Here is a 55,749-nt window from a genome sequence, read left to right as displayed (position 1 = left end):
GGTGAGGAGACCGAAGTGCTCACCTTCGTCGTGCGCGGACAGTTGGCACTGCACGGCCCTGTCGATGTATGTGACGGCCGACTTCTCCCGCGCTTCCCGTGCCAGGTCGAGGGGCACCCGACGCCAGTGCGCGCACCGCATCACGACACCATCCGGAAGGATGAGACGGCATTCTGAGTCTGCTGCGAGCACCGGGGGCAGAGGCAGAGTGGGTAGCGACCCGGGTTCTCCGGGATCACCGGGTTCTCGCCCGCGCGTACATCTGCGAGAGGTCCCCACGTCTGGCCGGAGTCGCGGGAGACCCGCAACGTCATCCGTACGTTCTCCTGTCCGTTCGCCATGGTTAGGAGCATCGCGATCCGTGGGGCAGGCCAGAAAGGCCCGGCGGATTACCCAACGTGGGTAACATCACTCTCGGTTGACCAAGTGCAGCGATCCGTAGTCCTCATACCGGAGCGTGCCCGATGTCCGTGCCATCCCGCTCGAAGGAACTCCCGGTCAGCCTGCTCACGGACCCGGCGATGATCGAGGCATGCCAGGCCAGAGACTTCGGCCGCATCTTTCACCTGGTCAAGGCACGAGCAGGCATCTACCCATCGATAATCGCGCGCCGCTGCGACCTGACCCCGAGCCGCGTGGGCGAAGTAATGGCCGGAAAAAGGCAGTTACTGCACATGGATGTGATCGAACGGATCGCGGACGGACTGCGCATCCCCGGACACATGCTCGGCCTCGCCCGACGCTCCTGGGAGACACCGCCCAGCCTCACGGTCACGCCCCGCGAACCGGCCGAGGTGCCGACCTCGGCCGTCGAACCGCTGGCCGCCGGGCTGCCGGGGGCGGACGTCGACAGCATCCTCGCCCTGGCGGCCGAGCGGGCCCTTAGCCCGTCTACGCTGGACGCGCTGCATTCGTCGATCGCGGACTACTGGCGCCGGGACGATGAACACGGCGGCGAGACCTTACGGCCGGCCGTCGTCGGCCAGCTCCGCTACGTCGTCGATCTCCTCAAGGAGCAGCGCCCTGCTCCACTGCGGGACGGCCTGCACAGCATTGCGGCCGAGCTTGCCCGGCTCACCGGATGGACCTACTTCGACGCCCGCCAGTACAACCAGGCACGCGCCTACTTCACCGAATCCCTCGGTCTGGCCAAGACCATCGACGACCGCCAGTTCATGGCCAACGTCCTTGCCTGCATGAGTCTCCAGGCCACCTACCAGGACAAGCCCGGAGACGCCCTCGCACTCGTCATGGCCGCCCAGGACCAGGCCCGAGCAGCCGCCGGAACGACACCACGCGTACTGGCCATGCTTGCGATGCGCGAAGCCTTCGCCCACGCCACCCTCGGAAACCACAGCGCGACCCACACCGCGATCTCGGAAGCCCACACCCACTTCGGCCGGATCAGCACCGGTGATCCGGACCCGGCCTGGGTCGCCTACTTCGGCGAACCGAAGCTGATCGTGGACACCGGTATCGCGCACGGTCGCCTGGGCGAAGCCGCCCTCGCCGAACCCCTTATCGCAGACGCGTTACGCCGTGAGCACGCATCGAACCACCGAGGCCGCGCCTTCCACGCCTTCTGGCTCGCGCGCACCCAGCTTCAGCGCGGCAAACTCGATGAGGCGTGCCACACGGCCATGGACGCCCTGGCCCCGGCGGCGGCCGTCAGCTCGCGACGAGTTACTGGCCACCTACGGGAGTTTTACGACCAGTTGGAGCCCTTCCGCCGCGAACCGGCCGCGGTGGCGTTCGAGTCCCGGCTCCGGGAAGTGCTGCCCCGTCAGGTCAACGAATCGCCTCGTCCATGAGGACATAGAGCAGTCCGACCAGGGAACCGCTGCTGACGATCTCGCGACGGTCGATCATGCCTCGCACGTCGGCCAGTGGGATCCACTCGATCCGGTCCGATTCGTTCTTCTCGGTCGGCGGCCCCTCGTACGTTGCCCCGTCGGCTCGGAAGATGTGGTGCTGGGAGTCGGTGATGCCGTTGGCCGGCTCGGCGTAGATCAGCGGCGTGATCGGGCCGGGCCGCCAGCCGGTCTCCTCCAGCACCTCACGGGCTGCCGCTTCCGCGGGCGTCTCGCCCTCCTCGACCAAGCCCATGGGCAGCTCCCACGCCCAGGCATTGGTGATGAAGCGGTGTCGCCACATCATCAGAATCTGGTGGCGCTCGTTGACGACGGCGGCCACGGCCAGGTGGCGGAGCTTGACGACGTGGTGTTCCCAGCGGTTCCCGTCCGGGGTCTCGACGTCGGTGAGCCACAGGTTCACCCAGTTGTTCTCGTAGATCGGACGTTCCCCGTGGATCTTCCACTGCATTGCTGCCGCCCCTCTCGATCGGGCTTCAGCATCGCAGAGTTGCGGGCGTATTGACTGTGCATCGGAGAAGTTCGCGTCACATTGACGCATACAGGGTATGGGTGCGACGTGGCACGTCAGGGATGTCCCACGAGAAGCACAACGCTCATGCCGTCCGATGGATGAGCCGTGCTTCGTCTGTTCTTGGACGGGCCGAAGCGGATGTGCGCTGGGCCGGTTGTTACAGGTTTCTCTACCTCATCAAGGCACCCGGCTGCGCTCCGCTCCGCCGGGCGCGCTTCCCGACTCTGGCTGCGCCCGCGCTCCTGCCTTCGGCCCGCTCGGCGCTGCCGCCGCCGACGCGCGCCCGCTGTGTAGGCCCGTGGGGCATGAGACGAGAGCCAAGCCCGCGGCTTCAAGAGGATGCCTCCGGCGGGGGCGCTCAGACTCCGGGATGGGAGGGGCACCGCTCGCGAGTGCCGGCCGGAGTAGGGCGAGCGCCGTGGGGCTCCCATCCCGACCACCTTCGACCCAGGCAGAGCCGAGCACTCGCAGCCCAGGGCGTCAAGGTCGTTCGTACAGTGGCGCGCTCCACCTTGACGCCCTGAACCACGCCCGCTCCACGGTGTGTGGGTCGAAGGCGGACGGGATGGGAGCTGGGGTGAGTGGTGGGTGGGGTGTAGGAAGGGAAGAGGCGGCAGACGTCGAAGCCGCCTCTCTGAGACGTGGCTACTAGAGGCTTGTTCCCAGAACTTCCCGAGCAGTCCCGATGAACGAGTCCCGCACGTCGATTCTGCGACTCCAAGAGGAGGCTGCCATCTCTGCAGCGTGATGAGCCGGAGGCTGAGTACTGGCTGCGTTCTCCGCGACTACTGCCAGTAAATCGGACATACTCCGCGATTCAAAAGCCATGATCCTTGCAGCTCGGGCCGCGATGTCGAGCGAACCCTCCAGTTCAGCCAGATGCAGTCTCTCCTGCAGGGCGTTCAGCTCTCGGTTGAGTTCGTCATAGCGCCCAGAGGAGTTCAACTCAGCGCACGCGGTATCCTCCCAGGCGGCCCGCATCGCTCTCTCAACGACCGAGTGCTGGTTCAGGACAGCAACATACGCGCTACGCCTCAGCTCACGAACGGAGGCTTCGTTCCCCGCAGATATCTGTGCGGTCTGGAGAAGCGCCTGCGACTTAAGTTGATGCCTTCCTGCTACGTATCCCACTACGCCGGTGATGCTGCTGGATAGAAGCGTGGCGGTGGCTGTGATCAGGGCGACGAGAGTTGTGTCAGTCACGACGTTATCTTCGCGGTTGTGCTTCAGGCATGGGGCCAAGTTGTCAAGATGGCCTCGAACGTCTGACACCAGCGTCTGACATCAACAATGCCGGACGGCGATGAATGCCCCTGGACCTCAACGAACCGCCAGCCGGGGCCAGACACAACTTGGGCGACATTTAGTCGGCCTCACGATCGACCTGATAGAGATGAGGCCGCAGCTTCAAGGGCCAGACCATATGGGCGGTGCATCTCCTGGAGGTGCACCGCCTGTGGCGTTGAGGCGCGCTCGGCCGCCCGAGCAATGCAAACGTGACTGTCAGTCCTGAGTGTTAGAACGCTGACATGGCATACAGATTCACAGCTCGATTTGCGTGCGGGCTCGACGATCCGGACGAGGATGACTGCTTGATGGCCGGGGTGGCCGAGTCAGACGATGAGGAGGCTTTCTCCCTCTTGTTCATGTGCGACTTCGAGGAACCTGACGCACAGGAGGTGGGCCTCGGCATGGATACGCACTGTCTCGTTACGCCCGACCAGGGCACAGCCTACGGCTGCGTACGTGAAGTGGAGCTGCACGGCGATGTGCTGCGGGTGACCTTGGATCCCGCGTTCTTGGACGCCCTTGGCTTGGCCGATCCCATCGTCGAGGCCTTGCTTCGGGCGCCGGCGGATGACGTGAGGCGCATGCGCAAGGTGCTGCCGCGCATCCTGGCGTACGGGCGTCAGGAAGCCCGCCCACGACTGATCAAGCTGTAACCGGTACAGCAGCGGAGTACAGCAACCACAGCAACCGGCCCTGTCTGACAGTGACCTCTTGGGGCCGTCACCCGACCGGTATGGCCGTAGCTGACCGATCCGGCTAGAGCTACGGATCAGAAGGTTGCAGGTTCGAATCCTGCCGAGTGCACAGCAGGCCAGAGGCCCCCAGGAGAAATCCCGGGGGCCTTTCGCGTTGCCCACTTGGGGAAGTGCCGGTCAGGCCGCAGATGTTGAGGTCCGAGCGGTACGCGGTGATCGGCGTGACCGTCGCGGCGCGGTGTTGAACTGTGATGGGCATCAGCCGGCCGAGCGGCTGCGAGCCCGCGTGGGAGGCCCGGGCCCCTCCGGGTTTGGCCAGCGGGCCGGAGGCCCTCAGGGGGAATCCTGGGGGCCTCTCCTGGCTGTCGGTCCTGGGTCGGCCGGGACCTCAAGCCGCTTCGGCGGCAGTGGCTGTGGCGGTCGCCCGCGTCGGCTCCGCCGTGACCCGGCGGCGGCGGGTCGGCAGGCCCAAGGTCGGGTTGGCGACGCCCCAGGCCGCGCCCTTGCAGACCAGTTCCTTGTAGAGGGCGGCCACGCGGCCGGTCAGGGCCGCGCTGACGGAGCGGTCGTCGGCGGTGACGTACTGGATCAGGCCCTCCTTGCGGCCGAGGGAGACGCACTGGTTGAAGTAGCGGGGTGCGGTGGTCGGGAGCTTGGTGCCGGTGAGGCGGGCCGCGATGGCGTCGGCGGCCTGCCAGGCGGTGGGGATGCCCGAGGCGCACGACATGCGCAGCGGCTTGCCGCCGGGGCCCGCGACCAGGGCCGCGTCGCCGATGGCGTACACGTCCGCGTGCGAGGTCGAGCGCATCGTGCCGTCGACCACGATCTGGCCGTTGTCGGCGGTCTCCAGGGTCGTGGCCCGGGCGATGGGGTGGACCGCGAAGCCCGTCGTCCAGACCGTGACCGCGGCCGGGATGTCGCCCTCGGTGGTGGTGACACGGTCGGCGTGCACGGCGGTGACGTCGGCGTGTTCGTGGGCGGTGATCCGCAGGTCGGTGAAGACCTTCCGCAGGTGCCTGGCGCCCTTGGGGGAGAGCCAGTCGCCCAGTGCTCCTCGGGCGGCCAGCGAGACGTCCAGGTCCGGGCGGGTCTCGGCCAGCTCCGTCGCGGCCTCCACGCCGGTGAGGCCGCCGCCGACGACGACCACGGGTGTGCCGGGGGCGAGGGAGGCCAGGCGGTCGCGCAGGCGCAGGGCTCCGGGGCGGCCGGCGATGTCGTGGGCGTGTTCGGCGGCACCGGGGACGGCGTGGGTGTTCCAGGCGCTGCCCAGGGCGTACACGAGGGTGTCGTACGGCAGGGTCTCCGGCTCGCCGGTTCCGTCCGGGTCGGTGACGGACACCGTTCGGCGGTCGACGTCGATGCCCGTGACCTTGCCGAGGCGCAGCCGGACGGCCGTGCCGGCGAACATCTCGTGGAAGGGGCGGGGGCGGAGGTCCTGGCCCACCGCGAGCTGGTGCATCCGGACGCGCTCGACGAAGTCGGGTTCGGCGTTGACGAGGGTGATGGAGACGTCCTCGCGGCGCAGTCGCCTGGCGAGGCGTCCGGCGGCACTCGCTCCGGTGTAGCCGGCTCCGATGACGATGACGCGGTGCTGCTGGATGTTCTGCTGCATGTCCTTCGCTCCTGTCTCGCGCGGTTTCGCCCCTTGAACCGGGCAGCCCGGCGATTCCTGACAGGTGAGGTGTGTGACGTACGTCACGGGGGGCTAGTTGATGCGGAGGGCCGGTTCTCCGTGGTCCGTCGCCGCCCACTGACGCGTCGCGCGGTCGAGCTTGTCGGGATTGGCCTGGTTGCGGAACGCGGCGATGCCGTCCGCCGTGATCTCCAGGCACATGACGCCGATGACCCGGCCGTCGACGGTGACCACGAGCGCGGGCAGCCCGTTGGCGTACGAGACGTGGACCTCCGCCGTGCCGCCGAGGAGGTTGCGAGCCGCCTGGTTGGGGGTGAACAGGCTCCGCATGAACTTCGCGACGGCCGACGCGCCCTCGAACGGCTTCGCGCGGGCCGGGACCTTTCCGCCGCCGTCGCCGATCGCGACGGCGTCCGCGGTGAGCAGCCGGACGAGCGGTTCTGTCCGGCCGCTGGTCGCGGCCGTGAGGAACTCCTCGACGATCCGCCGGGCGGCGGCCTCGTCGATCTCGGTCCGGGTCCTGCCCTCCGCGATGTGCTTCTTGGCGCGGTGGAAGATCTGCTGGCCGGCGGCCTCGGTGATGTCGAGGATCTCCGCGATCCTCCGGTGCGGGTAGCCGAAGGCCTCCCGCAGCACGTACACCACCCGCTCGTTGGGGGAGAGGCGCTCCATGAGGGCGAGGACCGCGTACGAGACGGATTCGCGCTGTTCGACGGTGTCGGCGGGGCCGAGCATCGGGTCCCCGGCGAGCAGCGGTTCGGGCAGCCACTGGCCCACATAGGTCTCGCGGCGGGCGCGCGCCGAGGTGAGCTGGTTGAGGCAGAGGTTGGTGAGGACCTTCGTCAGCCAGGCCTCGGGGACCTCGATGCGGTCGATGTCGGCGGACTGCCAGCGCAGGAACGTGTCCTGGACGGCGTCCTCGGCATCGCTCGCGGAGCCGAGAAGGCGGTAGGCGATGGCCTTCAGCCGGGGCATGGAAGCCTCGAACAGATCCACCTGGTTCCCCGTCAGCGCCATGGGCCGGATCATAACGGCCCTCCGCGGCGGTCGTTCGGAGGGCCGGGGGCGGGGTAGCCGACGTTGTACGGGGGCGTGACGGACACGTTCCTCTCGGAGGTCGGCGATGAGGTCGAAGGAGCACGTGCGGGAAGAGCGTTGGCAGGACCGGTGGTGGGCGATGGGGCTGCTGGTGCTGGTGGTGTGGGTCGGTATCCAGCTGGCCTTCTACGGATGGTCGGGGTGGCCGGGCATTCTGGTCGGCGGGTTCGTCTACGCGGGTCTGATGACGTGGCTCCTGATGCGGCGCCGGCGGCGGGACGCGCGTGCGGTGGGCACCGATGTCTCCCGGGTGCCGGAGCTGGAGCGGCGCATCGCGAAGAACGGCGAACTGCCCGAGGACCCGGCCGAACAGGCGGCCATGGTGCGGTTGATCCGGCGGCGGGAGGAGAAGCTGCGGCGCAACCGGTGGTGGGCCCTTCCCTCCCTCGGACTGCTCTTCCTCGCCATGCCGCTCTTCTGGTTCGCCGCGGGGAACGTGCCGATCGGGCTGTGGGGCCTCGGCTTCGGCGTGGGGTTCATGGGCTGGATCATCTGGTTCAACCGGCGGTTCGAACGGCGTATGGCCGCGATGCGGCGGCGGATCGAGGGTGTCGGAGGCTACGCGTAGCATCGCCGGACCGGTTCGACCGGTGATCTGGTGCCGGTGGCGGAGAGAGCGGGGTCCGGGTGTCCGGTGGGTGGTGGTGCGCCGGGGTGCGGTGGCCCGGGCAGGTGCCCGAGCTGGGGTGGAGCAGGGGCGGTGACCGGCGGGTGAGCGTGCTCGCGTACGGGGCCGGCCTCGGGTTCCGGGCCCTCGGGGAGCGGCACTGTGTGGGAGCCCGGGGGAATGTGTGCCCGCTGGGTGCGGTGGTGCCGGGGCGTTCCACCGGCGGGCGGTGCGCCGAGTGCGCGCGGCTGGACCGGGCGCACTCGGTGGCCGCCGACACGATGGCGGACGACCCCCGGACGTACCGCGTGTACCTCGCCTGGTTCGGGCCCGGCATGGTCAAGGTCGGGATCACCGGGGAGGAGCGGGGGGCCGCCCGGCTGCGGGAGCAGGGGGCCGTGGTCTTCAGCTGGCTGGGGCGCGGGCCCCTCATGGCGGCCCGGCGGACCGAGGAGGTGCTGCGGGCGGCCCTCGGTGTGCCCGACCGGATCCCGTACGCCAGGAAGCGGGCCGTGCGCGGGCGGCTTCCCGGGCGCGAGGAGCGGGCCGCCGAGGTGGCGGAGCTGTACCGGCGGGCCGCGCGGCTCGAAGGGGGCGGCTGGCCCGAGTCGTTGGAGCGGCTGCCCCTCGAAGTCGTCGATCAGGCGGCGGTCTTCGGGATCGACCGGGCGCCCGCTCCGGTGCGGTCGGTGCGGGAGCTGGTCGACGGGGGCGTCGTCGCGGGGCGGCTCGTCGCTGCGGCCGGGCCCGATCTGCATCTGGCGGTGGACGGCGTGGGCGTGGTCGTCCTGGACACGCGGCTGATCACCGGGTGGGACCTTGCCGCAGTGCCCCCGGAGGCCGTATCCGAGGAGGCCGTATCCGAGGAGGCCGCGTCCACGGGGGTCGTATCCGCGGGAACCGTGTCCGCCGTGGCGGAGAGCGATGTACGTGTCCCCCTCATCGACATCGGCGGCGGCGGTGTGCAGGGTGGGTTGTTCTGACCGGGGTTGGTCTGACCGTCGACCGAGGGAGAGCGTCCGTGGGGCCGGAGAGCGATGACGTGGTGCGGTTCTGGAAGCGGCTCGGGCTGCCCGGGATCATCGACGTCCACACCCACTTCATGCCGGAACAGGTCCTGCGCAAGGTATGGGCCTACTTCGACGCCGTCGGACCGCTCACCGGCCTGGAGTGGCCGATCACCTACCGGTACGAGGAGGAGCGGCGGCTGGAGCTGCTGCGGTCCTTCGGGGTGCGGCGCTTCACCTCCATGGTCTACCCGCACAAGCCCGGCATGGCCCGCTGGCTGAACGGCTGGGCCGCCGACTTCGCGGCCCGGACCCCCGACTGTCTGCACACCGCGACCCTCTTCCCGGAGGACGGTGTGGAGGTGTACGTGAAGGAGGCCGTCGAGGCGGGGGCGCGGGTCTTCAAGTCGCACCTCCAGGTCGGCGCGTACGACCCCAACGACCCGCTCCTGGACGCCGCGTGGGGGCTGCTCGCGGAGGCCGGGATCCCGGTGGTCACGCACTGCGGGTCGGGGCCCGCGCCGGGCGCGCACACCGGGCCCAGGCCGATCGGGCGGCTGCTGGCGCGCCATCCCCGGCTTCGGCTGGTCGTCGCGCACCTGGGGATGCCGGAGTACGCGGAGTTCCTGGCGCTGGCACAGGCGTATCCGGAGGTCCGGCTCGACACGACGATGGCGTTCACCGACTTCAGCGAGGGGTTCAGCCCCTTCCCGGCGGCGGAGCGGGGGCGGCTCGCCGACCTCGGGGACCGCGTGCTGCTCGGGACCGACTTCCCGAACATCCCCTACCCGTACGTCCATCAGCTGGAGGCGCTGGAGCGGCTCGGGTTGGGGGACGCGTGGTTGCGGGCGGTCTGTCATGGGAACGCCGCCGCGTTGTTCCCCGCTCAGGGCTCCTAGGGCGTGTATCGAAAGTCGATCTTCGCCTGTGAATGATCTCCCTGTATGGGGCGGGGAGATCTCACAGACGAGCAGTGGGTGGCGCTGGAGCCGTTGTTGCCGAAGGGGGCAAAGGCTGGACGGCCGCCGTGCTGGCCTCGTCGACAGCTGATCGACGGCATACGGTTCCGTGTCCGGACGGGTGTGCCGTGGCGGGACGTTCCCACCACATACGGACCGTGGGGCCGGATCTACGACCTTTCCGTCGATGGCAGCGGGACGGCACGTGGCAGCGGATCCTCACACAGCTCCAGTCCCTGGCCGAGTCGAAGAGGGCGCTCACGTGGGACCTGAGCGTCGACTCCACGGTGTGCCGCGCCCATCAGCATGCAGCAGGGGCCCGGAGGCAGAGTGACCTGCAGAAGGAACCACCAGGCGGTGTCTTTATCGAGCCCGGAGACCACGGGCTGGGACGCTCACGCGGCGGGTTCACCACCAAGCTGCACCTGGCCGTCGAGCAAGGTCAGAAACCCATGTCGCTCGTGATCACGGCCGGGCAGCGCGGCGACTCACCGCAGTTCGAAGCCGTGCTGGAGAAGGTCCGGGTGCCCCGCATCGGACCGGGCCGACCACGCGTCCGTCCCGATCGAGTACGGGCCGACAAGGCGTACGCCTCCCGCAGAAACCGCGCTTACCTGCGCCGCCGCGGGATCCGATGCACCATCCCGACCAAGGCCGGCCAGGCCCGCAACCGCCAAAAACTCGGCCCCCGCGGCGGCCGACCACCGCGTTTCGACCCGCTCGACTACCGTGAGCGCCACGCGGTCGAGTGCGGCATTAATCGCCTCAAAAGGCACCGCGCCGTGGCAACTCGCTACGACAAACTCGCAGTGCGCTACGAGGCGACCGTTCTCATAGCCGCCATTAATGAGTGGCTGTGAGGGGGCTGCTCCTAGTCAGCGCGGCCGGTAACCGCCACCGCTGTGCCCAGTCCGATCATGGCCAGCCCGCCGGCGCCACCAACCAGCGACATCCGCCTGGGGGAGCGGCCGAACCAGGTCCGTGCGGCAGAGGCCGTCAGTCCCCACAATCCATCAGAGATCAGGGCCAAAACAGCACCTGCCAAGCCGAGACTCAGCATCTGGAGGGTGACGTGACCAGCCTCTCGGTCGACGAACTGAGGCAGCATCGCAGTGAGGAACACGACGCTCTTCGGATTCGTCACCCCGACCATGAAACCTGCCAGCACCGATCCCCGACCACTGGACGGCGCCGAGGCGATACTTGCCGCTTCTGCCCGGCTCTTCCAGCTTGCTCGCAGAGCCTTCACGCCGAGATGGACGAGGTAAACGGCTCCGGCCAGCTTGATCGCGTTGAAGACGATGACCGAGGTCTCGACCAAAGCGCCGATCCCTAGAGCGACTGCGATGACCAGCGCGTATCCACCGAGTGCGTTGCCCAACACCGAGGCCAGCGCCGTCCGGCGGCCATGAGCCAAGGCCCGGCCGATGACGAACAGCACGCTCGGACCGGGGATAGCGGATAAGAGAACGGACATGGTGCAGAAGGCCAGGAGCCGGTGCGGGTCGATCATGCGCCAGATCTTCTCCCGCGCACCCCGTCGGCGCCAGAGGGACTTTCGACCTAGTTCGCGGCAGTGCCCTCCGAACTGTCGAGATCCACTTCCGATACACGCCCTAGTAGGGCTTGGTCATGTGCGGTCTGTGATGGAGTGTCCTCTTGATCGGTCGTGTCGTTGATCGGGTGTGCTGGGTGAGGAGTTGGTTGCGGTCCGGTGTGATCTGGAGGACTTCGCGGCGGAGATATTCGAGCCGTTCGCGCGGGCGGATCAGCGGCGGTGGGGTGGGGTCTATCTACGGGGCCTGCTGCTGGACGGCGGGCGCAAGTCGGTGGAGCCGATGGCCGCCCGCCTGGGCGAGGACGGGAACCGGCAGGCCTTGGCCCACTTCGTCACTTCCAGCCCGTGGGACGCGGCCCATGTTCGGGCCCGCCTGGCCTGGCGCATGCAGCCGGTCGTCAAGCCCACCTCGTTGATCATCGATGACACCGGGTTCCTCAAGGACGGGGACGCGTCCGCGTGTGTGACCCGGTAGTACACCGGCACCGCGGGCAAGGTCACCAACTGCCAGGCCGGGGTCTCCTTGCACCTGGTTCCAACGGCGCCTCCGCGGCGGTCAACTGGCGTCTGTTCCTGCCCGGGAGCTGGGATCCCGCCTCGCCGAAGGCCGATCCGGTCAAAGTAGCCCGCCGTGACAAGTGCGCCATTCCTGCCCAGGTGGGCCACGTCGAGAAGTGGCAGCTGGCCCTCGACATGATCGACGAGACGCGGTCCTGGGGCATCGAGGTGCCCCAGGTCATCGCCGACGGCGGCTATGGAGACACCGCCGCTTTCCGGATCGGTCTGGAGACAAGCGGCCTCGACTACGTGGTGGGCATCTCGACCACGACCACCGCGTAACCCGAGGACGCACAGCAATGCACCCCGGCCTACTCCGGCCGCGGCCCACGACCGGTCCCTGCCTACCCCGAGCCGGCTCAGCGGGTGAAGGGCCTGGTCATCGCGGTCGGCGGATCCTCCGCACGGCCGGTGCAATGGCGAGAAGGCTCCCGGCCGGGCAGTGGCCGCAGCGGAGTGAAACGCATGTACTCCCGCTTCGTGGCCCTGCGGATCCGGCCCGCCGGACGCGAGATCCGCAAGGCCACGGCGGGCACTGAACTTCCAACACGCTGGCTGCTGGCCGAATGGCCCGCCACCGAACCCGAACCCGTCCAGTTCTGGCTCTCCAACTTGCCCGAGACCACCCCGTTGCCCGTCCTCGTGCGCACCGCGAAGCTCCGCTGGCGCATCGAGAACGACTACCGCGAGATGAAACAGGCCCTCGGCCTGGCCCACTTCGAAGGCCGGACCTGGCAGGGCTGGCACCACAACGTCACCCTCGTCTCGGCCGCCCACGCCTTCTGCACCCTGCAGCGACTGAGCCGATCCCCAAAAGAGACGGCGTCGGCCTGAGCCTCTACCGAGTCGTTCACGAGCTGCAGATACTCCTCGCGACCTGGACCGGCGCCTGCCCCACCTGTCACCGCGACATGCCAGATCTCGCACCAATATGACCAAGCCGCATTGTGTGTTCAGCACAGATGTCACGTGCTGTCAGCGAGCCGCCAGCCTGGTCGCGCTGCTCCGGCGGTAGCAAGCGTCGAGGTGCACGGACGCGATGCCCGTCAGCGCGAAGACCTTCGACAGCGTATCGGTGATGCTCTCGGCGAGCTGCATAGCCCGCTCGGGGGCGTTCGTGGCGACTACCGGAGCGACGTCCGCCAGCGCCCCCTGCTCCACGAAACAGTCGCCTATGACGGCGATGATCGCCAGGGCCTGATCGGGGTCAGTGGCAGCGACGGCTTGGGCAGTGGCCACCAGTGCTTCCGCTCGCCACGTGCGATCGGAGATGCCACGGGCGATATGCAGGGCCCGCTGCGGGTCGTTCACCGCGACCGCTCGAACGACGCCGACCTGGGCTGCCGGATAAGGCTTCTGACCGGCAAGCGGGGCGATCAAGAGCAGGGCCTCGTCGGGGTCGATGAATGCGAGGGCCTCCGCGACGATGGGCACCGTCCAGGGAGAGTATCGGTCGGGAAGCAGACGGAAGGCCCTGCCGGGGTCTGTGGCCGCAACCGTGCGGGCGATCCCGGCCAGGGCTTCCGTGCGGGAACACTCGTCGGTAATGCTGGCGGCGATCTCTTCGGCCCGGTCAGGCGCAAACGCCGCGACCGCCCCGGCGATCTCACTCAAAGCGGCTGCGCTCCGTCGAGGGCCGTCGAGGACATAGGTGTCGAGGACGTACTCCCCGTCTCTCGGGTCGCGCAGCCCGTGATTCCTCACGATGTGGGCCAGCGCCGTGGTCCGGTAAGGCTCCGTGCCGTTGATCAACATGTCGATGGCGCGGAAGATGTCAGCAGCAGCGACGACCACGGCGATATCCGCCAGGACGGACTGCCGACGGTCCTCGTCCGGCATGGTCGCGGCGATGGCCAGGGCCTGTTCCTCAGCCACGGCGGCGACGACCGGCGCGATCTGCGACAAGCAGATGCGTCGGACCTGCTTGCTTCTTGCTCCCGACGCGCAGCGCAGCGCCTTCTCGATGAGGAAGGCGGCCCGGTCCTCGGCGCTGACGCTCTCGCTCGGCAGCCCAGGCGAGGGCATCCCGACGAGCCCTGACCGGCCGGCGACGGCCGCGTCCACCAGCACTGGAAGGGTTTCGTGCAGGAAAGACTGATGAGCCGTGGCTCCCTGCCGGTTGCGCACCAGGCCCAGCAGCTCGGCGGTGTCGGTGCCCCGCTGCAGGGGTACCGGCAGGCCCTCTGCCGTCAGCCGGCCAAGCAGGTGCCGGTAGATGTCGTTCATCGTCAGCATCTGGCCGGCCCCGGCGCTGCCGTCTTGGAACAGTCGGAGCAGTCGCTCGGTGAACGCCGTGTGCCGTTCACCATCCAGTGCCAACGCCACCCGGTTCTCGGTGGCGGCGGTCAGCGTGTAAGTGCCGGATACCTCCAGTGCGGTGAGCAGTGACTGCTCCTCACTGGCCAGCGGCCGACCAATGGCGCGCCCGCTGAAACAACTGTCCAAAATGAGGACCCGGTTCTCCGCGCGGCTGTCGAGGAAGGTCTCGCGGACCGCGTCGTATGGGAGTGCGGAGTATGCCAACCGGTCGGGGTGCGTCGCCGCAAGACTCAGGTACAGGTTCCCGCGGCGGTCGATCAGTCCATGTCCGCTGTAGTAGACCAGGAGTAGATCGCTCGCCTGCTTGGCAGCGGTCGTGAGGATCTCACCGACCTGCGCGAGGTCGACGTCCCCGGGCACGGCACGGCAGTGCGCCTCAGCAAACCCGCCCACTCCCGGGTCCGTGAACGCGGCTGCGAGGTCGGCCACGTTGTGGGCGACGACGGGTACGTCCGGCAGGTGCTCGTCGCGATAGCGCGGGGTGCCGATCAGAACAATCTGCGACCGTGCGGGATCGACGGCGCGAAACGCCGCCCGGCTCACGCGTCACCGGCTGGTTCCTGCTCGTCGGAGACGACGAGCAGCTGGCGCAGTAGTAACTCGACGTCCTCGACCCGCTGGGCTTCCAGTTCGACGCTGCGCCCGTCCGGCGTAGAGACCGAGATGCGCACGTCGGTACCGCGAGGCCGGGTCAGGAACGCGTGCAACGATCCCGCCAGCACGCTGATCACGCCGCCGCTACCGATCGCGGTAATCAGCACGTCGAATGACGCCCCCAGTTCGTTCGGGCCCGGCTGCACTGCCCGGGGCGTGACACGGCCACGCAGCTCCGGTTCGCCGTTCAGCCACTCGTCGAGATCCTGCAGGTCACGGACCGGGTTCTCGCCCCGTACCGAAAGCCACGCTTCCACTATCCCTCCTTGGCTGGATGCCTGAGAGTGTAGGCACAGAGGGCGGTCTGAGCGGGGTCCTCTGATCAACTTGCCCTGGTTCTGGGAGCGGCGTCGGGTTGGCTATCAACGAAGTGTTGTCCGAGCCTTTGAGTTCGTGGATCGGCGTGAACAACGCGACCTCGCGCTCCACCTCCTTGCGCCCGCCGTCCAGCAGCAGGCCCCGCCCCCACCGTCGCTGATCCGCCCGCGCGAACGGCTCGAACATCTCCGCCGCGAAGTCCTCCAGATCACACCGGACCGCAGCCAACTCCTCACCCAGCACATCCGAACAAGAAGACACGCCATCACAGACCGCACATGACCAAGCCCTACTAGGACCTGTCGTCGAACCGCCGCCTCCCGGGCGGCGTCCGGCACGCACGCTCGCGCCGCTTTCTCAGGGAATTCACAGGAACGGGTCAGGCTTCTCTCACGGGTGCCTCACAGAGTGGTCCCCATGACGACGACGACCTCGCCCCAGGGGCGTACCGAACTGCTCAGGCCGGACCGTACCCCCGTGCGGGTCCTGGTCGTGGACGACGAGGCTCCGCTCGCCGAGCTGCTCTCGATGGCCCTGCGGTACGAGGGGTGGGAGGTGCGCAGCGCCGGGGACGGGGCCGGGGCCGTCCGGACCGCGCGGGACTTCCGCCCGGACGCGGTGGTCCTGGACGTGATGCTCCCGGACATGGACGGGCTGTCCGTGCTGGGCCGGCTGCGGCGCGAGTACGACGATGTGCCGGTCCTCTTCCTGACCGCCCGGGACGCCGTGGAGGACCGGATCGCCGGGCTGACCGCGGGCGGCGACGACTACGTGACCAAGCCGTTCAGCCTGGAGGAGGTCGTGGCCCGGCTGCGCGGGCTCATCCGCCGCTCGGGCTCGGCCGTCGCCGCCGGCCGCGCCGAGTCCACGCTCGTCGTCGGGGACCTGGTGCTCGACGAGGACAGCCACGAGGTGAGCCGGGGCGGGGACGCGATCCACGTCACGGCCACCGAGTTCGAGCTGCTGCGCTTCCTGATGCGCAATCCGCGCCGGGTGCTCAGCAAGGCGCAGATCCTCGACCGGGTCTGGAACTACGACTTCGGCGGCCAGGCCAACGTCGTGGAGCTGTACATCTCCTACCTCCGCAAGAAGATCGACGCCGGGCGCACGCCGATGATCCACACCCGGCGCGGCGCGGGGTATCTGATCAAGCCCGGTGAGTAGGGGCCGGGGCGGGGGAGTGCCGCGGCGGCCCTGGACGCTGCGTACCCGGCTCGTGGTGTCGGCGGTCTCGCTGATCGCCGTCGTCGCCGCCGTCATCGGGTCCGTCACCGCGATCGCCTTCCACAGCTACATGTACGGCAAGCTCGACGACCAGCTGCACTCCGTCGCCGAGCGCGCCCAGCGCCCGCCGGGCCCGGGGCCCCAGGCGTTGCGCGAGGCGGGTCCGCTCGGCTTCGTCGGTGGGGGCGGGCAGCCGCTCGGCACGTTCGGGGCCCTTCTCGCCGAGGACGACGTCACCGCGTCGAAGGTCGTCGAGGACAGCGGGCTGCGCGCCCAGGAGAGCGCGAAGCCGCTGACCGGGGAGCAGCGGAGCGCCCTGGAGGCGGCCGCTCCGACCACCGGTGAGGGAGGCCGGAGCATCGATCTTCCGGGCCTCGGCGGCTACCGGGTGGAGGCCGCGAACACCGCCGATGGGCACACCGTCCTCGTGGGCATCCCCAGCGCCGAGGTGAGCGGTGCGCTGACCACCCTGATCGTCGTCGAGGTCTGCGTGACCGCCGCCGGGCTGCTGGCCGCGTCGATCGCGGGCACCGTGCTCGTCGGGATCGCCCTGCGGCCGTTGCGCCGGGTCGCCGCCACGGCCACCCGGGTATCCGAACTCCCCCTGCACAGCGGCGAGGTGGCCCTCCTGGAGCGGGTCCCGGACGCCGAGGCCGATCCGCGCACGGAGGTCGGGCAGGTGGGTGCGGCGCTCAACCGGATGCTCGGGCACGTCGGTTCGGCACTCGCCGCCCGCCAGGAGAGCGAGACGCGGGTCCGGCAGTTCGTCGCGGACGCCAGCCATGAGCTGCGCACCCCGCTGGCCTCGATCCGGGGCTACGCCGAGCTGACCCGGCGCGCCACCGGGGGACGGGAAGCGCCGGAGCCCGGCCCGGTGACCCGGCACGCGCTGGGGCGGATCGAGTCGGAGGCGGACCGGATGACGGGCCTGGTGGAGGATCTGCTGCTGCTGGCACGCCTCGACTCCGGGCGTCCGCTCTCGTACGGGAGCACCGATCTGCTGCCGCTGGTCGTGGACGCGATCAGCGACGCCCGCGCGGCGGACCAGGGGGCGCCGGGCTGGGATGCCGGGGCGGCGGATCGGGGGGCGTCGCCGGGCTGGGATGCCGGGGCGGCGGACCGGGGGGCGTCGCCGGGCCGGGATGCCGGGGCGGCGGACCGGGGGGCGCGGGGCCGGGACGCCCAGGCAGCGGACCAGAGCGCGCCGGGCCGGGACGCCCTGCACCGCTGGCGGCTTGAGCTGCCCGCCGAGCCCGTGACCGTACGCGCCGATCCCGACCGGTTCCAGCAGGTGCTGGTCAACCTGCTGGCCAACGCCCGCACCCACACCCCACCGGGGACCACCGTCACCGTGGCCGTACGGCCGTCCGCGCGCGCCGGGGGGCCGGTCACGCTGGAGGTGGGCGACGACGGGCCCGGCATCCCGGCGGAGCTGCTGCCGCACGTCTTCGAACGGTTCGCCCGCGGTGACGCCTCCCGCTCGCGCGGGGCCGGTACGGGCGGGGCGACCGGGTCCACCGGGCTCGGCCTGGCCATCGTGCAGGCCGTCGTCTCCGCGCACGGCGGGCGCGTACGGGTGGAGTCGGAGCCGGGCCGCACGGTGTTCGTGATCGAGCTGCCGGCGGCAGCGGATGAAGCGCTCCGAGCGGACTCACAGGGCAGGGACAGGCTCAGCACACCGGTGTGACAGCGCGGTTGGCGAACGTCGGAGCATGACAACCGACAGCCTCCGGAGCGGCCCCGGCGCGACCGGCCGCAGCAGCGGGGACGGCGGGCACCGCGCCCGTCTGCCGGTCAGGAAGCACCTCCCGGCCCGTGGCCCGGCCACCGCCGCCGACGTCCCCGTGCTCGACGTCGTCGTCCCCGTGTACAACGAGGAGAAGGATCTCCGCCCCTGCGTCGTGCGCCTGAACGGCCATCTCGCGCGGACCTTCCCGTACCCCTTCCGCATCACCGTCGCCGACAACGCCAGCACCGACTCCACGCCCGCCGTCGCCGCGTCGCTCGCCGCGGAGCTGCCGGGGGTGCGGTACGTGCGGCTGGCGGAGAAGGGGCGGGGGCGGGCGCTGCGTACGGTCTGGGCGGAGTCCGACGCCCCGGTCCTCGCCTATATGGACGTCGACCTCTCCACCGACCTCAACGCGCTCCTCCCGCTGGTCGCCCCGCTGATCTCCGGCCACTCCGACCTGGCCATCGGCTCCCGGCTGGCGAGGAGTTCGCGGGTGGTGCGGGGGCCGAAGCGGGAGTTCATCTCGCGCGCCTACAACCTGATCCTGCGCTCCTCGCTGGCCGCCGGGTTCAGCGACGCCCAGTGCGGGTTCAAGGCGATCCGGCGCGAGGTCGCCGAGCGGCTGCTGCCGATGGTGGAGGACAGCGGCTGGTTCTTCGACACCGAGCTGCTGGTCCTCGCCGAGCGGGCCGGGCTGCGCATCCACGAGGTGCCCGTCGACTGGATCGACGACCCCGAATCGACGGTCCGCATCGTGCGGACGGCCACCGAGGACCTGAAAGGGGTGTGGCGGGTGGGGCGGGCGCTGGCCGTCGGCGCGCTGCCGCTGGACCGGCTGGCCCGGCCCTTCGGGGACGACCCGCGCGACCGGGCGCTGACCGGGGTGGAGCGCGGACTGGCCCGCCAGCTCGTCGGGTTCTGCTTCGTGGGCGCGCTGTCGACGTTGTTCTACCTCGCGCTGTACTCCCTCTTCCGGCTCGGCGTCGGCCCGCAGTTCGCCAACGGCGGCGCGCTGCTCGTCTCCGCCGTCGCCAACACGGCCGCCAACCGCCGCCTCACCTTCGGTGTACGCGGCCGGGGCGGGGCCGTCCGCCACCAGGCGCAGGGGCTCGTGGTCTTCGCCATCGGCCTCGCGCTGACCAGCGGCTCGCTCGCCGCGCTGGGGGCGGCGACCGGATCGCCCTCGCACGGCACGGAGCTGGCCGTGCTGATCACCGCCAACCTCGCGGCCACCGTGCTGCGTTTCCTGCTCCTGCGCGCCTGGGTCTTCCCTGAGCGCCGCTCCGCCGAACGGGACGACGTGGGGGCGCTGTTGCCCGCGGCAGCCGTCCTCCCGGCCCGCGACGAACCCGAGGATGTCCGATGACCACGACCGCCACTCCCGCGATGCCTGTCGCCGCGCCGCCGGCCGGGAGGGAAGGCCCCCGCTGGGCGCGCCCCGCGCTGTACGGGCTGCTGCTGGCCGTCGCCCTCGCGTACTTTGCCAACCTCAGCGCCTCCGGATACGCCAACTCCTTCTACTCCGCGGCCGTCCAGGCGGGCAGCCAGAGCTGGAAGGCCCTCTTCTTCGGCTCGCTGGACTCCGGAGGCGCCATCACCGTCGACAAGCCGCCCGCCGCGCTCTGGCCGATGGCCCTGTCGGTGCGGCTGTTCGGGCTGAACTCGTGGGCGATTCTGGCCCCGCAGGTCCTGATGGCGCTCGCCACGGCGGCCGTGCTGAACACCGCCGTACGCCGTCGTTTCGGGCCGGTCGCCGGGCTGATCGCGGTGGGCGTGTTCGCGTTGACGCCCGTCGCGGCGCTGATGTTCCGCTTCAACAACCCGGACGCGCTGCTCGCCCTGTTGATGACCGTCAGTGTCTGGTGCGTGCTGCGGGCCCTGGAGCAGGGGCGGACGAAGTGGCTGCTCTGGGCGGGCGCGGCGGTCGGGTTCGCGTTCCTGACGAAGACCCTCCAGGCGTTCCTGATCCTGCCGCCGCTGGCCGTGCTGTACGCGGTGTGCGCCCCCGTTCCCGTACGGAAGCGGATCGGGCAACTCGCCCTGTCCGCGCTGACGACGGTCGTCGCCGGCGGCTGGTGGGTCGCGATCGTGGAGCTGATGCCGGCTTCCTCGCGCCCGTACGTCGGCGGCTCGCAGAACAACTCCTTCCTGGAGCTCACTTTCGGCTACAACGGGCTCGGCCGGATCAACGGAGAGGAGACCGGGAGCGTCGGTGGGGGAGGCGGCGGCCGTGGCGGCGGCTGGGGTGAGACCGGCATCGGCCGGATGTTCAACTCCGAGGTCGGCGGCCAGATCGCGTGGCTCCTCCCCGCCGCGCTGATCCTGCTGGCGGCCGGGCTCTGGCTGACCCGGAAGGCGGCGCGGACCGACTCCGCGCGGGCCGCGTTCGTCGCCTGGGGCGGTGCGCTGGTCATGACCGCGGCCGTGTTCAGCTTCATGGCCGGGATCTTCCACCAGTACTACACGGTGGCCCTCGCCCCGTACGTCGCGGCGCTCGTCGCCATGGGCGTCACGGTGCTGTGGGAGGAGCGGGGCGCGTGGTGGCCGCGTGCGGTGCTCGCGGGCACGGTCGTGGTGACGGTGGTCTGGGCGTACGTCCTGCTGGGCCGTACGCCGGACTACCTGCCGTGGCTGAGGTGGGCGGTACTGGCGGCCGGGATCGTCGGCGCGCTCGGGCTGCTGGTCGTGGGCCGGTTCGGCGGCCGGGGCCTGGCGGCCGCCGTGGTGGGGCTGAGCTGCGCGGCGTCGCTGGCGGGGCCGGCGGCGTACACCGTCAGCACCCTGAACAGCGGCCACCAGGGGTCGATCGTGACCGCCGGTCCTTCGGCCGGCTTCGGCATGGGCGGACCCGGGGGCGGTGGCGGTGGTGGCCGGGGCGGAACCGGCGGGCCCGGCGGCGGTGACGGCGGGCAGCGCGGCGGCATGCAGCAGCCTCCCGGCCAGGCGCAGGGGCAGGGGCAGGGCGGCATGCCTACGTTGCCCGGAGGCGCCGCACAGGGAGGGACGGCACCGGGAGGAACCGCGCCCGGCGGTACGGGTACGGGGACGGGGACAGGGGCGGGCACGAACCCCCGCTTCGGCGAAGGCGTGAGGGGTGGCGGCGGAGGCGGCGGCATGGGCGGGCTGCTCAACGGCGCGTCCGTCGACACCGAGGCGAAGGCGCTGCTGGAGAAGGGCGCGGACGACTACACCTGGGTCGCCGCCGCCGTCGGCGCGCAGAACGCGGCCAGCTATCAACTCGCCACTGAGGAACCGGTGATGGCGATCGGCGGCTTCAACGGGAGCGACCCGTCAACGACGTTGGCCCAGTTCAAGAAGTACGTCGCGGAAGGGAAGGTCCACTACTTCGTCTCGGGCGGAGGAATGGGCGGAGGAATGGGCGCAGGAATGGGAGGCGGCCCGGGCGGCGGGGCGGAAGGCGGCGGCGGTAGGGGCGGCAACTCCGGTACCTCGTCTACCTCGTCGCAGATCTCCTCCTGGGTGACGGAGAACTTCACCGAGGTCACCATCGGCAGCGCCACGTTCTACGACCTGACCCGGCCCGCCGGTTGAGGACCGGGCGTACGCGGTCGGGCTCAGAACCCGGCCGCGTACGTCCAGAAGTCCCGCATCACCTGCGGTGCGGCGGGCCCGGACATCTCCAGCTGGGTGAGCAGGACGGCAACGGTGCCCGTGGACGGGACGATGTGCGCGGTGGTGCCGGTGCCGCCGACCCAGCCGTAGCGGCCGAGGACGTTCCAGGGGGCCGCGATCTCGATGTCCACCGCACCGCCGAATCCCCAGCCCTGCCCCTCCGTGAACAGCCCGCTCGCGGCGCGCTGGTCCGGGGTGAGGTGATCGGTGATCATCTGGCGGACCGACTCGGCGGCCAGCACCCGGTGCCCGTCGTCGTTCAGGCCCCCGGCGAGCAGCATCCGGCCGAAGGCAGCCCAGTCGTCGACGGTCGAGACCAGGCCGCCCGCGCCGGACGGGAAGGCGGGCGGGCTGCTCCACTGCCCGTCCGGGGCGTCGACCAGCACCGGATCGCCTCCGCTGTCCGCCCCGGCCCGGTAGTAGCTGGTGAACCGGTCCAGCGCGGCGGGCTCCACGGCGAACCCGGTGTCCGTCATGCCGAGGGGCTCGAACAGCCGCTCCGCCAGATACACGGGCAGCGGGCGGTCGGCGACCCGGGCGACGAGGACGCCGAGGATGTCGGAGCACGTGTTGTAGAGCCAGCCGTCGCCCGGCTGGTGCAGCAACGGGACCCGGGACAGCGCGGCCATCCAGGCGTCCGGCGCGAGGACGGCCTGGGGCTGCGGCGGGCCCTGTTTCAGCTCGGCGAACAGCGGGGCGACGGCCGGGAGCGAGAAGTCGGAAGGGAAGCCGTAGCCGGCCCGGAAGGTCAGCAGGTCCAGCAGGGTGATCGGGCGGACCGCGGACACCACGTCGTCGACCGGGCTCTGCGGGGTCCGTACGACCAGGGGCGCGGCCAGCTCGGGAAGCCATGCCGCGACCGGGTCGGCGGGGGCGATCAGGCCGTCCTCGACGAGCGTCATGGCGGCCGCCGCCACGATCGGCTTGGTGATCGAGGCGATACGGAAGATCGAGTTCCGCCGCATCGGCGTGGACCCGGCGAGGCCGGCCGTACCGGCCGCCGCCACCTCGGTCCTTCCGCCCCGGGCGACCAGGGCCACCGCGCCCGGCATCGACCCCTTGGCGATGTGGGCGTCCAGCAGTTCGTGCAGGGGGGTGGTGGTCATGGGTCGTCCTTCGTCCGGTACCGCGTGTGCTGTCGGAGGCCTGCCCCCGGGGTGCCCCGCGGTGCGCGACCGCGGGTGGTGGACCGGGCGCGGCCCTCGGACAGGAGGACGCGCGCCGACCGTAAAAGGAAGCATGCGGGCCGAAAATGATGACTCCCGGCCCGCCCGTGAGTCATCGGCCCGGCTTGGGGTGTTGTGGGCCGAGCCCTTGAGTCATCGGCCCGGCTCCGGGTGTTGTGGGCCGAGCCCGGGACTCATCGGCCCGGCACCGGGTGTTGTCGGCCGAGCCCGTGAGCCATCGGCTCCGTTCCGGCCCCGTGGACCCCCGTCCGGGCTCGTCCGCCCGACCCCCGTCGGTGGGCTCATCGGCCCCTTCCTCCCCGTACCAGCAGGTCCGCCACCACCGGCCGGTGGTCGGAGGCGACGCTCTCCGGCACCCACGCCTTCCGCACCGTGATCCCGTCGGCCGGCCCGCCCTTCGACACCGCCACGAAGTCGATCCGCTTCACCGGGTCCCGCGCCGGGAAGGTGGGCGCACCCGGGTCGGCGTCCGCCAGCTCCCGCCACAGCGGGGCCAGTTCGGGGGCGGCGGGCTCCGCGTTGAAGTCGCCGAGCAGGATCCGCGGGCCCCGGTCCTCGGCCATGATCCGCCGGGTGTCGGCGACCTGGGCGACGCGGACGGCGGGGTCCGGGCGGTAGTCGAGGTGGGTCACGTACACGTGCACGGGCAGCCCCCGCACCCGTACGACGACCTCGCCGAACCCCGGGGCGGGAGCGGGGGCCGGGTTCGGGTCCTGGGTGGAGAGGCGGGTGATCTCGTGGTTCTCGGCGCTCACGATCCGGTGCCGCGACAGCACCGCCACCCCGTACTCCGCCCGGGGGTCGCCCGGCCGGGCCGGGTCCAGGCTGTAGATCGGGGCGAAGGAGACGTGCATGCGCAGCCGCCGCGCCAGCTCTCCCGCGAGATCCCGCCACTCGCTGCGGTCGCCCCAGTGCCGGTCGACCTCCTGAAGCCCGATCACATCCGCGTGCAGTGACCGGAGTTCGGCTGTCTGGCGGTCCAGGTCGAAGACACCGTCCACGCCCGCCCCGGCGTGGATGTTGTACGTGGCGACCCGCAGCGGCACGTCCCCGCCGGGCGGGGGGCGGGTCGTGGTGACGGCGGCGGCGGGCGGCGCGATGAACGCGGCCAAGAGGGATGCGGCGAACAGGAGTTGAGGGATACGAGAGGTACGGCGACGCAGCGACATGGCTCTCCAACCGGCCGAAAATCGCGCACTTTGTCAGGTCAGCGTCGAGAACCGTACCGCCCGGCCGCCGCGCGGGTCCCACCGGCGCGGCCGGTCCGGTGGCACGGAATTGACTTGTACGTTGTACAGGAACTGCCTTACGCTGTATGTCAACGACCTGCCATACGCCGTACAGTGCCGAGCTTCGCGTGCCGTACGGCCACTCCGGAGCGAGCTGTCACCGCACCGGATCCCCGGAGCCCAAGGAGTCCGCATGACGGCGCCCGCCGCACAACGACCAGACCTCGCCCATCAGGGGCATCCGCAGCGCTGGCTGATCCTCGGCGTCATCTGTCTGGCCCAGCTCACGGTGCTGCTCGACAACACCGTCCTCAACGTCGCGATCCCCTCCCTCACGTCGGAGCTGGACGCCTCCACCTCCGACGTGCAGTGGATGATCAACGCCTACTCACTCGTCCAGGCGGGGCTGCTGCTCACCGCGGGCAGCTCCGCCGACCGCTACGGGCGCAAGAAGCTGCTGATCGTGGGCCTCGCCCTGTTCGGCGTCGGCTCGCTCGTGGCCGGGCTCTCCCAGTCATCGGGCCAGCTCATCGCGGCCCGCGCCGGGATGGGGGTCGGCGGCGCGCTGCTGCTCACCACGACGCTCGCCGTCGTGGTCCAGATCTTCGACGACACCGAGCGGGTCAAGGCGATCGGGATCTGGTCCACGGTCTCCTCCCTCGGCTTCGCGGCGGGTCCGCTGTTCGGCGGGTTCGTCCTCGACCACTTCTGGTGGGGCGCGATCTTCCTCATCAACATCCCGGTCGCCCTGATCGCCCTGGCCGCCGTCGCCCGGCTCGTACCGGAGTCGAAGAGCGGCCAGGGAGAGCGGCCGGACCTGCTGGGCGCGCTGCTCTCCACGATCGGTATGACCGCCGTGGTCTTCGCGATCATCTCCGGGCCCGAGCACGGCTGGGCGTCCGGCCAGGTGCTGCTGACGGCATCGCTCGGAGTCGCGGTGCTGGCCGGATTCGTGCTGTGGGAGCTGCGCGTTCCCCACCCGATGCTCGACATGCACTTCTTCCGGAACCAGAAGTTCGTGGGTGCGGTGGCGGGGGCCATCCTGGTCGCCTTCGGGATGACCGGATCGCTCTTCCTGCTCACCCAGCATCTTCAGTTCGTCCTCGGTTACGGGCCGTTGGAGGCGGGCCTGCGGACGGCTCCGATGGCGCTCACCGTGGTCGTCCTCAACCTCACGGGCCTCGGCGCGCGCATGGTCCAGAGGTTCGGCACGCCCGTCGTCATCGCGGCGGGGATGAGCTGTCTGGCGGCCGGTCTCGCCGCGATCGCGGTGCTCGGCGGGGGCGACGGCGGGTACGGCGGCATGCTGTTCGGCCTGGTCGTGATGGGTGCAGGCGTCGCCCTGGCGATGCCCGCGATGGCCAACGCCATCATGAGCGCGATCCCGCCGGAGAAGGCCGGGGTGGGCGCGGGGGTCAACGGCATGCTCGCGGAGTTCGGCAACGGACTGGGGGTCGCGGTGCTCGGCGCGGTGCTGAACGCCCGCTTCGCCGCTCTCGTGCCGGCCGCAGTCGGCGCCGCCTCGCTGCCCGCGGCCCTGGCTGCCGCCGACGGCCCCGCCGCCCGGGAGCAGATCAAGGACGCCTTCGCCTCGGGCCTGGAGGTCAGCCAACTGGTCGGCGCGGTCGCGGTGCTGGCGGGCGGGCTGCTCGCCGCGCTCCTGCTGCGCCGGGCCGAGCGGGCGGAGACGCCGCCGGCCGGGGCTGTGAAGGCGCCGCACGACGACGCTACGGGGACGCCGGTGGCCGACGCCACGAAGGCGCCGCCCGCCGACGCCACGAAGACGCCGGTGGCCGGGGCTGCGAAGGCCGAGGCCGCGAAGGCCGGGGACCGGGCAGACTCGACGGGACCGGCGGCATAGCATCGGACCGGACGCGCGTACCGGACCGTCAGCGTCCGGTACGCCGTCCTTCCGGCAGGACGGCTCGGTCCCGCCCTTCCGGCAGGACCGCTCGGCGGAGTGGTCCGCGCAAGACGAGGAGAGTGCGCCATGGTGTCCGAGTCCGACCGCGAGTCCGACGGGGAGTCCGTGCCCGAGCCTGAGCCGGGCACCGGAGCCGGGGCCGGGGCCGGGGACGCGCCCGGGACGGGGGCCGACACCGACCTGGCGAACAACGCCGCGCGGACCAGCGTATGGCTGGACCGCCGGGCCCCCTCGCGCTCCCGCAGGACCGAGTCCCCGGTGGGCCTGGACCGCAACCGGATCACCGAGGCGTCGGTGCGGCTGCTGGACGCCGACGGCCTGGCCAAGTTCTCGATGCGCCGACTCGCCGCCGAGCTGGACGTCACCGCGATGTCCCTCTACTGGTACGTCGACACCAAGGACGACCTGCTGGAACTGGCGCTCGACTCGGTCTACGCCGAGATCGCCCCGCCCCTCGACGACGCCGACTGGCGGGACCGGCTGCGGGAGTTGGCCCGCAGCTACCGCGAGCTCCTCGTCCGCCACATCTGGATCTCCCCGCTGGCCGGGACCTTCCTCAACATCGGCCCGAACTCCATGCTGTTCTCGTACGCCGTCCAGGACATCGTCCGGGCCACCGGGCTGCCCCTGGAACGGCAGACGGGCGCGCTCTCGGCGGTCTTCCAGTTCGTGTACGGATTCGGCACCGTCGAGGGCCACTTCAAGGCGCGGTGCGACGCGACCGGGCTGACCCAGGACGAGTACCACCAGCAGGCGATGAGCACGATCAGGGCGCAGCCGCACATGCGGCAGATCACCGAGGCGTCGGACGAACTGATGGCGGCCCGGGGCGGGAAGACGGTCGAGGAGATGCGCGAGCGGGACTTCGTCTTCGCGCTGGACCTGCTGATCGCGGGCATCGAGGCGGTGCGCGACCGGACGGGCTCGCCCGCCCCGTAGCCGCTTCTCCGAGGAACGCTCGGTGACGCGTAACGAGTGCCACGTCACTGAGCGTTCGCCGGCCGTGCACCGGCGTCAGTACCCGCGCCCCGCGTCCACCGTCAGCTCGGGCCTGCGGCCCGCCGTCACGGCCTCCCAGCAGGCGGTGAAGTCGACGGAGACGTCCTCGTCGGTGGTGATCCCCGAGGAGTGCGAGGTGATGACCGTACGGGGCAGCTTCCACACCGGGTCGCCGGGCGCGGCCGGTTCCTCCGGCAGCACGTCCAGCACCGCCCGCCGCACCCGGCCGTCCCGCAGCGCGGCCTCCAGCGCCCCCATGTCGACGGTCGCGCCCCGCCCCACGTTGACGAACGTCGCCCCGCGCACCGCCGCGAACCGGGCGGCCCCGAAGAAGCCCTCCGTGGCCCCGGTCAACGGCAGCGTGGAGATCACCCAACGGACCTCGCCCAGCACCTCGTCGTCCTCGGCGGCCCCGATCACGCGGTCGAAGCCGGGCACCACCCGGGCGGTGCCCGGCGCCGGCCCGAACCGCGTCGTGCGGGCGACGCCCACGGTGCGTACCCCGCAGGCGCCCAGCAGCCGCCCGACGGCCGCGCCGATGCGGCCGGTCCCGTAGATCAGGGCGGTCTGCCCGGCGACGAGCTCCGAGGGGAGGCGCTCCCAGTGCGCGCGGGCGTGCCGGGCGGTGAACTCCGGTACGGACTGGCACTCGGCGAGCATCCAGGCCAGCACGTACTGGGCCATCCGCTCGCCCATCCGGCCCACGGTCCGGGTCAGGAGCGCCGAGCCGGGCCAGGGGCCCCCGGCGAACAGCGGGTCCGTCCCCGCGTTGACGCTGTGGAACCAGAGCAGCCGGCTCGTCCGCAGCGCGTCGGGCAGTGTCTCGCCCACGCACAGCAGGGGCGCGTCGGACGGCGGCGGGACGTCCTCCAGGGGCTCCGCGTCCCGTCCGGTGATCCGCTCCAGTTCCCGTACCAGACCGCCGTCGAGCGAGGGCGCGACCAGCAGCCGGGCCCGCGCGAGGGCGTCGGGCGCGGGCAGCGGGGCCCCCGGGACGGGCAGCCCGCACCCGAGGAGCGAGTAGGGCGGCCCCGGGACGGATATCGGTGGAACGGGTTCGGTGCTCCCGCTCTCTCCGTTCTCCCCGCTCTCCCCGTTCTCCCCGTTCGTCCGGTTCTCCCCGTTCGTCCGGTTCTCCCCGTTCCCTGCTGCCTCTCCGGTCCTTCCGGCTTCTCCGGTCATCGCGCGGTCAGCTCCCCGGGGCCAGGTGGGCCGGGAAGCCGCCGGTGGCGACGGGGCCCCAGCGCTCCGGGGTGACCCGGATGATCGACTTGCCCTGCTTCAGCATCGCCGCCCGGTACTCGTCCCAGTCCGGGTGCTCGCCCGAGATGTTCCGGAAGTACTCGACGAGCGGCTCGACCGAGTCCGGGGCGTCGATGACCTCCGCCGAACCGTCGACCTGCACCCACGGCCCGTCCCACTCGTCCGACAGCACGATCACGCTGACCCGTTCGTCGCGCCGCGCGTTGCGGGTCTTGGCGCGCTCGGGGTACGTCGACATGACGATCCGCCCCGCGTCGTCCACGCCGCAGGTCAGCGGGGAGCCCTGGGGGCGGCCGTCGGCCCGGGTGGTGAGCAGGACCGCCCGGTGCCGGGGGCGTACGAACGCCAGCAACTCGTCGAGCTCCACGGCGGTGTTGGTCGCGATGTTCGGTGCCATGCCCACCACCCTACGACCGGGCCGGGCCAGGGCCGCGGAAGCGGCTCGCCGAGGGCTAACCGGGCAGCGCCTCGCCCTGTACCGCCTGGATGTCCAGCTCCACGCGCAGCGTCGTTCCGATCGCGGAGATGCCCGCCTGGACGACCTGGTTGTAGTTCATCGCGAAGTCGGCGCGACGCAGTTCGGCGGTGGCGTGGAAGGCCGCGCGCACCCCGCCCCACGGGTCGGGTCCGGTGCCGAGGTAGCTGAGGTCCAGGTCGACGGGGCGCGAGACGCCGTGCATGGTCAGCTCGCCGTGCACGGTCCAGCGGTCGGGTCCCGCCGGGTCCAGCGCAGTGGAGCGGTAGGCGATCTCCGGGTACCGGTCGACGTCCAGGAAGTCCGGCGAGCGCAGGTGCTTGTCCCGCATCTCGTTGCCGGTGTCGATGCCGGCCGCCCTGATCACCGCGTCGACCCGGGAGCGGGAGACGTCCTCGGCGATCTCGATCCGGCCGCCGAAGTCGGTGAAGCGGCCGTGCACGCTGGAGATTCCCAGGTGCTGGGCGACCGCGCCGACCGAGGAGTGCGCGGGGTCCAGTGACCAGACGCCCGGCGGCGGCAGCTCGACCCCGCCCTGGCGGGCCAGCACGATCTGGCCGCCCTCGATCCGGCCGCTCGCGGTGACGAGGGCGGTGGAGGCGGCGGGGGCGTACCCGACCGCCGTGACGATCACCGTGTACGCGCCGGCCGCCAGGGAACCGTCCGTCCGGACGGCCCCGTCCTCGTCGGCCGCGGCGCGCAGCACCTGGGCGCCGGTCATGTCGGTGACGGTGACGACGGCGTGCTGGACCGCCCAGCCGTCCCGTGTCCGTACCTGTGCGCGAAGTCCCATCCCGTATCTCTCTCCTAGCTCGATGACCCGCGGCCGGCCCGAAGGAACCCGGGGCCACATGAGTCGGGCCCCGGGGCGGTCACGGCAGGCCGTCCCCTGCTCGCCGTACCCGCCACCGGGGCCCATTTCCACCCGGTCGTGACAGCCTCTCCGCTTGAAGTGCCGTCCGACCAGGGGTCTTCGCGATCCCTTCACGTGCGCGTGCGCATCCCTATAGGTGCACGCACGACAGGCGCTGGCGCGCCCGCGCCGCGAGGATCGATCACTCGCCCGGGTGGGCGAGTTCGAATCACTCGCCCGGGTGGGCGAGTTCGATGTCGTGCCCGTCGACCCCCGGGCCGCTCACGGTCAGCGATCCGGCCACCGGCGGGTAGCCGGTCGCGATGACCGCGTACTCGCCCGCGTCCAGGTCGGTGAAGGCGTACACCCCGTCCTCGCCGGTCGTCGCGGTGGCGACCACGTTGCCCGCCGCGTCGATCAGCGTGACCCGCGCGTCGGTCAGCGGGCTCCGGGCGGGTCCGGCCCGCACGACGCCCCGGACCAGCGCACCGGACCGCAGCGCGGCCTCGACGCGGGTGACGCCCTGGCCGCCGATCTCCACCGGCAGCGCCAGCGGACGGAAGCCGGCGGCGTTGACCGCGACGGTCACGGAGCCCGGGATCAGCTCGCCGAAGGCGAACTCACCGGACGGGCCGGACGCGCCGGTGGCCAGCACGTCGCCCCGGACGTCGGTCACGACGACCATCGCGCCGTCGACGGGTGCGCCGGACTCCGCGGCCTTGACGCTTCCGGCCAGTCCGCTCGTACCGGACAGCAGGATGTCGAAGGCCAGCGGCTCCTCGCCGACGACCACCGTGGACGCCTGCGGCTGGAAACCGTCGGCGGAGGCGATCAGCACGTAGCTGCCGGAGCCGGGGGCGTCCAGGGTGTAGCCGCCGTCGGGCCGGGCCACGGAGCGGCCGAGCTGCCGTCCGCCCAGCGAGATCAGGGTGACGGCGGCGCGGGCGACCGGAGCGCCCTCCGCACCACGCACCACACCGTGGACCGAGGTGCCGGAGGCAGGGGCGGGGGCAGGGACGCCGGCGGTGTCGACCGAGGTGACCCCGGCCGCGCCCTCGGAGACGGGACCGGTGGCCGCGCCGACGGCGGCGGGCACGGGGACCTCAGCCGTCTCGACGGCGGCGGAGGCGTCGGCCGAGGGGTCGGCCGAGGCATCGGTGGAGGTGTCGGCGGAGGCGTCGTTCGCCACGCTGCTCTTCAACGCGACCTCCTTGATGAAGATCGTCACGATGAAGGCGACGAGCGCGGCCGGAGCGGCGTACAGGAAGACGTCGCCGACGCCGTGCCCGTACGCGGCCTCCATGACCAGCCGCAGGGGCTCGGGCAGCTTGTCCAGGTCGGGGATGCCCCCGCCGCCGGTACCGCCGTGGCCGAACGCCGCACCCTCCGGGCCGAGGTCGGCGATGCCGTCCTTGACGTAGTGGGTGACCCGGTTGCCCAGGACCGCGCCGAGCGCGGAGACGCCGATCGCACCGCCGAGGGAGCGGAAGAAGGTGACGACGGAGCTCGCGGAACCGAGGTCCTCGGGAGCGACCTGGTTCTGGGTGGCGAGGACCAGGTTCTGCATCATCATGCCGATGCCGAGACCCATGACGAACATGTAGATCGCGACGTGCCAGTACGCGGTGTCGTACCGGATCGTGCCGAGCATCCCGAGCCCGGCCGTGACCAGGAAGCCGCCACTGACCAGCCACGCCTTCCAGCGCCCGGTCTTGGTGATGACCTGGCCCGAGATAGTCGAGGAGAGGAAGAGACCCGTGATCATCGGGATAGTCATCACGCCGGACATCGTCGGCGACTTGCCACGCGCCAGCTGGAAGTACTGGCTGAAGAAGACGGTGCCCGCGAACATCGCGACGCCGACGAACAGCGAGGCGATCGAGGCCAGCGTGATGGTGCGGTTACGGAAGAGGCGCAGCGGGATGATCGGCTCGGCGGCCCGCGACTCGGTGAGGACGAAGATCAGGCCGAGCAGGACCGAGCCCGCGACCATCACGCCACTCTGCCACGACAGCCAGTCGTACTTGTCGCCCGCGAAGGTCACCCAGACCAGCAGCAGGGAGACTGCGGCGCTGACGAAGAACGCGCCGGTCCAGTCGATCTTGACGCCCTCGCGCTTGACGACCGGGAGCTTCAGGGTCTTCTGGAGCACGATCAGGGCGATGATCGCGAACGGCACGCCCACGTAGAAGCACCAGCGCCAGCCCATCCAGCTGGTGTCGGTGATGACGCCGCCGAGCAGCGGACCACCGACGGTGGCGACGGCGAAGACCGCGCCCAGGTAGCCGCTGTAACGGCCGCGCTCGCGCGGGGCGATCATCGCGGCCATGACGATCTGCGCGAGGGCGGAGAGACCGCCGACGCCGATGCCCTGGACGACCCGGCAGGCGATGAGCATGCCGCTGCTGGTCGACAGACCGGCGACGACCGAGCCCAGGACGTAGATGATCAGGGCTATCTGGACCAGCAGCTTCTTGCTGAAGAGGTCCGAGAGCTTGCCCCAGAGCGGGGTGGTGGCGGTCATGGCCAGCAGCGAGGCCGTCACGACCCAGGTGTAGGCGCTCTGGCCGCCGCCGAGGTCGGAGATGATCTCGGGCAGGGCGTTGGAGACGACCGTCGACGACAGGATCGCGACGAACATGCCGAGCAGCAGCCCGGTCAGCGCTTCCATGATCTGCCGGTGTGTCATCGGCGTGCCGTCGGGGGCGCCGGAGGCGGGGGCGCCACCGTGCCCTCCGTGCTTGGCGTGGCCGCCCCGCACACCGGTGGGTGTGGTCGTAGCCATTGAGTTCCTTATCCGTGCGAATTTGCTTCTGTTACACAGGTGTACGGGTGTGAGCCTCGTCGCCGAGACCGGTCCTGCACTCGCCGGTGTGACGTCCGGGGGCGCAGCCGCCGGATCCGCGACAGGCGAAGCTGTCGCGCAGCCGGGACAGCAGCGCGATGAGCCGGCCGACGTCGTCGTCGGACCAGTCCTGGAGGTTGTGGGCGAACACCTCGGTGGTCCGCCGGGTCAGTTCGTCGAGCTGCTCGTGCCCGCCGGGGGTCAGCCGCAGGATGCGGGACCGCTTGTCCGCCGGGTCCGGAGACCGTTCGATCCAGCCGCGATCGGCCACATGGGCCACGTGGCGGCTGGTCACCGACATGTCCACGGACAGCAGCTCGGCGAGCCGGCTGATCCGCATCTCGCCGTGCCGGTCCAGGAGGGTCAGTACGGCGGCGGATCCCGCGGGACATTCGTGGGGCAGTGCGCGGGCGAGCCCCCTTTTGACGGCTCCGACGGCGCTGAGCTGCCGGGCCAGTTCCTCGTAACTACTCCGTGCGGCCACGGGAACCCCCAGCACACTCACGACTATGTTGTTGCTTAGGGCAACGATAGAAGCCGTTGGTTGCTACAGGCAAACGAAAACGGCCTTGCAGAAGTAAAGGAACGCAAAAGCCTCCGTAGGGTCCGGGTCAAGGCCGATCCCCAGCTGCGGTGACGCAGGTCGGACGGGGTGCGGGCTGGCCCGGGGGTTGGGCGGTGGGCCCGAGTTCGCTAGGGTCCTGCCCCATGGCACACAACCCCCACGCCCCTCAGTCGGGCCCCGAGGGCACCCCTGACCCGGCGGGCAGCACGCAGATGTTCCGCGCCTTCGTCGACGAGGGCGAGCCGCAGCGCCGGCAGCAGCCCGCGGCGACCTCTTCCGGGCCGAAGGCCGGGGTGATCGCGGCGGTGATCGCGGTCGTCGTCGTCCTCGGCGCGGTGGCCTGGCTCGCACTGGGCTGACCCGCGCTCGCACGGTCGCGCCCCAGGACGGTGCGTGCGCGCCCGCGACGGCACGACACGTACCAAGGTGCGCGCGCCCACGACACGTACCAAGGTGCGCGCGCCCACGACACGTACAACAGGTACGACCGTACGATCAACAGGTACGACCGTACGATCCGGCCGCACGGGGGACGGGAAGCGGAGCCGCACAGCCGGCCGCCGCTCCACCTCCGGGCGGCCTTCGTGCGTATCCGGGCCGCCTTCGTGTATATCCGGGCTTCCCGCCGTCCGGTCAGGTCACTTCCACACGGCGGAGACGTCCTGGGTGTCGACGCGCATCCCCAGCGGGACCCGCCAGGACTCCACGCAGACGGTGTACGTCTCCGAGCGCGCCGAACCCGCGCCGATCGGGGCGGGCAGGGGCTGCGACGAGGTGATGGTCGCCCAGTCGACGCCGAGGGCGCCGATGATGTGGGTGGCGAAGGTGACGGTCCCCGAGCGCGCCGGGGAGCCGCCGGTGTTGCGGAACTCCACGGTCACCTTCTCGCACCACCGTTTGTCCGCCGCCTCGCGCTGCGGTGCGCTCAACGACAGCGCGGCCGGGGTCGCGGGCGGAGCGGGAGGCTCCGGGGTGCCGGGGGTGCCGGGGGTGCCGGTGCCGGGTTCGCCGTGGCCCGGAGGCGAAGGGGTGCCGGACCCGCTGCCCGGCTTCGAGGGGTTCGCGGGTTTCGCGGGGCCAGGGGGCTTCGCGCCCGGCCCGCCGGGCGAACCGCCCCCCTGACCGCCCGGCGTCTCCGTACGCGCCCCGCCGGGACTGTCCTGGGCGCGCCCAGGCTCGCTCGCACCCGGGGAGGAGGGCGCGGACGAGAGACTGCCGGGCCCGCGACCGCCGGGGCCGCGCTCACCGCTGCCGCTGCCGCCGTTCCCGTCCAGCGGGACCAGCGTCACCTTGCCCGAGGGCTTCCCGTCGCCGCTCGACAGCCGGTCCCCGCCATCGGCGGCGGCGCCCACGGCCACGTACCCGTCGTCGCCCGGTCCGCTCCCGCAGGCGGCCAGGAGGCCGCCGCCCAGACACAGAGCGGCCGCCGAGGCGACGATGACGGTGCCTCGGCGGCGGGTGGAGCCGAATGTCTGACGTCGCATCGCGCCAGTGTGGCTGACGGACCGTCAAATCTGAACCCTGGTGCAGGGACCGGCGGAGTCCGGCCGAACTCCGCCGACCGGCTTCAGTCTGCGATGAGCCCTTCCCTGAGCTGCGCGAGTGTGCGGGTCAGCAGCCGGGAGACATGCATCTGGGAGATGCCGACCTCCTCGCCGATCTGCGACTGCGTCATGTTCGCGAAGAACCGCAACATGATGATCTGGCGCTCGCGCGGGGCGAGCTTGGCCAGCAGCGGCTTGAGCGACTCGCGGTACTCGACGCCCTCCAGCGCCGCGTCCTCGTACCCGAGGCGGTCGGCGAGGGAGCCCTCGCCGCCGTCGTCCTCGGGGGAGGGGGAGTCCAGGGAGGAGGCGGTGTAGGCGTTGCCGACGGCGAGACCGTCGACCACGTCCTCCTCGGAGACCCCGAGCGCGCGGGCCAGCTCCGGCACGGTCGGCGAGCGATCGAGCTTCTGCGCGAGCTCGTCGCTGGTCTTGGTCAGGGCGAGCCGCAGCTCCTGGAGACGACGGGGGACCCGCACGGACCAGGAGGTGTCGCGGAAGAAGCGCTTGATCTCGCCGACGACGGTGGGCATCGCGAACGTGGGGAACTCGACGCCCCGTTCGCAGTCGAACCGGTCGATCGCCTTGATCAGGCCGATCGTGCCGACCTGGACGATGTCCTCCATCGGTTCGTTGCGGCTGCGGAACCGCGCCGCGGCGTACCGCACCAGCGGGAGGTTCAGTTCGATCAGTGTGTCCCGCACATAGGTCCGCTCCGGACTGTCCGTTCCCTCGGGGCCCGAGGCGGGGCCGAGCGCGGCGAGCCGCAGGAACAGGGAGCGGGACAGCGTACGGGTGTCGATGGCTTCCGGCGAGCTGGTGAGCACGGCGGGTGCCGGCACGCTCTTCGTGAGCGTGAGCACCTTCGAGCTGCCCTGTTCTTCGGACATGCCACCCCCTTGAGGTCGCGGACGGTCGCGGTGGCCGCGACCATCGGAGGAACGCAGCCTCCACCTGAATACCGGAGGCGGGGCTGCGGCAAACGCGCTTCGAGCAGAATGTCACATGTCGGCAACACGCTGTAGTGACATGTCGACAAGTCAGCGCCGAATCCGCCCTGGAAAGAGGGGGTGTAGGCCTTTTATGCCGTCAGAACTGCTCTGTGGACGGTCTACCCGTTCCGGTTACGCCTCGATCCTGTTTGCGGATCTCAGTCGGGCGAAACTTCTGGCGAGAAGCCTTGACACATGCATCTGGGAGACGCCCAGCTCCGCGCTGATCTGAGACTGAGTCAAGTTGCTGTAGTAGCGCAGGAGGAGGATGCGCTGCTCGCGCTCGGGGAGCTGGACGAGGAGGTGCCGGACGAGATCGCGGTGTTCGACACCCGCGAGCGCGGGGTCCTCGTAACCGAGACGGTCGAGGAGTCCGGGCAGCCCGTCGCCCTCCTGGGCGGCCTCCAGGGAGGTGGCGTGGTACGAGCGCCCCGCCTCGATGCAGGCGAGCACTTCATCCTCGGAGATCTTCAGCCGCTCGGCGATCTCGGCGGTGGTCGGGGACCGCCCGTGGGCGGTCGTCAGATCCTCGGTGGCGCCGGTGACCTGGACCCACAGCTCGTGCAGCCGGCGGGGGACGTGGACGGTGCGCACGTTGTCGCGGAAGTACCGCTTGATCTCGCCGACGACGGTGGGCATTGCAAACGTGGGGAACTGGACCCCGCGGTCCGGGTCGAACCGGTCGATGGCGTTGATCAGGCCGATGGTGCCGACCTGGACGACGTCCTCCATCGGTTCGTTGCGGCTGCGGAACCGCGCCGCGGCGTACCGCACGAGGGGAAGGTTCGCCTCGATGAGGGCGGCCCGGACCCGGCGGTGCTCCGGAGTGCCCGGCTCCAGGTTCTTGAGCTGGCCGAAGAGGACCTGGGTGAGCGCCCTGGTGTCGGCGCCGCGGGTCCTGGCGGGCCTGGCGGAGGGGTCCGGGGTCTCGGTCTGGATGTCCTCGGCCCGGACGGTCTGAACGGTCTGGACGGGCTGGGCGGTCTGGGGAGGCACTTGAGGCGCTGTACTGGCCGGCACGGTGACGCCACCCCTTCGCGGTCAACTACGGTCAACTCATCCGTCAAAAGCGGTCATAGCATCACAAGACATGTCCACTGTGTGCAAGCACCTCATAGTGCCGTGTTGAGGTCATAAGGGTTTAAACAGCAACAAAGAAACCCCCCGCCCGTCGGGCGAGGGGTTGCTGGAACCGGACCGAATCGGCGCCGGAGAAGCGTCAGAAGGGGTAGTCGGCGATCACCCAAGTGGCGAATTCCCGCCACTGTCCGGCAGCGGCCTGGTGGGCCGGGTGCTCGATGTACCGCTTGAGCGCGTCCTCGTCGGCGACGGCGGAGTTGATGGCGTAGTCATACGCGATCGGCCGGTCGGTGATGTTCCAGGCGCACTCCCAGAACTCCAGCTCCGGAACCTGCCCCTCCAGCTCCCGGAAGGCCCGGTCCCCGGCGGCGACCCGGGGGTCGTCCCGCTCGACGCCCTCGTTCAGCTTGAAAAGGACCAGATGGCGGATCATCGCACTACTCCTACTTCACCAGCTCTGACATGAAGTCACCGACGCTCTGCGCGGCGGTTGAAATGCCTTCGAACCCTACCTGGACCAGCTCGGCGGCCCGCTGCGGAGACATGATGATCGTGTACAGCACGAAGACCACCACTATGTAGATGATGATCGTCTTTGCCTTGGCCACAATCCTGCCTCCCCATCGACCCCATGTGCGATCGGGCGATTGTATCCGCACGGATGGCCGTATCCGGTGGCCGTTTTTGATCACTGATGCGGCCTTTAAGGACCTACGACCCCGCCATCAAGGTCTTTTGCCCGACCACACGGCTCCCGCCGCCCGGCAGGATGGATACCGAGCCCAACGGGACCAGGCAGGACCCGGAGGGCCGGAACAGGGCCTCTCTGTGGGGTCACCGCCGCGCGATTCCCCCTGACCGCGGCGGAGGGCCGGCAGGCCCTGTTCTCACCGGGGGAAGCGGCTTGTCCCCCCGATGCCGCTTCCCCCGACCTGACTTTTCCGACGTCCAAGCCGCTGGTCAGACGAGCCCGCTCGTGTCGATGTCGAGGTCGAACGGCAAGGGAAGCCGCACGACGGCACCGAACGGGTAGGGGCCCTCCACGTGGGTGTACCCCAGCTTCTGTGGCTCTGAGAAGAGCGTGATGCTGCGATCGATGCGGCCGACGAGCAGGTACAACGGTGCCCCGTACTCGGCGTATCTACGTCGCTTGACGACCCGGTCCGTCTCCGCGTTCGATTCGGATGTCACTTCTACGATCAGCAGCGTCTGGTCAGGAAGAAGGGCGCTGCCTCCTTTGGCTAGATCCTCCGGCACAACAGCGATGTCCGGGACGTACCAGTTGGAGGACCCGGGCAGATCCAGATTCCCGGAACCTTCCACGCACCCGAGTTCGTCGACTCGCCCCTCGATTTGGCGGCGTACGAGCTTGGCGGCGCGCTCGTGGTCCCACGTTGGTGACACCGGTTCGATGATCCCCTCAATGATCTGGACACGGTCCCCGCGGATGCGCTGCACGGCGAACTTCAGGGCACGCTCGGTGTTGAGGCCTTGGCTGTAGTCCGGAGCACTGGTCATTACATCCTGCTTCCGTCAATGTCCGAGACAGGGTTGTGATGCGTCCCGCCATGGCGGCGCGCAACCAGCGGGGGTGCGCGGGAACCACGTCTGCCACCCGTTCGAGGGCTCTGCGAGCTGACGGTCACCCCCGCACGTGCGGGGACGACTCTCGACATAGCCAATACTCTCAAGTTTTCAGGGGAACAGCTCCGTAGGCGCGGGGCCCGCAGTACATGACCTGCGGTTCCATGCAGCCAAGTCATGCTGAGCGCGCATTGCTGATCGTTCCGTAGGCGTCGGGCGCAGCGAGTCGATCGGGAATGGCCGGGCTCAGACGGGTTTGAGCAGGTCGCGGAGGCTGGCCACGCGCGCCCTGGCGGCGGTGACCTCGGCCATGCCCGGTGAGTTCTCGACCCTCCCGGGGTGGGCCTCGCGGCACAGGCGGCAGAGCCCGTCGGGGAGCGCTTCCGGGGGACCGGGGCGGCCGCAGTCGGTGCACTCCACGAGGATGCGGCGGGCGGGGGCAGGAGTGGCGAGTGAGGCGTTCTCCGTGGGCAGCCGGGGAGGCATCTTGTCGGCGAGGCGGCGGCGGAGGAGGCCGGCGGGGGAGTCGACCTTCGCGGGGAGCCCCGCCGTCAGTGCACTGGTCAGGTAGTCGACGCTCACGCCTCTGGCGAGCCACTCCGCTGCCTGTGCTTCCAGGGCGGCGCAGTCGCCGGCGGAGAGGGCGAGCCGGTGATCGTCACGACCGAGACGGGCCAGCGCGAGGTAGGCGGGGCTGGCTTCGACGGCGTGCGGCTTCGCGGGCCGGGAGTCCGGAGCGGACGGCGCGGGTTCGGCGTCCGACGACGCCTGGGCCGGTGTGCGTTGCTGCGGTACGGCGGTGGGTTCGGGGTCCTGTTCCGGGCCGGTGCTCTCCGGCGCGAGTGGCGGCGGAGGCTCCTCGGCCGGGACCCACGGTGGCGGCGGTGCGGTGTCGGGGACGGAGGCTTCCGGCACGGGGGCTGCGGCCAGGGCGGCCTGCTCGGTGGCGAGGTACGCGTTCCACCACTCGTTGTCGCGCGCCGTGCGGGACCAGAAGGTGCGGAAGACCCAGCGGGTCTCGTCGCCCACGCCGACCGGGCATCGGACACGCCGCAGGTGCCCGGCGACGGAGAGGCCGGTCAGGGAAGTGGAGATGGCCTGCTGGCCGTAGAGCGGGAGTTGCTTGGCCAGGTTCTTCACGCTCATGGCCGCGCCCTCGGGGAGGTGGTCGATGAATCCGGCGACGTACCGCTCGCGGGTCGGCAGGAGAGCGAAATCGTGCTGCGTACGGGCCTGTTGATCCGGCGCGGAGCGTTTGCCGTAGCCGGGCTTGGCCATCGGGTACGCCGGTGAGGCCGCTGGGACACGCAGGGCAGAGCTAGGCTGCTGAGTAGCCACGGGATCGCCTTCCAAGCAATCGATCTTGCGGTGAGACCCCGGCCTGGTGCTTGCTACACCGGTCGGGGTCGTTTGGTTCTCGCACCGTAAGCAGTCGTGACGCTGCGCCGCAAGCTGTCACGATTAGTCATATTGGCTGGTCGCGCCAGGGTGGGGAGGTAGGGGAGGTTTTCCCCAACCCCTTCTTCTACCTACCGGCTAAAGAAGGCGCTCGAACCTCGGGTCCCGCATCCCGAAGCCCGAGTCCCGGCACCCGAGCTTCGGGCCGGGGCCTCATTCACGTACCCCCGGAAGAGTGACGCGACCGTCCCGAAGCCCGAAGCTCAGGGCTCGGGATCCGAGCTTCGGCGGGAGGGCGGAGACACCCGGCCCTGCGGGGGCGAGCGGCCTTCCATCTCACGATCGTTCGGCCGCCGCCTACGATCGCAGCATGATTCGTGCAGTCGTGTTCGATGTCGGTGAGTGCCTGGTCGACGAGACCCGTGAGTACGGCACTTGGGCTGACTGGCTCGGGGTTCCTCGCCACACCTTTGCCGCGCAGTTCGGAGCCGTGATCGCTCAGGGCAGGGACTACCGCGAGACGTTTCAGGTCTTCCGCCCCGGGTTCGATCTCTATGCCGAGCGGGAGGCCCGGGCCGCCGCCGGGCAGCCTGAGCACTTCGAGGAGTCTGATCTGTACCCCGACGTACGTGACTCTCTCGCGGCCTTGCGCGCGGACGGCCTGTGGCTCGGTATCGCCGGTAATCAGACGGTCCGGGCGGGCGGCATCCTGCGAGGTCTGTTCGCTCAGGATGTCGACCTGATCGGTACGTCTGACGACTGGGGTGCGTCGAAACCCGACCCCGAATTCTTTGTACGCGTCGCAGAAGTCGTCCCGGCCGCGGTCGACGAGATCCTCTACGTCGGTGACCGCGTCGACAATGACTTGCGCCCGGCCGTTTCGGCGGGCATGCATACCGCCCTCGTGCACCGCGGGCCGTGGGGCACGATTCAGTGGGGGACGGAAGAGGCGAGGAGGCTCCCCACCTTTCGGGTGGGGAGCCTCCTCGAACTGTCGCCGCTGATCAAGCAGTTCAACGCGCGAGAGCACTGACGGTCGTCGACCAGTCGTAGAGCCGTTCGTCCAGATCCCTCACGCACGGTTCGTGTTGGTGGGCGGCCAGAGTTTGCCGAACCTCGCGCACCCGGTCCATGCCGGTCGCGTACCAGGTGCGCTTCAGCTGGTCGAGCGCGCGGACAGCGTACTGACAGGCCGCGACGGGGGCGCCCGCTGCCGCCTCGACAGCGGCGAGATCGCCGAGTACGACGGATCGCTGCTTCTCCTCCGCTTGGGGAAGCTGGTCCAGGGCAGCGGACAAGGTGGCCCGGGCCTGCGGCAGATGCCCCGCCCGTAGCTGCGTGTTGCCCTTGAACGCGGCCAGACGCGCAGCGCTGAACCAGTCGAACCATTCGGGCACAAGGTGCTCGTTGCCCGCTGCGAGCACGTCTTCCCCGTGGCCGATGAGGTGAAGAGCGGTGCGGGTGTTGCTCGCCCGGGTCTCGCATTCGGCTTCAACGGCATCGAGCCATGCGAGGAGCAGAGCCGGGGAGTCACCGCGACGAGCATAGGTTCGCGCCGCGACGATCCGCCGTGCGGCCTCATCCCGGTGCCCTTCCCATCCCGGTACGAAGGCCATGTGCGCAAGTGTCGCGGCCCCAAGAAGATGATCCTCGGCCTCCCGGGCCGCCTGCAGGCCGCGCAGCCATGTCTCATCCGCTTCGTCGGACTCCCTGAGGTCGAAGAACTGAATGCGCCCTGCGAGTAGCCACGTTTCCGACAACGAGGAAGCCACTGACTGGCGGGTACGGCCGACCGTTTCCGTAAGCAGGACACACCCGAGTTCTGCGTGCCCGATCACGGTCGGGTAGAGGGCTGTCGGCGCGACGGACCAGTAGAGGTTCCGATGAGCGCGGGTAACAGCGGCGAAGTCACTGCCGACCGACACGGGTTGGACCGTGGCTGTCGACTGGACGGGTACAGCAGCCAGGCCCTTCCCGGCGGCGTTCAATGCGGAGTGCGGTCGCTGCCCGCCACTCCCCCTTCCCGGCGGAGGGACGAACCCAAGCTCCTCCATGCTCTGGCCCAACAAGTGGACGAGCGCTGACTGCAGATCCGGGTGAGGCCACGGCGGTGCCGAGGACTCCCAGCGCCTCACCTGCCGTACTCCTACGCCGAGGGCTTCTGCGAGCGCCTGTTGTGAGTGATACCCGGCGGCTACGCGCGCCGACCGTAGACGGGTGTTGATTCGTGGTTGGGGCACCGTGCACCTCCGTAGCGGTTGTAATGATGGTGACAGTTGGCCCTCTCTGATCCGAGCGATCCCTCAAATGGTTGCAGGTAAGTCCTCTTTGATGCCTCAAAGAGTCCTATGAAAGTCCTCGAAAGTGGTCACTGATAGGGCCAGTCTGGGCTTTCGTCAGACACCACGCAGCGAGGAAAACCATGATCGGTGCTCGGGCATCACAGCAACGCCACGGGAAGCCACCGGCGGACGAGGAGGTTCGACCACCTTCTCCCCGCACTCCAGAACGGAAGGCTTTTACCCTGATCACCTTATCCAAGCGCGCAGTCGCACCGGATGCCGCGTACCGCACATTGCTCGGTCACACCACGACCTGCGCCGCGTGCCGCGCGGGAGTCTCCTGTCCGACGGCCGTGCGCTTGGACCGGTCTTGGCGGAAGGCCCGACGCGGATGAGGTGCTACCCGGGCGAAGAGGCACACGAGTTGCCGATTGAGGGCGAGTCGGGTGCCTACTGTCCGGAGCATGAGGTGACGCTGCTCTGGCGGGGTGACCCGGTCACGGCCGCCGAAGCGACCGGGGGTGCGGGCGCTGCTCTGGACGGGTTGTCGGCGGGTGCGGACGGCCCGTACGGCGTTGTCTGCCGCAGTGCGTTGGTGACGGGTCTGGCCGGAGTGCACGCCCTCTGCCTGCGGCCGGACTGTGTCTGTCCGTGTCATGCGATGGCCACCGCTCTTCGGGAGGCCGGATGAGCATCAACTTCGCGGCAACGGATGTCCGTACGTGCGAGGCGTGTTGGCGTTCTCCGGTGACCGCCGCCCGGCACACCGTTCGCGGCCGGGACCTTCTCTGCCGAGCGTGCGCCGAGAGTGGCTGTCCGCGCCGGGTCGATCTCTTCCCTCCGTACGGGATCTACCGACTGCACCGTCCTGCCAATCGAACCGTTTCACCGATCAGAGGAGATGAACGATGACCACTAACCCCGTACGGGCGGATGCCGGTAAGCATGGTGGGCAGCCGTCGGACAAGCCGTGGACGCCGCCTTCGGAGCCGAAGCCGTCCCCGGACGGCAGTCGGCCTCAGTGCTTCCCGCAGTCGTGAGCACCGCGCAGGAGGTCCCTACGTACCCGGCGCTGGTGCAGGAGCTGGCCGATCGTGGGCTGATCGGTGCTTGGTGGCGACGGGTTTTCGAGGCTGTTCCGCGCAGCCGGTTCGTTCCGGCGGATGTGTGGCGGCAGTTGCCCGACCGGTGTGAGCCGGTGGTGGGGACGGATGCGTGGCTGGCGTTGGTGAACAGCGACGAGCCGGTCGTCACCCAACTCGACGACGGGGCCGAGGGGGGCCCGGGTGTCGCGACGTCGTCGAACTCGAAGCCCTCGATGGTCGCCCGGATGCTCACGCTCCTCGAAGTCCAGGACGGTCAGCGGGTGTTGGAGATTGGGACGGGGACAGGGTATGTGTCCGCGCTGCTCTGCGAGCGGCTCGGTGACGATCTGGTTCACAGTGTCGAGCTGGACCCGGTCGTGGCCCGGCAGGCGGCCGACGCCCTCGCGCAGTCCGGGTACCGGCCACACCTTCGCATCGGGGACGGTGAGCAGCCCTGGTCCGGACTGGGGCCCGTCGACCGGCTGATCGCCACCTGCGCCCTGCGGTACGTCCCGTACGCGCTGCTCCGCCAGGTCCGCCCTGGCGGTGTCGTCGTGGCCCCGCTCGCCCGGGAGTTCTGGTCCGGAGCGCTGGTCCAGCTCCGCGTTCAGGGCGACGGCACCGCGGCCGGCGCGTTCTGCGGCGGGGCCACGTACATGCCGATGCGAGCCCACCGCGTCCCCGACCTCCACGACGTACAGGGCAAAGGACGGTCCCGTGCGGCGGGCCTGGACCCCGCTCGCCTCCTCGACCTCGGGTTCGCCCTGTACGCGGGGGCACGGCTGCCCGGCGTACGGCTCGTCCACCAGAACATCCCCGAGGGTGCGCGGGTGTGGGTGACCCGGGAGAACGGGTCCGGAGCGATGGCCGCTTCGGGGGAGGAGGTGTGGCAGTACGGGCCCGGGTTCCTGTGGGAGGAGATCGAGCAGGTCTGGTGGGAGTACGAGGTGGCGGGGCGACCCGGTGCCGAGGAATTCGGGCTGACCGTGACCGGCCGCGGCCAGCAGGTCTGGCTGGGGGACCCGAGCGACGTCATTCACCCCGCCAGAGAGTGACCCGGATACGCCGGGGCCCGCCGTGCGGACTGCGGGTCCCTGATTCTGCCGGGCCGCCGGTGGCCGGGTACACGCCACACTCGCTTTCGAGTTCCGTTCCCGCGGGTCAAGCCGCAGTCCGTAGCCGTTCAGAGACGGCCCGATGGCTCAGCCGGGCCCGTGGCAGTCGGGACTGTGGCGCAACCATGCCCCGCTCCCCTAGGGGGATCGGCCCGTGGCCGCTAGCAGAAGGTCGAGATGCCGTTCTTGACTGCTGTGTAGACGAGGGGGTAGCCGGCGATGTCCAGTGTTCCCGCGGCATTGGTCGTCGTCTTGCACGCGGGTATGTGCACCGTCGGCGCGAAGCAGCCCGCGGTCGCGCCGGCTGCGAAGTTCGACGTGGCACACCACACGTCTCCTCCGCGCTGCGACTCGAACACGACCCGGCCACTGATCGTCTTTGCGCTCGATGTCGGGTTCTGAGCGACCAGAACACCCTGCGCGTCGTTGTTGTTGTTGAGGACGATGCACGTCTTCAAGTTCAGTCCCGAGGTGGGGTGGTACAGGTAGTGGGTGCAGTGCCAGTTCGCGTTGGTTTTCACCGGCTTCCAGTTAACGGTCTCGCTCGCCTGCGCGGGCTGCGCGACGACAAGCACCGCACTCGCTGCGAGCGCTGCCGTAGCAAGTCTCTTCCTGCGCGCCATGGTCTTTCCCCTCCCTCTGCCAGCCCCCAAGCGGGGCCGGATCGGGTGGCAGACTAGCAATTTCGCAGGTCACGAGCAGCGCTGAATTCAAGCCCGCACGTCGGTGAAGTACTCAGGCCCGCCGTGGGATGCAGATCGGCCTACTCGATACGGAAGATGAGGCACAGCATCACGACGGCTTTCAAGACCTCGACACCGGGCGTACGGCATGGCGCGACGGATCGAAGCCTCGTCTGGAAAGCGGCCGGGCGAAGAGGCTGCCGCCGGCTAAGGCTGAGAGCGAAGCGAAGGGTCCGGCTCGATGAGCCGGACCCTTCGTCCACAAGCGGTAGCGGTGGGATTTGAACCCACGGTGACGGGTTACGCCACACTCGCTTTCGAGGCGAGCTCCTTCGGCCGCTCGGACACGCTACCGAGAGAGAGCTTAGACCATCCCGGGGCGTGGACAGAAATCGGTTCTCGGGAGCGGGGCCTTACCTGGTCAGGCAGCCGGGGCGTGCCTGGTCAGGTGGTGGGGCCCTGCCGGTCAGAGCGCCCGGAAGAAGGCCGTCAGTTGCTCGGCGCACGTGTCCTCCAGGACGCCGCCGATCACCTCCGGGCGGTGGTTGAGGCGGCGGTCGCGGACGACGTCCCAGAGGGAGCCGGCCGCTCCCGCCTTCTCGTCGCGGGCTCCGTAGACGACCCGGGCGACGCGGGACTGGACCAGGGCGCCCGCGCACATCGTGCAGGGCTCCAGGGTGACCACCAGCGTGCAGCCGGTCAGGCGCCACTCGCCGTGGGCCTCGGCCGCCCGGCGCAGGGCGAGGATCTCGGCGTGCGCGGTCGGGTCGCCGGTGGCCTCGCGTTCGTTGTGGGCGGCGGCCAGTTCTGCGCCGTCGGGGCCGAGGACGACGGCGCCGACCGGCACATCTCCGGCCGACGCCGCCCGTCCGGCTTCGGCCAGGGCGCGGCGCATCGGTGCCTGCCAGGGGTCGCGTACGGGGTCGGGCTCGGTTACGCGTACGGGATCCGGGGCGGGCTCGGGTGAGGGGTCCGGCGGTCGTGCGGTCACCCGCGGACCCTAACGGACGGGACAGGACGGACGTGACAGGACGGACGGGGGCAGGTGGTGGAGGGGAGGCGGAGAGGGGAGGCGTACGGGCCGGCGGCTAGCGGACCGACTCCAGGACCTCCGCCGCTCCCACGGCCTCCGCGATCTCGGAGAGTGCGTCGGTCTGCAGGGTGAGCAGCTCCTTCTCGGACAACCCGAGGTCGGCGAGGATACCGAGCTCGCCGATCGGTCCCGCCGGCACGGCGTCCGGGTCGGGGCCGTCCTCGTCCGGGTCGACGGCCGCGGGGGCGGACCGTTCCGGTTCGCCGTCCTCGGTGCCGTCGAGGTCGACGAGCTCCTCCAGGGCGGCGATCTCGTCCTCGGCCCCTGGTTCCCGGCCGAGTACTTCGTCGGTGAGCAGGATCTCCCCGTAAGAGGAGCGGGCGGCGGCGGACGCGTCCGAGACGTAGATTCGGGGGTCCTCCTCACCGTCCACCCGGACGACGCCGAACCAGGCGTCCTCCTGCTCGATGTAGACCAGGACCGTGTCCTCGTCCACCGAGGCCTCCCGGGCCAGATCTGTCAGATCGGACAGGGTCTCCACATCGTCGAGCTCTGTATCGCTCGCTTCCCACCCGTCTTCGGTGCGCGCGAGCAGTGCGGCGAAGTACACCGTGACTCTCCCACTGGTCATAGGCGAATCGGTCCGGCGGGAGGGCGAACGGTGATCCGTCCGTCCTGCGCCCCGCCCAACCGGCATCGTGGCAGAAACAAGCGCTGTGCGAGACCTCTTCGGCCGTTGCGTCGGCCATCAGTTCCAGGAGTGCCTGGTCGGCCGTCGCCCTGACGAGGCGATCCGCGGGGGGAGTGCGCCGGTGGTACGAGGAGGATTCACCAGCGGAACGTGCGCATCCGCATCTGTTGGCGCATACGGGCCGCACGGGCCCGGCGCGGCTGTACGCGATCGCGCAGCTGCTTGGCCTCGTGGAGCTCACGGAGGAACTGGGCGCGTCGACGACGGCGGGCGGCGTCACTCTCCTGCGCGTCCTCGACGTCACTCGCCGCGCCCTCGGCGTCGCGCCCGTCGCGCCGCCCGCGCGAGGCCGGGTCGCGCCGCAGTTCCCCGTCAGCCATCGACACACCACCCCAGTGCTGGGTCCGTATGCCCCCACCTTCCCCCCGAACAGGTGGTTGATGCCAGCGCAGAGTGCCGGGCGGCGCGGTTACTGTTGACACATGCGGATCCACGTCGTCGACCACCCGCTGGTGGCGCACAAACTCACCACGCTGCGCGACAAGCGCACCGACTCCCCGACCTTCCGGCGGCTCGCCGACGAGCTGGTCACCCTTCTCGCCTACGAGGCCACCAGGGATGTGCGCACCGAGCTGGTCGACATCGAGACCCCGGTGACGCCCACGACCGGGGTGAAGCTCTCGCACCCCCGGCCCCTGGTCGTCCCGATCCTGCGGGCCGGTCTGGGCATGCTGGACGGCATGGTGCGGCTGCTGCCGACCGCCGAAGTGGGCTTCCTCGGCATGATCCGCAATGAGGAGACGCTCCAGGCGGAGACGTACGCGACCCGGATGCCCGAGGACCTCTCCGGCCGCCAGGTCTACGTCCTGGACCCGATGCTGGCCACCGGCGGCACTCTCGTCGCGGCCATCCGCGAGCTGATCAAGCGCGGGGCCGACGATGTCACCGCCGTCGTCCTCCTCGCGGCGCCCGAGGGCGTCGAGGTGATGGAGCGCGAGCTGGCCGGGACCCCGGTCACCGTCGTCACCGCCTCCGTCGACGAGCGGCTCAACGAGAACGGCTACATCGTGCCGGGCCTCGGGGACGCGGGCGACCGGATGTACGGCACGGCCGAATAGGTCCGGACGCAGCCGAATAGGTCCGGACAGGGCCGTTTCACGATTTCGCGCCCCGTGCCGGCGTCGTACGTATCCGTACGGTGTCGGGGCGGGGCGCGAAATCGTGTGCGGGTTCAGCAGGAGCGTGTGCGGGGTTCAGCAGGAGGAGGACGGGGCCGGGGCCGGCTTCGTCAGGGCCGCCATCGCGGCGGTGGCCTCCTGCGGGGTGCTGAACGCCTTGAACTTCGTCCCGAGGATCAGGTCGACCTCGCCCGTCCTGCGGGTGTCGGTCTTCTGCACCGTCCCCGCCAGCTGGGTGCCGAGCACGGTGAAGCTGCCGTTCGTCGCGGTCGGTGCGCCGAGCAGCACGCCCGTCCCGGGCACCTTCTTGTCGTACGCCTTCGTCGCGTTGCCCACCTCGCCGATGGTGAAACCGCGTTTCTTGAGCTCCTCGGCGGCGGACTTGGCCAGCCCGCTGCGCGTGGTCGCGTTGTAGACGTTGACCTTGATGGCAGCCGGTTTCGGCAGCGCCTTGGCGGATGCCGCCGACGGCTTCGAGGTGGGGCAGTCCCGCTGGTGATCGGCCGCGCTGGCGCTCTTGTCGCCGCCGGTGAAGACGTCGATGAGCTGCAGCGTGCCCCAGCCGGCGAGGCTGAGGGCTACGACGGCTCCGATGCCCGCGAGGACCAGCCTGCGGCGGTGCCGGGGGCGGCGCATACGGGGATAGGCGTCGCCCGTGATGCGGTACTTTCCGCCCATGCCGGGGGGAGTGAGCATGCTCATGGAGGCAGCGTAATGCGACCCTGTGTCCATGCGTACAAGATGATCAACGTATGACACCCGGATGAGCGCGAAAACACCCGAAAGGCCCGAATTGGGCATCGGTGGGGTGCGGAACCCGGGTGGGGTGTGCGGGCGCCCTCGTGGAGGTGTGCGCGAGCGGCCGGGGGCGGCGTCAGCCCAGGTCGAGGACGCGGGCGTGCAGCACCTGGCGCTGCTGGAGCGCGGCCCGGACCGCCCGGTGCAGGCCGTCCTCCAGATAGAGGTCGCCCTGCCACTTCACGACGTGGGCGAACAGGTCGCCGTAGAACGTGGAGTCCTCGGCGAGGAGCGTCTCCAGGTCCAGCTGGCCCTTGGTGGTCACGAGCTGGTCCAGGCGAACCGGACGCGGCGCGACATCCGCCCACTGTCGGGTGCTTTCCCGGCCGTGGTCGGGGTATGGCTTCCCATTTCCGATGCGCTTGAAGATCACACGGAAAGCCTACCGGGCAAGGGCCACCGGGCGCAGCCAGGGAAGCTCACCGCGATGACGGTGCAAAGGGTGTAGAGCGCCGCATAGGGTCGGATATTTGGGCAGGGGGCGCGGAGTTCGTGGGGGCGTGGGAGGTCGCGGGGGGTCCCGGTAGCGGGCCCGGTGCGGAATCCGTGGGGATTCCGCACCGGGGCCCGCTGTTGGTCCACCGTGCGGGCTCGCGTTCCGCCGCTTACGGGGCGGGCCCGTTTCGGGCTGCCGCTCCTACTCCGCGACCCGGCCGTGACCCTCGCGCAGGCCGCCGCCGCTGCCACCGCTGCCGGGCGTACCCGTGCCGGTGTCGGGGGTGACCGGGCGGGTCAGGGAGCGCAGGTCGTGGGCGTACGTCCCGACCGCGTTGGCGATCACGTCGATGTTGGTGTCGAAGTGACCCATGTCGATGTTGTCCAGGTCGTCGCAGGCCGCGTGGTAGCAGGGGTCGTACGCGATCCCCGCCTCGCCACCGAACACCTCGGCCTGGGCCGCCGTCTTGATGCCCTCCGCCCCGGTGTCCGTACCGCCGGACGGGATGCCGACCTCGATGAACGGTCCGTAGTCCGAGCGGCCGGTGAAGTCGGTGCCCTCGTGCGGCTTGCCCTTGCCGTCGAGGAACTCGTTGATGTCGCGCTCCAGTTGGGCCGAGCCCTCCGGGCCTGCGCCCTCGCCGACATTGTCGGAGTTGTCGCCGTCGAAGACGAACTGGACGCCGTTCGGCGAGGCGATCATGTCGAAGTTCAGATAGAGCGCGATCTGCTCGCGCTGCTTCTCGGAGAGCGCCGCGACGTACTTCTCCGAGCCGATCAGGCCGTTCTCCTCGGCCGACCACCAGGCGAACCGCACCTTGTTGGCGGGCTTGCTCTTCGACTTCGCCAGGTCCAGTGCGACTTCGAGCAGGCCGGCGGAGCCGGAGCCGTTGTCGTTGATGCCGGGGCCCTCGGTCACCGAGTCGAGGTGGGCGCCGAGCATCACCGTCTGCGCCGTGCTGCCGCCGGGCGTCTCGGCGATGACGTTGCGGGTGGGGCGGTCCTCCTGGAGCTCACGGATCTCGAAGGAGACCGTGACCTCGCCGCCCGCGACGTCGGCGGCCAGCTTCTCGCCCTCCGCCTGGGTGAGGCCACCGGTCGGGATCCTGCCCGCCGCGACCTCGCCGAGCGTGCCGGACAGGGCGCCCTCGACGTTGTTGTAGATGACCGCCCCGGCCGCGCCCGCGTCGGCGGCGGCCGCCTGCTTCTCGGCGAAGGAGCAGCCGCCGCGCTTGATCAGCGCGATCTTGCCGGTGAAGGTCGTGGACGCGTAGTCGGCGGCCTCGCAGCCCGTCGTCCCGTCGACGGGCACCGCGACGAGCGCCGCCGTCAGGCCGCCCACCTCGGTCGACGGGGTGTACGTCATGGCCTTGATCGTGACGTCGCGGGGCGTCGGCGTCACCACGGCGAGCTTCTCGGCCAGCGTCTCGGTGTAGGTGAAGCGGAAGTTCTCGTACGAGACCTTGTACCCGGCCCGCTGGAGCTGGCGGTAGACGTACGCCGCCGAGGCGTCGTGGCCCAGTGAGCCGGCGGCGCGGTGACCGTCGGTCGAGTCGGCTATCGCCTGGAACTGCTGGAGGTGGCGGTAGGCGTCGCGTGCGGACGCCTTCCTCACCAACTCCTTCGACAGCTTGGCCGCCTCCTTACCGGGGTCGTGCGGCGCGGGGCGGCCGGGGTGCGGGGACGCGGCCAGGAGGAGCGGTGTGGCCAGGGCGGTGGCGGCCACGACAGCTATGGCTCTGCGACGTGTTGCGTGCACAGGAGTCCTTCCGGTCTGAACGGCTGGTGCTCTGAGCGGCTCAGTACCTGAACCGCCGGTGCTCCGAGCGGCTCAGTACCTGAACGGCTGAACAAATGTGCTGCGAAAGCTAGCGAGTGGGGTGACGCCTGTGAACAGATGTGGCCGGATTCGATCGGTGAGAGGGAGGTGTCGGCCTGATCCGGCTCTCGACCACGTCACTTCGGGGTCGAGCGCCGGAGCAGGCCGACTACCCGCCCGACTTCTTGGGCGGTGAGCCGCCCGACCTCCGGGGCGAGGGCCCGCTCGGCTTCTTCGCCGCTTTGGTCGCCTTCTTCGCCGCTTTGGCAGCCGCCTTGGCCGCCGCCTTGGCCTCCTGCTTGTACGCGCGCACCTCGACGAGCGACTCCGGGCCCGTGATGTCGGCGACCGACCGGTGCGATCCGGCCTCGCCGTACGGGCCCGCCGCCTCCCGCCACCCCGCCGGCCGTACGCCGAACTGCTTGCCGAGCAGCGCCAGGAAGATCCGCGCCTTCTGTTCGCCGAAGCCGGGCAGCGCGTTGAGCCGTTTCAGCAGGTCGTCGCCGGTCGCCGCGTCCCGCCACACCGCGCTCGCGTCGCCGTCGTACTCCGCCACCAGGAAGCGGCACAGCTGCTGGACCCGCTGGGCCATGGAGCCGGGGTAGCGGTGCAGAGCCGGTTTGGTGGTGAACAGCTCGGTGAAGGCGTCCGGGTCGTAGGCGGCGATCCGCCCCGCGTCCAGGTCGTCGGAGCCCATGCGTTCCGCGAGGGTGTACGGGCCCGTGAACGCCCACTCCATCGGAACCTGTTGGTCCAGCAGCATGCCGACCAGAGCGGCCAGCGGACTGCGGCCGAGAAGCTCGTCGGCCTCCGGATTCTGGGCGATCCGCAGGGTGATGTCCTTGCCGCTGTCGCTCGTGGTCATGCTGCCGATCATCGCGAGCACGGCGGACGACGGCGACCGGTACTGCGCCGATGGCCTCTCCTCTGTCGGCCGAAGGGAGTAAGGAGCGGGGCGGCAGTGGTGTGCGCGTCCGTCCGTGTCGGCGCGCTGCCCGATGAGGCAGTTCCGGATGCCCCGGCCGGGCCGGGGCGCGGGCTGGACGGCCCGGGGGCCGCCCCGTGATCGTGGAATGCCGAGGACAGCGCGGTCAGGGGAGAGATGAGCATGGACGCGCACGACATCGAGCAAGAACACCACGAGCACCACGGACACAGTGAGCACCACGGACACGGTGAGCACCACGGACACGGTGAGCACCACGGACACGGTGGGCGGGAGCAGGCCCACGAGCGCGATGAGCAGCGCGGCGACACCGTTGCGGAGGTGTCCGGCGAGCAGGCCCACCACGTCTTCCGGGCCGCCGCCGTGGGCCGGGCCGATGTGGTCGGGGCGGCCGGGATGGGGCTGCTCCAGCGGACTGCCGGCAACGGGGCGATCGGGGCGATGGTCCAGCGCTCCCGGACCGGGACCGCCGAACCCGCCGTCGAGCAGGCCGAGCAGGCCGAGCAGACGGGGCAGGCGGGGCAGGCGGGGCAGGCGGGGCAGGCCGAGGAACAGCGGTCGCCGGTGCACGACGTGGTCTCCTCCGGCGGTTCGCCCCTGGACACCGACACCCGTACGGACATGGAGAGCCGGATGGGCGCGGACTTCTCCGACGTGCGCGTCCACCACGACTCCGCCGCGCACGAGTCGGCGAAGGGCGTCGGGGCGCACGCGTACACCGTGGGCAACAACGTGGTGTTCCAGCGCGACGCCTACGACCCCGGATCGCCGCAGGGCCGCACCACGCTGGCCCATGAGCTGACCCATGTGATCCAGCAGCGCAACGGCCCGGTGGAGGGAACGGAGGCCCCGGGCGGCATCCGGGTCAGCGACCCTTCGGACCGGTTCGAGCGCGAAGCCGTCGCGAACGCGGACCGAGTGCTGTCCGATCCCGCGCCGGAGGCCGCGCCTGCCCCGGCTGCCCCCGTGTCCGCCCCTGCGTCCGCCGCCGCTTCCGCCGTGCAGCGGGCGGCCACGGAGGACGAGGACGAGCAACCGGCCGACGTACAGGGGTCGTTCGTGCAGCGTGCGGCGGAGAAGAAGCCGGGGGAGGAGGAAGAGGAGGAGAAGCCTCCGGCCTGAGGGAGCCCGCCCCGCTTTCGCCCCGGCCCTGCCCCGGTCCGCCCGGTCCCGGCGCGGGCTTCAGCCTGCCGGGGTGTCCGTGCGCATCGTCCCGCCCAGGAACATCGAGGACGAGCACCGCGAGGGGGCCGGGGCGCCCACCGGCTTGCCGATCCGCCGGCAGTCGATCGTCATCGTGACCTTGCCGCCCGCGGGCACCAGGATCGGGGTCACGAAGTGGTAGTCGGAGTCGCGGAAGTTCTCCAGACCGAGGCTCAGGACGCGGGTGTCCTCGCCGGCCGTGACGGTGACCGTGCCCGCGTCGCCCTGCGGGTTCTGCACCACGATGTCGGTGAGCTGGAAGGTGTGACCGGCCGGTACCTCCAGGGCCGTCCCGGTGTTCGGGCCGCCGCCCACCGCGTCCTGCACCCGGGCCTGCGCGCTGGTCGGGGCGCCCGCCGCCGCGTCGCCGCCGCCGCCGTTGCCGCCCGAGGCGGAAGGACCCGGTGACGGGGTGGGGCCGGCCGAGCCGCCGCCCGTGCCCGCACCGGCGGAGTCGCCGCCTCCGGAGCCCGCGCCGCCCTGCTCGCCCTCTTCCGGGGCCTTGCTCTTGTCGGCCGCGGCGGCCGACCGTACCGCCTCGGGAGTGACCGCCTCCCGGGCCGCGGACTTCACCGCCGGGCGCAGCAGCGCGTACCAGAGTCCCACCAGGACGAGGAGCAGCAGAGCGGCGGTGAGCAGGGCCCGGGGCAGCCAGCGCGGCAGGATCGGATCCTGCTGGTAGGAGCCGTCCACCAGCACCGGGGCCGGCGCTTCCTCACCCTCGGGCGGCTGCGGGGCGGCGAACACCTGGAAGGCGTGCGTCACCGGCGTACCGCGCCACATCCGCTTCGCCGGGCGGACCCGCAGTTTCGCGAACTCCGCGTGCCCCGGCTCGATCCGCAGCTCGGAGGCGGCGAACACGACCCGCGCCTGTTCCGTACCGGGCTGGGCCCCGAGCCGTACGGTCACCGGGGTGTTGCCCCGGTTGTCGACGGCGAACTGGTGCCGTCCGCCGCGCGAGCCGTTCGAGCCGCGCGGGACCAGCTCGGCGGTCGTCTCGGTGAACGGCAGGACGGTCACCCGGCCCTCGGGCACCACGGTGTCGCTCCGGTCGCCGGTCGGCATCACCCGGATCCCGAACGTGCTCTCGCCCGCGAGGACCGTCGCTTCGCGCGGCGGGCGCATGACCAGGGAGACGGTTCCGGAGTCGCCGGGGTACAGGGAGAGGACCGCGGGTTCGATCGCCGACCAGGCGGCACAGGTCCCGACCACCTCGAAGTGGTATTCCTCGACGGTCCGGCCGGAGTTGAGGATCTGCAGGGGGAGGGTCGTCTCCTCGCCCGGTACGACGGTGACGGACGACGCGTCGAGGCTTGCGGTAAGACTCATACGCGGACCGTAGGACCGGGCCGGAGGGCGGGCACCGGTCACGGAGGAACACTTTCGGGCAGATGCGATGCCCGAGGCAACCTTTTAGTTTCCTCGCGAGTAAGAACGGGAATCTTTAGACCGCCTCACAACGGATGGGGCGGACCAATACAGCTGTGGAGCTTGTGCCTGCAGTGTGATGCTTCCGGCTGGTGCCCAGGGGGAGCATTCGCATGGAGCGCATCACTGTCGTTTTACGCGCGCAGGACCCGATTTCCCAGGCCGGAGTGGCCAGTCAGCTACGGGCCCGTCCCGAGGTCGCTGTCGTCGACCGGGACGACGGAGATCCGACGCCCCAGGTCGTGGTCATGGTGGTGGACGCGGTGGACGACGAGGTCCTGCGCGTCCTGCGCAACATCCAGCGCACCAGCACCTGCCGCACGGTGCTGGTGACCACGGACATCGACGAACAGAAGCTGGTGAGCGCGGCGGAGTGCGGGGTCGCGGGGGTCGTCAGGCGGTCCGAGTCGACGCCGGACCATCTGGTGCAGGTCATCGGAACGGTGGCGCGGGGTGAGGGGCATCTGCCCTCCGACCTGCTCGGGCGTCTGCTCGAAGAGGTGGGCAGGCTCCAGGGTCAGGTGCTCGGCCCGCGCGGCCTGCACTTCACCGGCCTGGCCGCGCGTGAGGTGGACGTGCTGCGGCTGGTGGCCGAGGGGTATGACACCGCGGACATCGCGACGAAGCTGGCGTACTCCGAGCGCACGATCAAGAACGTGCTGCACTCGGTGATGACCCGTCTGCAACTGCGCAATCGCTCCCACGCGGTGGCGTACGCGATGCGTCAGGGCCTCATCTGACGGCCTCGTCATCTGACGGCCTCGTCTGAAGGCCGGTTCGACCGACCGGTTCGTCCGACCGGTTCATCTGACGGCCGGTTCGTCTGACGGCCGGTTCGTCTGACGGCCGGTTCGTCTGAGGGCCGGTTCGTCTGGAGGCCGACTCATCCGAGGGCCGCTTCACGAAGGCCTCTGCACCATCGGGCAGTTCGGCCTTCCCGCGGAAGTGACTCGTCTCTCTCCGTACGCGGCCGGCCGGTGCGCGACGGTGGCCTCCGGGTATCGGGCAGGACGCGGGGAGGGGAACGCCGTGCGGTGGTTTCAGCCAGGAACGGGACCGCGAAGGCGAGCGGCCGGGATCGTTCTCCTGCTGCTGGCCGCCGGTCTCGCGCCCGCGTCGGGCGTGAGCGGCGTGGCGTCCGCCGTGCCCGTGCCGCCGGAGCCGTGGGTCACCCCGGCGGCACTGGAGGAGACGCTCGACCCGGGCGGCTCGACGGGCGTGGACAAGCAGGTGCGGACCCCGGCGATCCCGCCGCGGCCGGATGTCGTCCTGCTGGTGGACGGTACGGCGAGCATGGCCGACCCGATCAGGAGTGTCCGGGAGAACCTGCCCGCCATCACCGGCAAGATCCTGGACGAGCAGCCCGACTCGCATTTCGCGGTGGCCACGTTCGGCGACCAGGAGGGCGACGTCAACGCCGGGTTCCAGGTGCTCACGGGGCTGACGGA

General features: G+C 70.5%; 53 protein-coding genes, 1 tRNA gene and 1 pseudogene (2 of these 55 cut by a window edge). 22 read left to right on the top strand and 33 right to left on the bottom strand.

Features of this window, described 5'->3' with window-relative positions:
* Window positions 1–141, bottom strand: the 5' end (the start) of a protein-coding gene (locus tag ACIQRW_RS08205) for a hypothetical protein (RefSeq protein ID WP_403756118.1). 189 nt of this gene lie to the left of the window's left edge; only the first 141 of its 330 coding nucleotides appear in the window; the start codon lies at window positions 139–141; its stop codon lies beyond the left edge, outside the window.
* A 323-nt stretch (window positions 142–464) separates the two neighbouring features.
* Between ACIQRW_RS08205 and ACIQRW_RS08200 the strand changes: the two genes are divergently transcribed.
* A complete protein-coding gene (locus ACIQRW_RS08200; protein WP_403756115.1) occupies window positions 465–1,811 on the top strand; it encodes a hypothetical protein in 1,347 nt (448 codons plus the stop codon).
* Here ACIQRW_RS08200 and ACIQRW_RS08195 read toward each other — a convergent pair.
* Complete coding sequence (locus ACIQRW_RS08195) at window positions 1,789–2,322, bottom strand: NUDIX hydrolase (RefSeq protein ID WP_403756113.1); 534 nt, start codon at window positions 2,320–2,322, stop codon at window positions 1,789–1,791. The genes ACIQRW_RS08200 and ACIQRW_RS08195 overlap by 23 nt on opposite strands.
* A gap of 711 nt (window positions 2,323–3,033) precedes the next feature.
* A complete protein-coding gene (locus ACIQRW_RS08190) occupies window positions 3,034–3,588 on the bottom strand; it encodes a hypothetical protein (protein ID WP_403756110.1) in 555 nt (184 codons plus the stop codon).
* Between the two features lie 326 nt (window positions 3,589–3,914).
* Between ACIQRW_RS08190 and ACIQRW_RS08185 the strand changes: the two genes are divergently transcribed.
* Window positions 3,915–4,328 (top strand): Imm10 family immunity protein, encoded by a 414-nt coding sequence (locus tag ACIQRW_RS08185; protein ID WP_073218564.1) that lies wholly within the window; start codon window positions 3,915–3,917, stop codon window positions 4,326–4,328.
* A gap of 430 nt (window positions 4,329–4,758) precedes the next feature.
* Here ACIQRW_RS08185 and ACIQRW_RS08180 read toward each other — a convergent pair whose 3' ends face one another.
* Together ACIQRW_RS08180 and ACIQRW_RS08175 are read right to left on the bottom strand one after the other, a co-directional pair.
* Window positions 4,759–5,982, bottom strand: coding sequence for an NAD(P)/FAD-dependent oxidoreductase (locus ACIQRW_RS08180; protein WP_403756108.1), 1,224 nt, complete (start codon window positions 5,980–5,982; stop codon window positions 4,759–4,761).
* A 93-nt stretch (window positions 5,983–6,075) separates the two neighbouring features.
* A complete protein-coding gene (locus tag ACIQRW_RS08175; RefSeq protein ID WP_403756106.1) occupies window positions 6,076–7,020 on the bottom strand; it encodes an RNA polymerase sigma-70 factor in 945 nt (314 codons plus the stop codon).
* Between the two features lie 124 nt (window positions 7,021–7,144).
* Here ACIQRW_RS08175 and ACIQRW_RS08170 point away from each other — a divergent pair, with 124 nt between their 5' ends.
* The 4 genes from ACIQRW_RS08170 (at window position 7,145) to ACIQRW_RS08155 (ending at window position 10,534) form a co-directional block, all read left to right on the top strand.
* Entirely contained in the window at window positions 7,145–7,669 is a 525-nt protein-coding gene (locus ACIQRW_RS08170) for a hypothetical protein (protein WP_403756103.1), read from the top strand.
* A 59-nt stretch (window positions 7,670–7,728) separates the two neighbouring features.
* A complete protein-coding gene (locus ACIQRW_RS08165; RefSeq protein WP_403756101.1) occupies window positions 7,729–8,691 on the top strand; it encodes a DUF2797 domain-containing protein in 963 nt (320 codons plus the stop codon).
* A gap of 38 nt (window positions 8,692–8,729) precedes the next feature.
* A complete protein-coding gene (locus ACIQRW_RS08160) occupies window positions 8,730–9,614 on the top strand; it encodes an amidohydrolase family protein (RefSeq protein WP_403756098.1) in 885 nt (294 codons plus the stop codon).
* A 45-nt stretch (window positions 9,615–9,659) separates the two neighbouring features.
* Window positions 9,660–10,534, top strand: a protein-coding gene (locus ACIQRW_RS08155) for an IS5 family transposase (RefSeq protein WP_403756095.1) whose coding sequence is annotated in 2 segments (ribosomal slippage) — window positions 9,660–9,852 and window positions 9,852–10,534 — 876 coding nt in all. Because the reading frame shifts where the segments join, the coding sequence is not laid out codon by codon here.
* Between the two features lie 11 nt (window positions 10,535–10,545).
* Here the strand turns inward: ACIQRW_RS08155 and ACIQRW_RS08150 are convergent.
* On the bottom strand, window positions 10,546–11,187 hold the full coding sequence (locus ACIQRW_RS08150; RefSeq protein WP_403756092.1) for a LysE family translocator: 642 nt from the start codon (window positions 11,185–11,187) through the stop codon (window positions 10,546–10,548).
* A gap of 172 nt (window positions 11,188–11,359) precedes the next feature.
* On the opposite strand from ACIQRW_RS08150, the pseudogene ACIQRW_RS08145 reads away from it, so the two are divergent.
* A pseudogene (locus ACIQRW_RS08145) lies at window positions 11,360–12,624 on the top strand (IS701 family transposase).
* A 141-nt stretch (window positions 12,625–12,765) separates the two neighbouring features.
* On the opposite strand, the gene ACIQRW_RS08140 reads toward ACIQRW_RS08145, so the two are convergent.
* Together ACIQRW_RS08140 and ACIQRW_RS08135 are read right to left on the bottom strand one after the other, a co-directional pair.
* Complete coding sequence (locus ACIQRW_RS08140; RefSeq protein WP_403756089.1) at window positions 12,766–14,652, bottom strand: caspase domain-containing protein; 1,887 nt, start codon at window positions 14,650–14,652, stop codon at window positions 12,766–12,768.
* On the bottom strand, window positions 14,649–15,020 hold the full coding sequence (locus tag ACIQRW_RS08135; protein ID WP_403756086.1) for a hypothetical protein: 372 nt from the start codon (window positions 15,018–15,020) through the stop codon (window positions 14,649–14,651). The genes ACIQRW_RS08140 and ACIQRW_RS08135 overlap by 4 nt, the downstream gene beginning before the upstream one ends.
* Window positions 15,021–15,498: 478 nt before the next feature.
* Between ACIQRW_RS08135 and ACIQRW_RS08130 the strand changes: the two genes are divergently transcribed.
* From ACIQRW_RS08130 to ACIQRW_RS08115, 4 genes are read left to right on the top strand one after another with little or no spacing between them, the layout of a single operon-like run.
* A complete protein-coding gene (locus ACIQRW_RS08130; RefSeq protein ID WP_403756083.1) occupies window positions 15,499–16,245 on the top strand; it encodes a response regulator transcription factor in 747 nt (248 codons plus the stop codon).
* Window positions 16,246–16,261: 16 nt separating this feature from the next.
* Complete coding sequence (locus tag ACIQRW_RS08125) at window positions 16,262–17,992, top strand: sensor histidine kinase (protein WP_403756080.1); 1,731 nt, start codon at window positions 16,262–16,264, stop codon at window positions 17,990–17,992.
* Between the two features lie 25 nt (window positions 17,993–18,017).
* The gene (locus ACIQRW_RS08120; protein ID WP_403756077.1) at window positions 18,018–19,400 is read left to right on the top strand and encodes a glycosyltransferase; all 1,383 of its coding nucleotides are present in this window, start codon (window positions 18,018–18,020) and stop codon (window positions 19,398–19,400) included.
* Window positions 19,397–21,586 carry an ArnT family glycosyltransferase gene (locus ACIQRW_RS08115; RefSeq protein ID WP_403756073.1) on the top strand — a complete coding sequence of 730 codons (2,190 nt, stop codon included), beginning with the start codon at window positions 19,397–19,399 and terminating at the stop codon, window positions 21,584–21,586. Before ACIQRW_RS08120 ends, ACIQRW_RS08115 begins: the two co-directional genes overlap by 4 nt.
* A 23-nt stretch (window positions 21,587–21,609) precedes the next feature.
* Here ACIQRW_RS08115 and ACIQRW_RS08110 read toward each other — a convergent pair whose 3' ends face one another.
* Together ACIQRW_RS08110 and ACIQRW_RS08105 are read right to left on the bottom strand one after the other, a co-directional pair.
* Window positions 21,610–22,773: a serine hydrolase domain-containing protein gene (locus ACIQRW_RS08110; RefSeq protein WP_403756071.1), complete on the bottom strand. Its 1,164-nt coding sequence runs from the start codon at window positions 22,771–22,773 to the stop codon at window positions 21,610–21,612.
* A gap of 362 nt (window positions 22,774–23,135) precedes the next feature.
* Window positions 23,136–24,023: an endonuclease/exonuclease/phosphatase family protein gene (locus ACIQRW_RS08105; RefSeq protein WP_403756068.1), complete on the bottom strand. Its 888-nt coding sequence runs from the start codon at window positions 24,021–24,023 to the stop codon at window positions 23,136–23,138.
* 253 nt (window positions 24,024–24,276) lie between these two features.
* Between ACIQRW_RS08105 and ACIQRW_RS08100 the strand changes: the two genes are divergently transcribed.
* Together ACIQRW_RS08100 and ACIQRW_RS08095 are read left to right on the top strand one after the other, a co-directional pair.
* A complete protein-coding gene (locus ACIQRW_RS08100; protein WP_403756065.1) occupies window positions 24,277–25,944 on the top strand; it encodes an MFS transporter in 1,668 nt (555 codons plus the stop codon).
* A 129-nt stretch (window positions 25,945–26,073) separates the two neighbouring features.
* Window positions 26,074–26,946 (top strand): TetR/AcrR family transcriptional regulator, encoded by an 873-nt coding sequence (locus tag ACIQRW_RS08095; RefSeq protein ID WP_403756062.1) that lies wholly within the window; start codon window positions 26,074–26,076, stop codon window positions 26,944–26,946.
* A gap of 75 nt (window positions 26,947–27,021) precedes the next feature.
* Here the strand turns inward: ACIQRW_RS08095 and ACIQRW_RS08090 are convergent, their stop codons facing one another.
* The 5 genes from ACIQRW_RS08090 to ACIQRW_RS08070 form a co-directional block, all read right to left on the bottom strand.
* Window positions 27,022–28,008 carry an NAD(P)-dependent oxidoreductase gene (locus tag ACIQRW_RS08090; protein WP_403756425.1) on the bottom strand — a complete coding sequence of 329 codons (987 nt, stop codon included), beginning with the start codon at window positions 28,006–28,008 and terminating at the stop codon, window positions 27,022–27,024.
* A 187-nt stretch (window positions 28,009–28,195) separates the two neighbouring features.
* Complete coding sequence (locus ACIQRW_RS08085; protein ID WP_403756059.1) at window positions 28,196–28,666, bottom strand: PPOX class F420-dependent oxidoreductase; 471 nt, start codon at window positions 28,664–28,666, stop codon at window positions 28,196–28,198.
* A 55-nt stretch (window positions 28,667–28,721) separates the two neighbouring features.
* Window positions 28,722–29,537, bottom strand: coding sequence for a YceI family protein (locus ACIQRW_RS08080; RefSeq protein WP_265600491.1), 816 nt, complete (start codon window positions 29,535–29,537; stop codon window positions 28,722–28,724).
* A 289-nt stretch (window positions 29,538–29,826) separates the two neighbouring features.
* A complete protein-coding gene (locus ACIQRW_RS08075; protein WP_403756056.1) occupies window positions 29,827–32,382 on the bottom strand; it encodes an MFS transporter in 2,556 nt (851 codons plus the stop codon).
* A gap of 31 nt (window positions 32,383–32,413) precedes the next feature.
* On the bottom strand, window positions 32,414–32,926 hold the full coding sequence (locus ACIQRW_RS08070) for a MarR family transcriptional regulator (RefSeq protein WP_361873266.1): 513 nt from the start codon (window positions 32,924–32,926) through the stop codon (window positions 32,414–32,416).
* 224 nt (window positions 32,927–33,150) lie between these two features.
* Here ACIQRW_RS08070 and ACIQRW_RS08065 point away from each other — a divergent pair, with 224 nt between their 5' ends.
* Entirely contained in the window at window positions 33,151–33,366 is a 216-nt protein-coding gene (locus ACIQRW_RS08065; protein ID WP_403756053.1) for a hypothetical protein, read from the top strand.
* 279 nt (window positions 33,367–33,645) lie between these two features.
* Here the strand turns inward: ACIQRW_RS08065 and ACIQRW_RS08060 are convergent, their stop codons facing one another.
* The 7 genes from ACIQRW_RS08060 to ACIQRW_RS08030 form a co-directional block, all read right to left on the bottom strand.
* Window positions 33,646–34,491 (bottom strand): hypothetical protein, encoded by an 846-nt coding sequence (locus ACIQRW_RS08060; RefSeq protein WP_403756050.1) that lies wholly within the window; start codon window positions 34,489–34,491, stop codon window positions 33,646–33,648.
* Window positions 34,492–34,574: 83 nt separating this feature from the next.
* Window positions 34,575–35,441: an RNA polymerase sigma factor SigF gene (locus tag ACIQRW_RS08055; RefSeq protein WP_003967686.1), complete on the bottom strand. Its 867-nt coding sequence runs from the start codon at window positions 35,439–35,441 to the stop codon at window positions 34,575–34,577.
* Between the two features lie 234 nt (window positions 35,442–35,675).
* On the bottom strand, window positions 35,676–36,563 hold the full coding sequence (locus ACIQRW_RS08050) for an RNA polymerase sigma factor SigF (RefSeq protein ID WP_403756047.1): 888 nt from the start codon (window positions 36,561–36,563) through the stop codon (window positions 35,676–35,678).
* A gap of 199 nt (window positions 36,564–36,762) precedes the next feature.
* Complete coding sequence (locus tag ACIQRW_RS08045) at window positions 36,763–37,056, bottom strand: Dabb family protein (RefSeq protein ID WP_403756044.1); 294 nt, start codon at window positions 37,054–37,056, stop codon at window positions 36,763–36,765.
* A 10-nt stretch (window positions 37,057–37,066) separates the two neighbouring features.
* Window positions 37,067–37,231, bottom strand: a complete 165-nt coding sequence (locus ACIQRW_RS08040) for a hypothetical protein (RefSeq protein WP_003967683.1) — start codon at window positions 37,229–37,231, stop codon at window positions 37,067–37,069.
* Window positions 37,232–37,583: 352 nt separating this feature from the next.
* A complete protein-coding gene (locus ACIQRW_RS08035) occupies window positions 37,584–38,141 on the bottom strand; it encodes a Uma2 family endonuclease (protein WP_403756041.1) in 558 nt (185 codons plus the stop codon).
* A 312-nt stretch (window positions 38,142–38,453) separates the two neighbouring features.
* Window positions 38,454–39,485: a MarR family transcriptional regulator gene (locus tag ACIQRW_RS08030; protein ID WP_403756039.1), complete on the bottom strand. Its 1,032-nt coding sequence runs from the start codon at window positions 39,483–39,485 to the stop codon at window positions 38,454–38,456.
* 490 nt (window positions 39,486–39,975) lie between these two features.
* Between ACIQRW_RS08030 and ACIQRW_RS08025 the strand changes: the two genes are divergently transcribed.
* Entirely contained in the window at window positions 39,976–40,638 is a 663-nt protein-coding gene (locus ACIQRW_RS08025; protein ID WP_403756036.1) for an HAD family hydrolase, read from the top strand.
* Here ACIQRW_RS08025 and ACIQRW_RS08020 read toward each other — a convergent pair.
* Window positions 40,619–41,845, bottom strand: a complete 1,227-nt coding sequence (locus tag ACIQRW_RS08020; RefSeq protein ID WP_403756034.1) for a helix-turn-helix transcriptional regulator — start codon at window positions 41,843–41,845, stop codon at window positions 40,619–40,621. The genes ACIQRW_RS08025 and ACIQRW_RS08020 overlap by 20 nt on opposite strands.
* A 433-nt stretch (window positions 41,846–42,278) precedes the next feature.
* Between ACIQRW_RS08020 and ACIQRW_RS08015 the strand changes: the two genes are divergently transcribed.
* The 3 genes from ACIQRW_RS08015 (at window position 42,279) to ACIQRW_RS08005 (ending at window position 44,027) form a co-directional block, all read left to right on the top strand.
* Window positions 42,279–42,578 carry a hypothetical protein gene (locus tag ACIQRW_RS08015; RefSeq protein ID WP_403756031.1) on the top strand — a complete coding sequence of 100 codons (300 nt, stop codon included), beginning with the start codon at window positions 42,279–42,281 and terminating at the stop codon, window positions 42,576–42,578.
* Window positions 42,575–42,799, top strand: a complete 225-nt coding sequence (locus ACIQRW_RS08010; RefSeq protein ID WP_403756028.1) for a hypothetical protein — start codon at window positions 42,575–42,577, stop codon at window positions 42,797–42,799. Before ACIQRW_RS08015 ends, ACIQRW_RS08010 begins: the two co-directional genes overlap by 4 nt.
* 124 nt (window positions 42,800–42,923) lie before the next feature.
* On the top strand, window positions 42,924–44,027 hold the full coding sequence (locus ACIQRW_RS08005) for a methyltransferase domain-containing protein (RefSeq protein ID WP_403756025.1): 1,104 nt from the start codon (window positions 42,924–42,926) through the stop codon (window positions 44,025–44,027).
* A gap of 221 nt (window positions 44,028–44,248) precedes the next feature.
* On the opposite strand, the gene ACIQRW_RS08000 is transcribed toward ACIQRW_RS08005, so the two are convergent.
* The 5 genes from ACIQRW_RS08000 to ACIQRW_RS07980 form a co-directional block, all read right to left on the bottom strand.
* Entirely contained in the window at window positions 44,249–44,710 is a 462-nt protein-coding gene (locus ACIQRW_RS08000; protein WP_398062045.1) for a hypothetical protein, read from the bottom strand.
* A 326-nt stretch (window positions 44,711–45,036) separates the two neighbouring features.
* Window positions 45,037–45,124: transfer RNA gene (locus ACIQRW_RS07995), tRNA-Ser, on the bottom strand.
* A gap of 112 nt (window positions 45,125–45,236) precedes the next feature.
* Window positions 45,237–45,665, bottom strand: a complete 429-nt coding sequence (tadA, locus tag ACIQRW_RS07990; protein ID WP_265603911.1) for a tRNA adenosine(34) deaminase TadA — start codon at window positions 45,663–45,665, stop codon at window positions 45,237–45,239.
* Window positions 45,666–45,858: 193 nt separating this feature from the next.
* On the bottom strand, window positions 45,859–46,413 hold the full coding sequence (locus ACIQRW_RS07985) for a hypothetical protein (RefSeq protein WP_403756422.1): 555 nt from the start codon (window positions 46,411–46,413) through the stop codon (window positions 45,859–45,861).
* A gap of 218 nt (window positions 46,414–46,631) precedes the next feature.
* Window positions 46,632–46,874, bottom strand: coding sequence for a hypothetical protein (locus tag ACIQRW_RS07980; RefSeq protein ID WP_403756022.1), 243 nt, complete (start codon window positions 46,872–46,874; stop codon window positions 46,632–46,634).
* 102 nt (window positions 46,875–46,976) lie between these two features.
* On the opposite strand from ACIQRW_RS07980, the gene upp reads away from it, so the two are divergent.
* Window positions 46,977–47,612, top strand: a complete 636-nt coding sequence (gene upp, locus ACIQRW_RS07975; protein WP_215109612.1) for a uracil phosphoribosyltransferase — start codon at window positions 46,977–46,979, stop codon at window positions 47,610–47,612.
* 135 nt (window positions 47,613–47,747) lie between these two features.
* Here the strand turns inward: upp and ACIQRW_RS07970 are convergent, their stop codons facing one another.
* From ACIQRW_RS07970 to ACIQRW_RS07955, 4 genes are all read right to left on the bottom strand, one after another.
* The gene (locus tag ACIQRW_RS07970; protein WP_403756419.1) at window positions 47,748–48,350 is read right to left on the bottom strand and encodes a LytR C-terminal domain-containing protein; all 603 of its coding nucleotides are present in this window, start codon (window positions 48,348–48,350) and stop codon (window positions 47,748–47,750) included.
* A gap of 196 nt (window positions 48,351–48,546) precedes the next feature.
* On the bottom strand, window positions 48,547–48,843 hold the full coding sequence (locus ACIQRW_RS07965; protein WP_003967677.1) for a type II toxin-antitoxin system VapB family antitoxin: 297 nt from the start codon (window positions 48,841–48,843) through the stop codon (window positions 48,547–48,549).
* Between the two features lie 264 nt (window positions 48,844–49,107).
* Window positions 49,108–50,664 carry a M28 family metallopeptidase gene (locus ACIQRW_RS07960; RefSeq protein WP_403756017.1) on the bottom strand — a complete coding sequence of 519 codons (1,557 nt, stop codon included), beginning with the start codon at window positions 50,662–50,664 and terminating at the stop codon, window positions 49,108–49,110.
* Between the two features lie 229 nt (window positions 50,665–50,893).
* Entirely contained in the window at window positions 50,894–51,589 is a 696-nt protein-coding gene (locus tag ACIQRW_RS07955; RefSeq protein ID WP_403756014.1) for an HhH-GPD-type base excision DNA repair protein, read from the bottom strand.
* 243 nt (window positions 51,590–51,832) lie between these two features.
* Here ACIQRW_RS07955 and ACIQRW_RS07950 point away from each other — a divergent pair, with 243 nt between their 5' ends.
* Window positions 51,833–52,792, top strand: coding sequence for a DUF4157 domain-containing protein (locus tag ACIQRW_RS07950; RefSeq protein ID WP_403756011.1), 960 nt, complete (start codon window positions 51,833–51,835; stop codon window positions 52,790–52,792).
* Between the two features lie 60 nt (window positions 52,793–52,852).
* Here ACIQRW_RS07950 and ACIQRW_RS07945 read toward each other — a convergent pair whose 3' ends face one another.
* Window positions 52,853–54,202 carry a hypothetical protein gene (locus ACIQRW_RS07945; RefSeq protein WP_403756008.1) on the bottom strand — a complete coding sequence of 450 codons (1,350 nt, stop codon included), beginning with the start codon at window positions 54,200–54,202 and terminating at the stop codon, window positions 52,853–52,855.
* Between the two features lie 212 nt (window positions 54,203–54,414).
* On the opposite strand from ACIQRW_RS07945, the gene ACIQRW_RS07940 reads away from it, so the two are divergent.
* Together ACIQRW_RS07940 and ACIQRW_RS07935 are read left to right on the top strand one after the other, a co-directional pair.
* Window positions 54,415–55,041, top strand: coding sequence for a response regulator transcription factor (locus ACIQRW_RS07940; RefSeq protein WP_403756006.1), 627 nt, complete (start codon window positions 54,415–54,417; stop codon window positions 55,039–55,041).
* 289 nt (window positions 55,042–55,330) lie between these two features.
* Window positions 55,331–55,749: the beginning of an HYR domain-containing protein gene (locus tag ACIQRW_RS07935; RefSeq protein WP_403756003.1), read on the top strand. 1,648 nt of this gene lie beyond the right edge of the window; 419 of the gene's 2,067 nt are visible here — the first part of the coding sequence; the start codon lies at window positions 55,331–55,333; its stop codon lies off the right edge, out of view.

The sequence above is a fragment of the Streptomyces sp. NPDC091287 genome, from assembly GCF_044768525.1.
Lineage (GTDB): Bacteria > Actinomycetota > Actinomycetes > Streptomycetales > Streptomycetaceae > Streptomyces.
The sequence above is the reverse complement of the archived record's forward strand: the minus strand, read 5'-3'. Positions and strand labels throughout refer to the sequence as shown.

Bases quoted from the DNA above. Each gene is read 5' to 3' on its own strand.
- ACIQRW_RS08025 (WP_403756036.1), top strand. From the start codon at position 39,976: ATGATTCGTGCAGTCGTGTTCGATGTCGGTGAGTGCCTGGTCGACGAG.
- ACIQRW_RS08185 (WP_073218564.1), top strand. From the start codon at position 3,915: ATGGCATACAGATTCACAGCTCGATTTGCGTGCGGGCTCGACGATCCG.
- ACIQRW_RS08120 (WP_403756077.1), top strand. From the start codon at position 18,018: ATGACAACCGACAGCCTCCGGAGCGGCCCCGGCGCGACCGGCCGCAGC.
- ACIQRW_RS08065 (WP_403756053.1), top strand. From the start codon at position 33,151: ATGGCACACAACCCCCACGCCCCTCAGTCGGGCCCCGAGGGCACCCCT.
- ACIQRW_RS08180 (WP_403756108.1), bottom strand. From the start codon at position 5,982: ATGCAGCAGAACATCCAGCAGCACCGCGTCATCGTCATCGGAGCCGGC.
- tadA (WP_265603911.1), bottom strand. From the start codon at position 45,665: ATGCGCCGCGCCCTGGCCGAAGCCGGACGGGCGGCGTCGGCCGGAGAT.
- ACIQRW_RS08110 (WP_403756071.1), bottom strand. From the start codon at position 22,773: ATGACCACCACCCCCCTGCACGAACTGCTGGACGCCCACATCGCCAAG.
- ACIQRW_RS08030 (WP_403756039.1), bottom strand. From the start codon at position 39,485: ATGGCCAAGCCCGGCTACGGCAAACGCTCCGCGCCGGATCAACAGGCC.
- ACIQRW_RS08080 (WP_265600491.1), bottom strand. From the start codon at position 29,537: ATGGGACTTCGCGCACAGGTACGGACACGGGACGGCTGGGCGGTCCAG.
- ACIQRW_RS08130 (WP_403756083.1), top strand. From the start codon at position 15,499: ATGACGACGACGACCTCGCCCCAGGGGCGTACCGAACTGCTCAGGCCG.
- ACIQRW_RS07970 (WP_403756419.1), bottom strand. From the start codon at position 48,350: ATGGGCGGAAAGTACCGCATCACGGGCGACGCCTATCCCCGTATGCGC.
- ACIQRW_RS08150 (WP_403756092.1), bottom strand. From the start codon at position 11,187: ATGATCGACCCGCACCGGCTCCTGGCCTTCTGCACCATGTCCGTTCTC.
- ACIQRW_RS07940 (WP_403756006.1), top strand. From the start codon at position 54,415: ATGGAGCGCATCACTGTCGTTTTACGCGCGCAGGACCCGATTTCCCAG.
- ACIQRW_RS07945 (WP_403756008.1), bottom strand. From the start codon at position 54,202: ATGAGTCTTACCGCAAGCCTCGACGCGTCGTCCGTCACCGTCGTACCG.
- ACIQRW_RS08010 (WP_403756028.1), top strand. From the start codon at position 42,575: ATGAGCATCAACTTCGCGGCAACGGATGTCCGTACGTGCGAGGCGTGT.
- ACIQRW_RS08035 (WP_403756041.1), bottom strand. From the start codon at position 38,141: ATGACCAGTGCTCCGGACTACAGCCAAGGCCTCAACACCGAGCGTGCC.
- ACIQRW_RS07950 (WP_403756011.1), top strand. From the start codon at position 51,833: ATGGACGCGCACGACATCGAGCAAGAACACCACGAGCACCACGGACAC.
- ACIQRW_RS08105 (WP_403756068.1), bottom strand. From the start codon at position 24,023: ATGTCGCTGCGTCGCCGTACCTCTCGTATCCCTCAACTCCTGTTCGCC.
- ACIQRW_RS08045 (WP_403756044.1), bottom strand. From the start codon at position 37,056: ATGATCCGCCATCTGGTCCTTTTCAAGCTGAACGAGGGCGTCGAGCGG.
- ACIQRW_RS08175 (WP_403756106.1), bottom strand. From the start codon at position 7,020: ATGGCGCTGACGGGGAACCAGGTGGATCTGTTCGAGGCTTCCATGCCC.
- ACIQRW_RS08055 (WP_003967686.1), bottom strand. From the start codon at position 35,441: ATGTCCGAAGAACAGGGCAGCTCGAAGGTGCTCACGCTCACGAAGAGC.
- ACIQRW_RS07980 (WP_403756022.1), bottom strand. From the start codon at position 46,874: ATGGCTGACGGGGAACTGCGGCGCGACCCGGCCTCGCGCGGGCGGCGC.
- upp (WP_215109612.1), top strand. From the start codon at position 46,977: ATGCGGATCCACGTCGTCGACCACCCGCTGGTGGCGCACAAACTCACC.
- ACIQRW_RS08095 (WP_403756062.1), top strand. From the start codon at position 26,074: ATGGTGTCCGAGTCCGACCGCGAGTCCGACGGGGAGTCCGTGCCCGAG.
- ACIQRW_RS08100 (WP_403756065.1), top strand. From the start codon at position 24,277: ATGACGGCGCCCGCCGCACAACGACCAGACCTCGCCCATCAGGGGCAT.
- ACIQRW_RS08075 (WP_403756056.1), bottom strand. From the start codon at position 32,382: ATGGCTACGACCACACCCACCGGTGTGCGGGGCGGCCACGCCAAGCAC.
- ACIQRW_RS08000 (WP_398062045.1), bottom strand. From the start codon at position 44,710: ATGGCGCGCAGGAAGAGACTTGCTACGGCAGCGCTCGCAGCGAGTGCG.
- ACIQRW_RS08085 (WP_403756059.1), bottom strand. From the start codon at position 28,666: ATGGCACCGAACATCGCGACCAACACCGCCGTGGAGCTCGACGAGTTG.
- ACIQRW_RS08115 (WP_403756073.1), top strand. From the start codon at position 19,397: ATGACCACGACCGCCACTCCCGCGATGCCTGTCGCCGCGCCGCCGGCC.
- ACIQRW_RS07955 (WP_403756014.1), bottom strand. From the start codon at position 51,589: ATGACCACGAGCGACAGCGGCAAGGACATCACCCTGCGGATCGCCCAG.
- ACIQRW_RS08200 (WP_403756115.1), top strand. From the start codon at position 465: ATGTCCGTGCCATCCCGCTCGAAGGAACTCCCGGTCAGCCTGCTCACG.
- ACIQRW_RS08195 (WP_403756113.1), bottom strand. From the start codon at position 2,322: ATGCAGTGGAAGATCCACGGGGAACGTCCGATCTACGAGAACAACTGG.
- ACIQRW_RS08060 (WP_403756050.1), bottom strand. From the start codon at position 34,491: ATGCGACGTCAGACATTCGGCTCCACCCGCCGCCGAGGCACCGTCATC.
- ACIQRW_RS08015 (WP_403756031.1), top strand. From the start codon at position 42,279: ATGAGGTGCTACCCGGGCGAAGAGGCACACGAGTTGCCGATTGAGGGC.